The organism is Streptomyces sp. NPDC058758, assembly GCF_042746075.1.
Taxonomy (GTDB): domain Bacteria; phylum Actinomycetota; class Actinomycetes; order Streptomycetales; family Streptomycetaceae; genus Streptomyces.
This window is the reverse complement of sequence record NZ_JBHYPS010000011.1, coordinates 1-57,671: the sequence shown is the minus strand read 5'-3', so window position 1 is coordinate 57,671 and position 57,671 is coordinate 1. Positions and strand designations below refer to the sequence as shown.

47 protein-coding genes (1 of these 47 running past the window's edge) are annotated in these 57,671 nt (G+C 73.3%); 30 read left to right on the top strand and 17 right to left on the bottom strand.

The annotated features are described in order from the left end of the window. The 3 genes from ACFW6A_RS16080 to ACFW6A_RS16070 form a co-directional block, all read left to right on the top strand. On the top strand, positions 1-379 hold the 3' portion of the coding sequence (locus ACFW6A_RS16080; protein ID WP_386641130.1) for a GNAT family N-acetyltransferase. The gene continues 467 nt to the left of window position 1, outside the view; 379 of the gene's 846 nt are visible here — the last part of the coding sequence; its start codon lies off the left edge, out of view; the stop codon is at positions 377-379. Between the two features lie 28 nt (positions 380-407). Further along, positions 408-953: a GNAT family N-acetyltransferase gene (locus tag ACFW6A_RS16075; protein ID WP_386641127.1), complete on the top strand. Its 546-nt coding sequence runs from the start codon at positions 408-410 to the stop codon at positions 951-953. A gap of 71 nt (positions 954-1,024) precedes the next feature. Continuing rightward, complete coding sequence (locus ACFW6A_RS16070) at positions 1,025-2,728, top strand: proline--tRNA ligase (protein WP_386641124.1); 1,704 nt, start codon at positions 1,025-1,027, stop codon at positions 2,726-2,728. Positions 2,729-2,800: 72 nt separating this feature from the next. Here the strand turns inward: ACFW6A_RS16070 and ACFW6A_RS16065 are convergent, their stop codons facing one another. The 4 genes from ACFW6A_RS16065 to ACFW6A_RS16050 are packed head-to-tail and all read right to left on the bottom strand — an operon-like array spanning position 2,801 to position 5,722. Further along, positions 2,801-3,745 carry a slipin family protein gene (locus ACFW6A_RS16065; RefSeq protein WP_386641121.1) on the bottom strand — a complete coding sequence of 315 codons (945 nt, stop codon included), beginning with the start codon at positions 3,743-3,745 and terminating at the stop codon, positions 2,801-2,803. Positions 3,746-3,802: 57 nt separating this feature from the next. Then, positions 3,803-4,702 carry an aminoglycoside phosphotransferase family protein gene (locus ACFW6A_RS16060; RefSeq protein WP_351849959.1) on the bottom strand — a complete coding sequence of 300 codons (900 nt, stop codon included), beginning with the start codon at positions 4,700-4,702 and terminating at the stop codon, positions 3,803-3,805. A gap of 55 nt (positions 4,703-4,757) precedes the next feature. Beyond that, on the bottom strand, positions 4,758-5,174 hold the full coding sequence (locus ACFW6A_RS16055; RefSeq protein ID WP_351849961.1) for a ferritin-like domain-containing protein: 417 nt from the start codon (positions 5,172-5,174) through the stop codon (positions 4,758-4,760). Then, a complete protein-coding gene (locus ACFW6A_RS16050; protein WP_386476280.1) occupies positions 5,171-5,722 on the bottom strand; it encodes a hypothetical protein in 552 nt (183 codons plus the stop codon). Before ACFW6A_RS16050 ends, ACFW6A_RS16055 begins: the two co-directional genes overlap by 4 nt. A 181-nt stretch (positions 5,723-5,903) precedes the next feature. Between ACFW6A_RS16050 and rimP the strand changes: the two genes are divergently transcribed. From rimP to ACFW6A_RS16005, 9 genes are all read left to right on the top strand, one after another. Then, the gene (rimP, locus tag ACFW6A_RS16045; protein ID WP_351849964.1) at positions 5,904-6,401 is read left to right on the top strand and encodes a ribosome maturation factor RimP; all 498 of its coding nucleotides are present in this window, start codon (positions 5,904-5,906) and stop codon (positions 6,399-6,401) included. Positions 6,402-6,403: 2 nt separating this feature from the next. Then, positions 6,404-7,399, top strand: a complete 996-nt coding sequence (gene nusA / locus ACFW6A_RS16040; RefSeq protein ID WP_351849967.1) for a transcription termination factor NusA — start codon at positions 6,404-6,406, stop codon at positions 7,397-7,399. 94 nt (positions 7,400-7,493) lie between these two features. Then, positions 7,494-7,784: a YlxR family protein gene (locus ACFW6A_RS16035; protein WP_351849969.1), complete on the top strand. Its 291-nt coding sequence runs from the start codon at positions 7,494-7,496 to the stop codon at positions 7,782-7,784. Between the two features lie 149 nt (positions 7,785-7,933). Further along, positions 7,934-11,005 carry a translation initiation factor IF-2 gene (gene infB / locus ACFW6A_RS16030; RefSeq protein ID WP_351849971.1) on the top strand — a complete coding sequence of 1,024 codons (3,072 nt, stop codon included), beginning with the start codon at positions 7,934-7,936 and terminating at the stop codon, positions 11,003-11,005. Between the two features lie 138 nt (positions 11,006-11,143). Then, a complete protein-coding gene (locus ACFW6A_RS16025) occupies positions 11,144-11,437 on the top strand; it encodes a DUF503 domain-containing protein (RefSeq protein ID WP_031008504.1) in 294 nt (97 codons plus the stop codon). 27 nt (positions 11,438-11,464) lie between these two features. Beyond that, positions 11,465-11,905 (top strand): 30S ribosome-binding factor RbfA, encoded by a 441-nt coding sequence (rbfA, locus tag ACFW6A_RS16020; RefSeq protein WP_169094413.1) that lies wholly within the window; start codon positions 11,465-11,467, stop codon positions 11,903-11,905. Continuing rightward, a complete protein-coding gene (gene truB / locus ACFW6A_RS16015) occupies positions 11,902-12,801 on the top strand; it encodes a tRNA pseudouridine(55) synthase TruB (RefSeq protein WP_351849974.1) in 900 nt (299 codons plus the stop codon). Before rbfA ends, truB begins: the two co-directional genes overlap by 4 nt. A 183-nt stretch (positions 12,802-12,984) precedes the next feature. Beyond that, complete coding sequence (locus tag ACFW6A_RS16010) at positions 12,985-16,464, top strand: trypsin-like peptidase domain-containing protein (protein ID WP_386476283.1); 3,480 nt, start codon at positions 12,985-12,987, stop codon at positions 16,462-16,464. Between the two features lie 50 nt (positions 16,465-16,514). Further along, a complete protein-coding gene (locus ACFW6A_RS16005) occupies positions 16,515-17,474 on the top strand; it encodes a bifunctional riboflavin kinase/FAD synthetase (RefSeq protein ID WP_351849977.1) in 960 nt (319 codons plus the stop codon). Between the two features lie 3 nt (positions 17,475-17,477). Here the strand turns inward: ACFW6A_RS16005 and ACFW6A_RS16000 are convergent, their stop codons facing one another. Further along, the gene (locus ACFW6A_RS16000; RefSeq protein ID WP_351849979.1) at positions 17,478-18,743 is read right to left on the bottom strand and encodes a cytochrome P450; all 1,266 of its coding nucleotides are present in this window, start codon (positions 18,741-18,743) and stop codon (positions 17,478-17,480) included. Positions 18,744-18,933: 190 nt separating this feature from the next. On the opposite strand from ACFW6A_RS16000, the gene ACFW6A_RS15995 reads away from it, so the two are divergent. Both ACFW6A_RS15995 and ACFW6A_RS15990 read left to right on the top strand, forming a co-directional pair. Beyond that, entirely contained in the window at positions 18,934-20,064 is a 1,131-nt protein-coding gene (locus ACFW6A_RS15995) for a type III polyketide synthase (protein ID WP_386641115.1), read from the top strand. Between the two features lie 109 nt (positions 20,065-20,173). After that, positions 20,174-21,136 (top strand): hypothetical protein, encoded by a 963-nt coding sequence (locus ACFW6A_RS15990; protein WP_386479658.1) that lies wholly within the window; start codon positions 20,174-20,176, stop codon positions 21,134-21,136. A gap of 76 nt (positions 21,137-21,212) precedes the next feature. Here ACFW6A_RS15990 and ACFW6A_RS15985 read toward each other — a convergent pair whose 3' ends face one another. From ACFW6A_RS15985 to eccE, 9 genes are all read right to left on the bottom strand, one after another. Further along, positions 21,213-22,196 (bottom strand): ABC transporter ATP-binding protein, encoded by a 984-nt coding sequence (locus ACFW6A_RS15985; RefSeq protein ID WP_386641112.1) that lies wholly within the window; start codon positions 22,194-22,196, stop codon positions 21,213-21,215. Then, a complete protein-coding gene (locus tag ACFW6A_RS15980; RefSeq protein ID WP_386479664.1) occupies positions 22,193-23,161 on the bottom strand; it encodes an ABC transporter ATP-binding protein in 969 nt (322 codons plus the stop codon). Before ACFW6A_RS15980 ends, ACFW6A_RS15985 begins: the two co-directional genes overlap by 4 nt. Then, the gene (locus ACFW6A_RS15975) at positions 23,158-24,042 is read right to left on the bottom strand and encodes an ABC transporter permease (protein ID WP_351849988.1); all 885 of its coding nucleotides are present in this window, start codon (positions 24,040-24,042) and stop codon (positions 23,158-23,160) included. The genes ACFW6A_RS15980 and ACFW6A_RS15975 overlap by 4 nt, the downstream gene beginning before the upstream one ends. Next, on the bottom strand, positions 24,039-25,100 hold the full coding sequence (locus ACFW6A_RS15970) for an ABC transporter permease (protein ID WP_386641109.1): 1,062 nt from the start codon (positions 25,098-25,100) through the stop codon (positions 24,039-24,041). Before ACFW6A_RS15970 ends, ACFW6A_RS15975 begins: the two co-directional genes overlap by 4 nt. Positions 25,101-25,102: 2 nt before the next feature. Then, positions 25,103-26,959: an ABC transporter substrate-binding protein gene (locus ACFW6A_RS15965; protein WP_386641190.1), complete on the bottom strand. Its 1,857-nt coding sequence runs from the start codon at positions 26,957-26,959 to the stop codon at positions 25,103-25,105. 198 nt (positions 26,960-27,157) lie between these two features. Then, positions 27,158-30,262 carry an SCO5717 family growth-regulating ATPase gene (locus tag ACFW6A_RS15960; RefSeq protein ID WP_386641106.1) on the bottom strand — a complete coding sequence of 1,035 codons (3,105 nt, stop codon included), beginning with the start codon at positions 30,260-30,262 and terminating at the stop codon, positions 27,158-27,160. A 504-nt stretch (positions 30,263-30,766) separates the two neighbouring features. Beyond that, complete coding sequence (locus ACFW6A_RS15955; RefSeq protein ID WP_031014159.1) at positions 30,767-31,000, bottom strand: DUF397 domain-containing protein; 234 nt, start codon at positions 30,998-31,000, stop codon at positions 30,767-30,769. Between the two features lie 195 nt (positions 31,001-31,195). Further along, a complete protein-coding gene (locus tag ACFW6A_RS15950; protein ID WP_351849992.1) occupies positions 31,196-31,915 on the bottom strand; it encodes a hypothetical protein in 720 nt (239 codons plus the stop codon). Next, positions 31,912-33,273, bottom strand: coding sequence for a type VII secretion protein EccE (gene eccE, locus ACFW6A_RS15945; protein ID WP_351849994.1), 1,362 nt, complete (start codon positions 33,271-33,273; stop codon positions 31,912-31,914). Before eccE ends, ACFW6A_RS15950 begins: the two co-directional genes overlap by 4 nt. Before the next feature lie 181 nt (positions 33,274-33,454). On the opposite strand from eccE, the gene eccB reads away from it, so the two are divergent. From eccB to ACFW6A_RS15910, 7 genes are all read left to right on the top strand, one after another. Then, entirely contained in the window at positions 33,455-34,987 is a 1,533-nt protein-coding gene (gene eccB, locus ACFW6A_RS15940) for a type VII secretion protein EccB (RefSeq protein ID WP_351849996.1), read from the top strand. 29 nt (positions 34,988-35,016) lie between these two features. After that, entirely contained in the window at positions 35,017-36,228 is a 1,212-nt protein-coding gene (gene mycP, locus ACFW6A_RS15935) for a type VII secretion-associated serine protease mycosin (RefSeq protein WP_351850025.1), read from the top strand. A 213-nt stretch (positions 36,229-36,441) separates the two neighbouring features. After that, positions 36,442-36,891, top strand: coding sequence for a hypothetical protein (locus ACFW6A_RS15930; protein WP_386641103.1), 450 nt, complete (start codon positions 36,442-36,444; stop codon positions 36,889-36,891). Between the two features lie 6 nt (positions 36,892-36,897). Beyond that, entirely contained in the window at positions 36,898-38,712 is a 1,815-nt protein-coding gene (locus tag ACFW6A_RS15925; protein ID WP_386641100.1) for a hypothetical protein, read from the top strand. A gap of 37 nt (positions 38,713-38,749) precedes the next feature. Then, on the top strand, positions 38,750-40,045 hold the full coding sequence (locus ACFW6A_RS15920) for a S8 family serine peptidase (RefSeq protein ID WP_386641097.1): 1,296 nt from the start codon (positions 38,750-38,752) through the stop codon (positions 40,043-40,045). 79 nt (positions 40,046-40,124) lie between these two features. Beyond that, positions 40,125-40,487: a WXG100 family type VII secretion target gene (locus ACFW6A_RS15915; RefSeq protein WP_031014168.1), complete on the top strand. Its 363-nt coding sequence runs from the start codon at positions 40,125-40,127 to the stop codon at positions 40,485-40,487. A 62-nt stretch (positions 40,488-40,549) separates the two neighbouring features. Then, a complete protein-coding gene (locus ACFW6A_RS15910) occupies positions 40,550-40,846 on the top strand; it encodes a WXG100 family type VII secretion target (RefSeq protein ID WP_351850003.1) in 297 nt (98 codons plus the stop codon). A gap of 439 nt (positions 40,847-41,285) precedes the next feature. Here the strand turns inward: ACFW6A_RS15910 and eccCa are convergent, their stop codons facing one another. Then, entirely contained in the window at positions 41,286-45,251 is a 3,966-nt protein-coding gene (gene eccCa, locus ACFW6A_RS15905) for a type VII secretion protein EccCa (RefSeq protein ID WP_351850005.1), read from the bottom strand. Between the two features lie 460 nt (positions 45,252-45,711). Between eccCa and eccD the strand changes: the two genes are divergently transcribed. The 6 genes from eccD to ACFW6A_RS15875 all read left to right on the top strand — a co-directional run bounded on the left by eccD (position 45,712) and on the right by ACFW6A_RS15875 (position 52,761). Beyond that, complete coding sequence (gene eccD / locus ACFW6A_RS15900; protein WP_386641094.1) at positions 45,712-47,211, top strand: type VII secretion integral membrane protein EccD; 1,500 nt, start codon at positions 45,712-45,714, stop codon at positions 47,209-47,211. 166 nt (positions 47,212-47,377) lie between these two features. Next, entirely contained in the window at positions 47,378-47,668 is a 291-nt protein-coding gene (gene rpsO / locus ACFW6A_RS15895; RefSeq protein WP_128976159.1) for a 30S ribosomal protein S15, read from the top strand. A 272-nt stretch (positions 47,669-47,940) separates the two neighbouring features. Beyond that, positions 47,941-50,151: a polyribonucleotide nucleotidyltransferase gene (locus tag ACFW6A_RS15890; protein ID WP_386484393.1), complete on the top strand. Its 2,211-nt coding sequence runs from the start codon at positions 47,941-47,943 to the stop codon at positions 50,149-50,151. Beyond that, a complete protein-coding gene (locus ACFW6A_RS15885) occupies positions 50,148-51,524 on the top strand; it encodes a pitrilysin family protein (protein ID WP_351850010.1) in 1,377 nt (458 codons plus the stop codon). Before ACFW6A_RS15890 ends, ACFW6A_RS15885 begins: the two co-directional genes overlap by 4 nt. A 26-nt stretch (positions 51,525-51,550) precedes the next feature. Continuing rightward, positions 51,551-52,303: a 4-hydroxy-tetrahydrodipicolinate reductase gene (gene dapB, locus ACFW6A_RS15880; protein WP_351850012.1), complete on the top strand. Its 753-nt coding sequence runs from the start codon at positions 51,551-51,553 to the stop codon at positions 52,301-52,303. Positions 52,304-52,308: 5 nt separating this feature from the next. Next, complete coding sequence (locus ACFW6A_RS15875; RefSeq protein ID WP_169094385.1) at positions 52,309-52,761, top strand: hypothetical protein; 453 nt, start codon at positions 52,309-52,311, stop codon at positions 52,759-52,761. On the opposite strand, the gene ACFW6A_RS15870 is transcribed toward ACFW6A_RS15875, so the two are convergent. Together ACFW6A_RS15870 and ACFW6A_RS15865 are read right to left on the bottom strand one after the other, a co-directional pair. After that, positions 52,751-53,299, bottom strand: coding sequence for a hypothetical protein (locus ACFW6A_RS15870; RefSeq protein WP_386484390.1), 549 nt, complete (start codon positions 53,297-53,299; stop codon positions 52,751-52,753). The genes ACFW6A_RS15875 and ACFW6A_RS15870 overlap by 11 nt on opposite strands. A gap of 54 nt (positions 53,300-53,353) precedes the next feature. Next, a complete protein-coding gene (locus tag ACFW6A_RS15865) occupies positions 53,354-53,593 on the bottom strand; it encodes a hypothetical protein (RefSeq protein ID WP_351850016.1) in 240 nt (79 codons plus the stop codon). A gap of 158 nt (positions 53,594-53,751) precedes the next feature. Between ACFW6A_RS15865 and thyX the strand changes: the two genes are divergently transcribed. The 3 genes from thyX to ACFW6A_RS15850 all read left to right on the top strand — a co-directional run bounded on the left by thyX (position 53,752) and on the right by ACFW6A_RS15850 (position 57,370). Then, a complete protein-coding gene (gene thyX, locus ACFW6A_RS15860) occupies positions 53,752-54,492 on the top strand; it encodes an FAD-dependent thymidylate synthase (RefSeq protein ID WP_351850018.1) in 741 nt (246 codons plus the stop codon). A gap of 176 nt (positions 54,493-54,668) precedes the next feature. Beyond that, entirely contained in the window at positions 54,669-55,568 is a 900-nt protein-coding gene (gene dapA / locus ACFW6A_RS15855; RefSeq protein ID WP_351850019.1) for a 4-hydroxy-tetrahydrodipicolinate synthase, read from the top strand. A gap of 116 nt (positions 55,569-55,684) precedes the next feature. Further along, on the top strand, positions 55,685-57,370 hold the full coding sequence (locus ACFW6A_RS15850) for a ribonuclease J (protein WP_351850021.1): 1,686 nt from the start codon (positions 55,685-55,687) through the stop codon (positions 57,368-57,370). Positions 57,371-57,671 lie beyond the last annotated feature (301 nt).

Genomic DNA, 57,671 nt, shown 5'->3' with positions numbered 1-57,671 from the left:
CTGCGTCGCCATGTTCACCGAGGAGGTCGGCGTCTCCCCGATGGCCGGTGACGGCGGCCTGCTCTACCAGGCCCGCGTCGCCGAACTCGTCGCCGCCGGCCGCTCCTTCGCCCGCATCGACGACGGCAAGGTCGTCTTCAAGGCCGAGATCGGCGCCGCCACCCGCCAGGCCTGCCAGATCCAGGGCGTCTGGGTCGCCCCCGAACACCGCGGCAAGGGCCTCTCCGAGACCGGCATGGCCGCCGTCCTCCAGTACGCCCTCGCCGACGTCGCCCCCGTCGTCAGCCTGTACGTGAACGACTACAACACCCCCGCCCGCGCCGCGTACCACCGTGTCGGCTTCCGCGAGACGGGCGCTTTCATGAGCGTCCTGTTCTGAACCGGCGGGCACTTGTAGGGTGCGCCGCATGGACGACGCACAGGCCGTGATCGGACCCGTCAACCTCGCCGCCCGGGTGGACGAGGCGCTCGCCGTGCAGGCGGTCGCCTTCGGACTCGACGCCGAGGAGGTCGCCGTACGCCGCCACATCGTGCTGCGCCACCTGATGAACCCCGGCGCCCGCGCCTACGGCGCCACCACCCCCGACGGACGGCTCGTCGGCTTCGTGTACGGGATGCCCAACGACCGCGGCCACTGGTGGTCCACCGTGGTGGAGCCGTACCTCCGGGCCACCGGCACCGCCGACTGGCTCGACGCCTCCTTCGTCATCACCGAGCTCCACGTCCACCCCGCCTTCCAGGGCCTCGGCCTCGGCCGCGGACTGATCACCACCATCACCGACACCGCCGAGGAGAAGCGCTCCATCCTCTCGGCCATCGACACCGAGTCCCCGGCCCGCGGCCTCTACCGCTCGCTCGGCTACACCGACCTCGCCCGCCGGGTCCACTTCCCGAGCGCCGCCCGCCCCTACGCCGTCATGGGCGCCCCGTTGCCCCTCCCGCGCCGGAACTGATTTCTCGCGGGCGGGGCCGCCCGGATAACCTCGGGGCCATCATCTTCAGTCCCGGCAGGAGTACGAGAACCATGGCCAACGCACCGGTCCAGCGCATGTCCCAGTTGATGGCGAAGACGCTGCGCGACGACCCGGCGGACGCCGAGGTCCTCTCCCACAAGCTCCTCGTGCGCGCCGGCTACGTCCGGCGCACCGCCGCCGGCATCTGGAGCTGGCTGCCGCTCGGCAAGAAGGTCCTCTCCAACGTCGAGCGGATCGTCCGCGAGGAGATGGACGCCGTCGGCGCCCAGGAGGTCACCCTCCCCGCCCTGCTGCCCCGCGAGCCCTACGAGGCGACCGGCCGCTGGGACGAGTACGGTGCCGAGCTCTTCCGCCTCCAGGACCGCAAGGGCGGCGACTACCTCCTCGGCCCCACCCACGAGGAGATCTTCACCCTGCTGGTGAAGGACCAGTGCTCGTCCTACAAGGACCTGCCGGTCATCCTCTACCAGATCCAGACCAAGTTCCGCGACGAGGCCCGCCCCCGCGCCGGCATCCTGCGCGGCCGCGAGTTCCTCATGAAGGACTCCTACTCCTTCGACATTGAGGACGAGGGCCTGAACCGGTCCTACGGCGTGCACCGCCAGGCCTACCAGCGGATCTTCGAGCGCCTCGGCCTCGACTACCGCATCTGCGCCGCCACCGCCGGCGCCATGGGCGGCTCCAAGTCCGAGGAGTTCCTCGCCCCGGCCGAGGCCGGCGAGGACACCTTCGCCGACTGCCCGAACTGTGACTTCGCCGCCAACACGGAGGCGGTGTACCAGGAGGTCAAGGCCGTCGACGGCTCCGCCGTCCCCGCGGCCGAGGAGATCCCCACCCCGGACACCCCCACCATCGAGACCCTCGCCGCCTCCCTCGGCGTCCCGGCCTCCGCCACCCTCAAGAACCTCCTGGTGAAGGTCGACGGCGAGATCGTCGCCATCGGCGTCCCCGGCGACCGCGAGGTCGACATGGACAAGGTCGAGGAGCACTTCGGCCCGACGGCCACCGTCGAGCTGGTGACGGAGGAGGACTTCGCGGTCCGCCCCGACCTGGTCCGCGGCTACGTCGGCCCCCAGGGCCTGGAGAAGGTCACCTACCTCGCCGACCCGCGCGTGGCCCCCGGCACCTCCTGGATCACCGGCGCCAACAAGGAGGGCACGCACGCGAAGAACGTCGTCGCGGGCCGTGACTTCGAGGTGTCCGAGTACGTCGACGTCGTCGTCGTCCAGGACGGCGACCCGTGCCCCCGGTGCGGCACCGGCCTCAAGCTGGACCGCGCGATCGAGATCGGCCACATCTTCCAGCTCGGCCGCAAGTACGCCGACGCGCTGAAGCTCGACGTCCTCGGCCAGAACGGCAAGCCGGTCCGCGTCACCATGGGCTCCTACGGCATCGGCGTCTCGCGCGCCGTCGCCGCCCTCGCCGAGCAGACCGCCGACGAGAAGGGCCTGTGTTGGCCGGCCGAGGTCGCGCCCGCCGACGTCCACGTCGTCGCCGCCGGCAAGGCGCTCCAGACCGAGCTGGCCCTGGAGGTCTCCGACAAGCTGTCCGCCGCGGGCCTCCGGGTCCTCGTCGACGACCGCGCCGGCGTCTCCCCGGGCGTCAAGTTCACCGACGCGGAGCTGATCGGCGTCCCGAAGATCCTCGTCGCCGGCCGCCGCGCCGCCGAGGGCGTCGTGGAGCTGAAGGACCGCCGCACGGGCGAGCGCGAGGAGCTGACGGTCGAGGAGGCCCTCGCCGCCCTGACGGCGTGACCCTCCGCGCACCCGCCGACGCCGCCCCGCGCACCCGCGCGGGGCGGCGTCGGCGTTCGGGCGTTCCGGCCGTCAGGACGACGGGTCGACCGAGGGACCGGTGAGGTCCTCGACCGGCGACAGCGGCGCCGAGGACAGCTGCTCCGGGGGCGGCGGAGCCGGGGACAGCGGCTCCTGCGGCGGCGGTTCCTCCGGGGCGGGCGGTTCCGGGGGAGCCGCGGAAGGCGCCCCCGGCACCGGGCCGGTCCGCGGCGCCTCGGGCGTGGCGCGCTCCAGGAAGCGCAGCAGCTCGACCGGGATCGGCAGGACCAGCGTCGAGTTCTTCTCGGCGGCCACCGCCATCACCGTCTGGAGCAGCCGCAGCTGGAGCGCGGCGGGGGCGTCGGCCATCTGGTGCGCCGCCTCCGTCAGCTTCTTCGACGCCTGCAGCTCCGCGTCCGCGTTGATGAGCCGGGCCCGCCGCTCCCGGTCCGCCTCCGCCTGCCGGGCCATCGAGCGCTTCATGGTCTCGGGCAGCGACACGTCCTTGATCTCCACCCGGTCGATCTGCACGCCCCACCCGATCGCGGGGGAGTCCAGCATCAGCTCCAGGCCCTGGTTGAGCTTCTCCCGGTTGGACAGCAGGTCGTCGAGGTCGCTCTTGCCGATGATCGACCGCAGCGAGGTCTGCGCCATCTGCGAGACCGCGAACTTGTAGTCCTCGACCCGCACCAGCGCCTCCGCCGCGTCCACCACCCGGAAGTACACGACGGCGTCGACCCGTACCGTCACGTTGTCCCGGGTGATGCCCTCCTGCGCGGGCACCGGCATCGTGACGATCTGCATGTTCACCTTGTGGAGCCGGTCCACCGCGGGAAGGATCATGGTGAAGCCGGGCGGGCGGACCTCGCCCCGCAGCCGGCCGAAGCGGAAGACCACGCCCCGCTCGTACTGCTTCACCACGCGGGCCGCCGCGCCCACGTAGGCCAGCGCGGCCACACCCGCTCCCGCGGCCGCCAGGAGGATGTCTTCGATCATCACGACCCCCTGAGAAAGGGATACGAAAAGGGTATTCCCCTCAGGAGGGCCGCGGACTCACAGCCAGCTCGCGAACTCCAGCAGCCACTCGGCCTCCTGCCGCCGGCCGCCGGCCAGCGCCCGCGTGCCGGACTCGACGGTCCGGAAGAGCGTCCAGCCGCGCAGCCGCTCCCGGTCGACGTCGAGCGAGTCGGCCAGCTTGTTGACCCGCCGCCGGGCCGCCGGGGCGCCGGCCGAGGAGGCGACCAGGTCCTCGACCCGTTCCCGCACCAGCCGCGCGAGGTCGTAGGCCCGCTCGCCGACCACCGGGTCGGGCCCGACGGCCAGCCAGGGGGCGCGGTCGCCGCCGAGCACCTTGCCCTGCCGGAAGTCGCCGTGCAGCAGCAGTTCCTCGGCTGCGCCGGCGACCAGCTCCTCGCGGGCGGCGAGCGCGACGGCGGTGAGCTCCCCGGCGGCGGGGTCGGCCCGGTGCCGCTCCATCGCCTCCGCCTGGCGCGCGGTGCGGCCGGCCACGGTCTCGAAGCCGTGTCCGGCGGGCGGCTCCACCCACAGCTTCCGCACGGTCCCGGCGGCCTCCAGGAGCGCCTTGGCCTCCGGCAGCGAGCGCAGGGACACCTCCGGGTGCAGCCGTTCGAGGACGAGGGCGCCCTCCGGGGCCTCGGCGCGGAGCAGCACCGCGCCCCAGCCGTTCCAGTGCGCGAGCGCGTCCCGCTCCAGCTCCGGCCGGGTGAACGGCGGCGCGATCTTCAGCGCGGCGGGCTCGCCGCCGGCGTCCCGGACGAGCAGCACCAGGCTGCCGCGCCCGCCGGGCGCCACCATCCGCTCGACGGTCAGCCCGGCCTCCTCGGGCACCCGCCCGGCCAGGCCGGGGAGCCGCCCGAGCCACTCGGCCGCGGCGGCCTCGCCGTACTTCTCGTGGAGCGCCGTCACCAGTCGCCGGGGCGCTTCGAAACCCATGTGTGCCGTGTTCCTTCTCCTCGGGCGGGATGACCAGAACAGGTGGGGGCCGGGCTCACACCCGCTCGGCGAGCCCAGGAAAGGTTACGTCGCTGCCGCGCCACCGCACCGCTCGGACCGCCGCCTCCCGGAGCGCCCCGGCCGCCTCCCGGCGCAGGGCGCCGTCACCGGCCCGCACCAGGTCGGAGTAGACCCCGGCCACCCGGTCCTCCAGGACCGCGGCCAGCCGCACCGCGCCGGCCGGGTCGGCCACCCGGAACGGCAGCTCGTACGCGGCGGCCGCGGCGACCGGCGTGCCGCCGAGGTCGCGGACGGTGCGGCGCAGCGCGTCCCGGCGGGCCCGGTGCGCCTGGTACGCGGCGGTCGCCTCGGCCCGGCGGTCCTCGGCGACCCTGCCGCCGACGACCCCGTAGCCGTACACGGCGGCGTGCTCGGCGGCGAGGGCGGCCTGGGCGGCCTCCAGGGCGCTCATGCGCGGGCCCCTTCGGTGAGGAGGTAGGCGTGGGCGGCGCCGGCGGCGGCCACGGAGGCGAGCAGCCGGGCGTACTCGGGCGGCGCCGCGAGCAGCTCGGCGGTGTGCGCCTCGGACGCGGTCCGCGCGGCTCCGGCCAGCTCGCGCAGCGCGGTCTTCGGATCGGCCGGCACGGCGGAGCCCGCGGCCGGGGCGGTCGAGGCCGGCGCGGCGGAGGCCCCGTCCGGTGCCGGGGCGGGGCGGTCGCCCTCGCCGAGGGCGCGGACGTGGGCCGCGGCGGAGGTGCGCAGGGGGGCCACGCGCGCGTGGAGCGCGGGATGGGCGGCCAGGGTGGCGTCGTAACGTTCCAGCAGGGTCCGGGAGGCGGTCACGGCGCGGCGGCGGAGGGCCGCCTCGGCGCGCGCCACCCGTTCGGCCTCGCGGGCCGCCGCCTCCTCCGCGGCGCTCGGACGGCGCGGCCCCCCGTCGTCGGAGGTGCAGCCGGTCAGCGCCGCCGCGGCGGCCGAGGCCCCCGCCACGAGCAGGGCGCGTCTGCCCGTCGTCGTCACGCTCTCTCCCTCAGCATTCCGGACCCCTCCCGGCCGCCCGTCGAAGATCACCGCAGGCGAGCGTACCCGCGGGGGCCCCGGCGGTGGACGGCAACACCCTCCCGGACCGGATACCCTTGATCCGACACGCAGGGATTTGCGACGTACCCACAACAGCACACGCGGCCGAGGAGTCACCCGGATGAGCACCACCCAGAGCGACAGGCTGCGCGGACTCATTGAGCCGCTCGTCCGCGCGGAGAACCTGGATCTGGAGGAGATCGAGGTGTCCCGGGCCGGCCGCCGCGGACTGCTGAGGATCGTCGTCGACTCGGACGAGGGCGTCGAGCTGGACGCCTGCGCCGAGCTGAGCCGCGCCATCTCCGCCGAGCTGGACCAGTCCGACGCCATGGGCGACGGCGAGTACGTCCTGGAGGTCAGCTCCCCGGGTGCCGACCGTCCGCTCTCCGAGCACCGCCATTACGTCCGGGCCACCGGCCGGCTGGTGAAGCTCCAGCTCGCCGAGGGCGGGGAGCTGGTCACCCGCATCCTCGCCGTGGACGAGGACGGCATCGACACCGAGGTTCCGGGCCTGAAGGGCCGCAAGGCCACCGCCCGCCGCGTGGAGTTCGCCGAGATCGCCAAGGCGCGTGTCGAGATCGAGTTCAACCGCAAGGACAAGAAGGAAGAGGAGGCGTAGCCGTGGACATCGACGTGAAGCTCCTGAAGGGCTTGGCACAGGAGAAGGAAATCTCCTTCGAGATGCTGGTCGAGGCGATCGAGTCGGCCCTCCTCATCGCGTACCACCGCACCCCGGCCCCCCACCGCCGCGCGCGCGTGGAGCTGGACCGGCACACCGGTCACGTGACGGTGTGGGCGGAGGAGGACCCGGCCGACCTGGAGGAGGGGCAGGAGCCCAAGGAGTTCGACGACACCCCGTCGGACTTCGGCCGCATCGCGGCGAGCACCGCCCGCCAGGTCATCCAGCAGCGGCTGCGCGACGCCGAGAACGACGTGACCTTCGGCGAGTACGCCCGCCGCGAGGGCGACGTCGTCGCCGGCGTGGTGCAGCAGGGCAAGGACCCGAAGAACGTCCTCGTCAAGCTGGACGACAAGCTGGAGGCCATCCTCCCGGTGCAGGAGCAGGTGCCGGGCGAGGAGTACACGCACGGCCTGCGGCTGCGCACGTACGTGGTCCGCGTCGCCAAGGGCGTCCGCGGTCCGTCCGTCACCCTCTCGCGCACCCACCCCAACCTGGTGAAGAAGCTCTTCGCGCTGGAGGTGCCGGAGATCGCCGACGGTTCCGTCGAGATCTCCGCCATCGCCCGCGAGGCCGGCCACCGCACCAAGATCGCGGTCCGTTCCACCCGTTCGGGCCTGAACGCCAAGGGCGCCTGCATCGGCCCCATGGGCAGCCGCGTCCGGAACGTGATGGCGGAGCTGCTCGGCGAGAAGATCGACATCGTCGACTGGTCGGACGACCCGGCCGAGATGGTGGCGAACGCGCTCTCCCCGGCCCGGGTCTCCAAGGTCGAGGTCGTCGACGCCGCCGCCCGGTCCGCCCGGGTGACGGTCCCCGACTACCAGCTCTCGCTGGCCATCGGCAAGGAGGGGCAGAACGCCCGCCTGGCCGCGCGGCTCACCGGCTGGCGGATCGACATCCGGCCGGACACCGAGGCCCCGGCCGAGGAGAACTGAGCGGCCCCGCCGCAAGCCGGAGATCGTTTTTGGCCAACAGCTGTTCGATTTTTGCCCCAAACGGGTGAGGTCGGTACGGGGAGGTAGACTTATCGTGTCTGGCCGGACGCATGCCCGCGCGTGCCCTGAGCGAACCTGTGTGGGATGCCGGGAGCGAGCGGCCAAGAGCGATCTGCTGCGGATCGTGGTGATCAAGGACGAGTGCGTCCCCGATGATCGCGGTACGCTGCCCGGCCGGGGTGCGTACGTGCACCCCGCCTTGCACTGTCTCGACCTCGCGGTCCGCCGACGGGCGTTCCCGAGGACCTTCAAGGTCCCGGGCCCGCTCGACACGGCGGCCCTGCGGGAGCACATCGAGCAGGCCGCCCAGGCGGCACCGCAGTGAACAGGAAGTACGGCACGGAACACCGTGCGGTCAGGTACCTCGCGAGTCGGAAGTAGGTCGAGATTGCGATGAGCACTCGATGAGTACGCGATGAGTACGCCCATGAAGTAGCGACGGTCCGGCGGTAACCGGACCTATAAAGGAGCGATGTGGCTAAGGTCCGGGTATACGAACTCGCCAAGGAGTTCGGCGTAGAGAGCAAGGTCGTCATGGCCAAGCTCCAGGAACTCGGTGAATTCGTCCGTTCGGCGTCCTCGACGATCGAGGCGCCGGTCGTGCGCAAGTTGACTGACGCTTTGCAGGGTCCCGGCGGTTCCGCCGGCAAGACCGCTGCCAAGCCCGGCGCGCCCCGCAAGGCGGCGCCCTCCCCCAAGCCGGCCGCGCCGGCGCCCTCGGCGCCCGCTGCCGCGCGTCCCGCCGCCCCGAAGCCTGGCGCGCCCACCCCGGCGCCCAAGCCCGCGGCGGCCGAGAAGCCCGTGACGCCGGCCACCCCCGGCCCGCGTCCGACCCCGGGTCCGAAGCCCGCGGCTCCCGCGCCGAAGCCGGCGCCGGCCGCCCCGGCTCCGACCAACCCGGAGTTCACCGCGCCGCCGGCCGCTCCGGCCGCCGGTCAGCGTCCCGGTGGCGCCCCGTCCGGGCAGCGCCCGGCCGCCGGTGCCCGTCCGGGCCAGGCCGCGCCGCGTCCGGGTGGTCAGCAGGCCCCCCGTCCCGGCCAGCAGGCCCCGCGTCCGGGCGCCCCGCGTCCGGCCGGCCCGCGTCCGGGCAACAACCCCTTCACCTCCGGCGGCTCCACCGGCATGGCGCGTCCGCAGACGCCCCGTCCCGGCGGCGGTGCCCCGCGTCCCGGCGGCCCCGGTGCCGTTCCGGGCGCCCCGCGTCCGCAGGGCGGCCCCGGCGGCGCCCCGCGTCCGCAGGGTCAGGGCGGCGCCCGTCCGACCCCCGGTGGCATGCCCCGTCCGCAGGCTCCCCGTCCCGGTGGCGCTCCCGGCGGCAACCGTCCGAACCCGGGCATGATGCCGCAGCGTCCCGCTGCCGGCCCGCGTCCCGGCCCCGGCGGCCGTGGTCCCGGTGGCCCCGGCGGCCGTCCGGGCGGTCCCGGTGGCGGCGGCGGTCGTCCCGGCTTCGCCGGTCGTCCGGCCGGTCCCGGCGGTGGCGGCGGCGGCTTCGCCGGCCGTCCCGGCGGTCCCGGTGGCGGCGGCGGTCGTCCGGGTGGTCCCGGCGGCGGTGGCGGCGGCTTCGGCGGTCGTCCCGGCGGCTTCGGCGGCCGTCCCGGCGGTCCGGGTGGCCGTGGTGGCACGCAGGGCGCCTTCGGCCGTCCCGGCGGTCCCGCGCGTCGCGGTCGCAAGTCGAAGCGGCAGAGGCGCCAGGAGTACGAGGCCATGCAGGCCCCGTCCGTGGGCGGCGTGATGCTGCCTCGCGGCAACGGCGAGACCATTCGCCTGTCGCGCGGTGCGTCCCTCACCGACTTCGCGGAGAAGATCGGCGCCAACCCGGCGTCGCTCGTCGCGGTCATGATGAACCTCGGCGAGATGGTCACGGCCACGCAGTCCGTCTCCGACGACACGCTGGTCATGCTGGCCGAGGAGATGAACTACGTCGTCCAGGTCGTCAGCCCGGAGGAGGAGGACCGCGAGCTGCTCGAGTCCTTCGACATCGAGTTCGGCGAGGACGAGGGCGGCGAAGAGGCCCTGGTCTCCCGTCCGCCGGTCGTGACCGTCATGGGTCACGTCGACCACGGTAAGACCCGACTCCTCGACGCGATCCGCAAGACGAACGTCGTCGCGGGCGAGGCCGGTGGCATCACCCAGCACATCGGTGCCTACCAGGTCGGCACCGAGGTCAACGGCGAAGAGCGTCGCATCACCTTCATCGACACCCCGGGTCACGAGGCGTTCACCGCCATGCGTGCCCGTGGTGCGAAGTCGACCGACATCGCGATCCTCGTGGTCGCGGCCAACGACGGCGTCATGCCGCAGACGATCGAGGCGCTCAACCACGCCAAGGCCGCCGGCGTCCCGATCGTCGTCGCGGTCAACAAGATCGACGTCGAGGGCGCGGACCCGGTCAAGGTCCGCGGTCAGCTGACCGAGTTCGGTCTGGTGGCCGAGGAGTACGGCGGCGACACGATGTTCGTCGACATCTCCGCCAAGCAGGGTCTGCACATCGACTCCCTGCTGGAGGCCGTGATCCTCACCGCCGACGCCTCGCTCGACCTGCGGGCCAACCCGAACCAGGACGCGCAGGGCATCGCGATCGAGTCCCACCTCGACCGCGGCCGCGGTGCCGTCTCGACGGTCCTGGTCCAGCGCGGAACGCTGCGCATCGGCGACACCATCGTCGCCGGCGACGCGTACGGCCGCGTCCGGGCCATGCTCGACGACAAGGGCAACAACGTGGAGGAGGCGACCCCGTCGACCCCCGTCCTCGTCCTGGGCCTCACCAACGTCCCGGGTGCCGGTGACAACTTCCTCGTCGTCGACGAGGACCGCACCGCCCGCCAGATCGCCGAGAAGCGTGCCGCCCGCGAGCGCAACGCGGCCTTCGCCAAGCGCGTCCGCCGCGTCTCGCTCGAGGACCTGGACAAGGTGCTCAAGGCCGGCGAGATCCAGCAGCTGAACCTGATCATCAAGGGTGACGCTTCCGGTTCCGTCGAGGCCCTCGAGTCCTCCCTGCTCCAGCTGGACGTCGGCGAGGAGGTCGACATCCGCGTCCTGCACCGCGGCGTGGGTGCCGTCACCGAGTCGGACATCGACCTGGCGATGGGCTCCGACGCCATCGTGATCGGCTTCAACGTGCGCGCCGCCGGGCGTGCGCAGCAGATGGCCGAGCGCGAGGGCGTGGACGTCCGGTACTACTCGGTCATCTACCAGGCGATCGAGGAGATCGAGGCGGCCCTCAAGGGTCTGCTCAAGCCGGAGTACGAAGAGGTCGAGCTCGGCACGGCGGAGATCCGCGAGGTCTTCCGCTCCTCCAAGCTCGGCAACATCGCGGGTGTCCTCATCCGCTCCGGCGAGGTCAAGCGCAACACCAAGGCGCGCCTCATCCGCGACGGCAAGGTCATCGCGGAGAACCTCAACATCGAGGGTCTGCGCCGCTTCAAGGACGACGTCACCGAGATCCGCGAGGGCTTCGAGGGTGGTATCAACCTCGGAAACTTCAACGACATCAAGATCGACGACGTCATCGCGACGTACGAGATGCGCGAGAAGCCGCGCGCGTAACACGCGGTGAAGTGCCGGGGCCGGTCGGCGGAGGTTATTCCGTCGATCGGCCCCGGCCGTTCCGTGTACGGTTTCGGTGTTCCCGTCCAGCGGTGGGCGGGGCCACTGACCCCGAACCGGCGGGACATCCGGACACACATGTACGTGGGGACCCTGTCCTTCGACCTGCTCCTCGGCGACGTCCATTCGCTCAAGGAGAAACGCTCCCTCGTGAAGCCGATCGTCGCCGAGCTCCAACGGAAGTTCTCCGTGAGCGTGGCGGAGGTGAGCGGCCAGAACCTCCACCGGCGGGCCGAGATCGGCGTCGCCATGGTGTCGGGAGACCTCGGACACCTCAACGGCGTCCTGGACCGCTGCGAGCGGCTGGTGGCGGCCCGGCCCGAGGTGGAGCTGCTGTCGGTGCGCCGCAGGCTCCACACTGATGAAGACTGAACGCAAGGCAAAGAAGGAGACGGACCAGTGGCCGACAACGCGCGGGCGAAGAAGCTGGCGGACCTCATCCGGGAGGTGGTCGCCGAGAAGCTGCAGCGCGGCATCAAGGACCCGCGCCTGGGTACGCACGTGACCATCACGGACACCCGCGTCACCGGTGACCTGCGGGAGGCCACGGTCTTCTACACGGTCTACGGCGACGACGAGGACCGGGCGAGCGCCGCGGCCGGCCTGGAGAGCGCCAAGGGCATCCTCCGTTCGGCCGTGGGCCGGGCGGCGGGGACCAAGTTCACCCCGACCCTGGCCTTCGTGGCCGACGCCCTCCCGGAGAACGCCCGGACCATCGAGGACCTCCTCGACAAGGCGCGGGCCTCCGACGCCCAGGTGCGGGAGGCGTCCTCGGGCGCCGCCTTCGCGGGCGACGCCGACCCTTACAAGAAGCCGGGCGAGGACGACACCGCCGAATGAGCGACAAGATCCAGACACCCGACGGCCTCGTCATCGTCGACAAGCCGTCGGGTTTCACCTCGCACGACGTCGTGGCCAAGATGCGCGGGATCGCGAAGACCCGACGCGTCGGCCACGCCGGCACGCTCGACCCCATGGCCACGGGCGTCCTCGTCCTCGGCGTGGAGCGGGCCACCAAGCTCCTCGGTCACCTCGCGCTGACCGAGAAGGAGTACCTGGGCACCATCCGCCTGGGCCAGACCACGATCACCGACGACGCCGAGGGCGAGATCACGGCGTCGGTCGACGCGTCGAAGGTCACCCGCGAGCAGATCGACGCGGGGGTCGCGGAGCTGACCGGCGCCCTCATGCAGGTGCCGTCGAAGGTCTCCGCGATCAAGATCGACGGCAAGCGGTCCTACGCGCGCGTGCGCGGCGGCGAGGAGTTCGAGATCCCGGCCCGTCCGGTCACCGTCTCCTCCTTCCGGGTGTACGACGTGCGCGAGGCGACGGCCGAGGACGGCACCCCCGTCGTCGACCTGGTCGTCTCGGTGGTCTGCTCCTCCGGTACGTACATCCGGGCGCTGGCCCGGGACCTCGGCGCCGGGCTCGGCGTCGGCGGGCACCTCACCGCGCTCCGGCGCACCCGGGTCGGCCCGTACAAGCTGGACAGCGCCCGCACCCTCGACCAGCTCCAGGAGGAGCTGACCGTGATGCCGGTCGCCCGGGCCGCGGAGGCGGCGTTCCCGCGCTGGGACGTCGACGAGAAGCGGGCCCGGCTGCTGCTCAACGGCGTGCGCCTGGAGATGCCGGACTACCCCAAGGGGGCGGTCGCGGTCTTCGGCCCCGACGGGAAGCTGCTCGCCCTGGTGGAGGACCAGCGGGGCAAGGCGAAGAGCCTGGCGGTCTTCGGCTGAGCAGCCTTCGGACGAAGGCCCCGGCCGGGACGCGGAAGCGAGGGCGGGTGCGCGCGGCGCGCCCGCCCTTCCGCGTTTCTTCACCCCATCGGGGAAGCGCTCGAAGTGAAACGGGGGAGTGCGAGGGGGCGCCTTCGCCGTTCGGCGCGCTCCGGTGACCGGCGCGGACCTACCCTCCCCACCATGGGACGCGGGGACCTGGCGGAGCCGGTGGAGCTGGTGCGCATCTGCGATCTGGCGGGCCGGCCGCGCGGCACCGGATTCCTCGCCGACCACGAGGGCACCCTCGTCACCAGCCACGAGGCCGTCGACGGGCTGACGCGCGTCGTCCTGCACGCCCCCGGCGAGCGGACCCGGCTCGCCGAGGCCGAGGCGATCACGCCCCTCCCCGAGCAGGGGCTCGCCCTGATCCGCACCGAGGGCCTCGGCGTCCCCCCGCTGCCGCTCGCCACCCGCGCCGCCGTCGCCCCCGGCACCTACGTCCGGGTCGCCGCCGACGGCTGGCGCGAGGCCCGCGTGCTCGGCCCCGCCGCCGTCACGTACACCGCCACCGACCGCTTCCACGTCCTCGCCGACGCCCTCGAACTCGCCATCGGCACCCAGGGCGCCGAGGCGCTGCGGCTCGGCGGCCCGGCCGCGGGCGGGCCCGTCGTCGACCGCGTCACCGGCACCGTCCTCGGCGTCGTCGGCACCGCCCTCCAGGGCGACCCGCGCGCCGCCGGACACGCCGTCCCGATCCGCCCGGAAGGCCCCCTCGCCGCGCTCCTGCGCCGCAACGCCGCCACCCTCCCCGCCTACGGCCCCGACCTCAACCTCGCCGCCCTCCTCGCGCTCACCGCCCCCACGGCGCTCCCGCCCGGCGAGCCGTCCCCCTGGCCCGCCCCCGTCCCCCGCCCGGCCGCCCTGCGCACCCTGACCCGCTTCGCCGCCCCGGACGGCCCCGAGCCGGAGGCGCTCCCCGTGCTGGCCGTCGTCGGCGAGCCCGGCAGCGGGCGCACCACCCTGCTCGGCGCGGTCTGCGAGGAGCGGGCCCGGGGCGCCGCGCCCGCGCCGACCGTCCGGCTGCGGGGCGCCGACCTGCGGGAGGACGACACCTCGCTCGCCGAGGCCGTCGGGCGGATCCTGCACCAGGCCGCGCGGATCGCCGCCGCTTCCGGGGAGGCGGGCGACCCCGTCACCGCCGAGCGGGCCGCGGCGCTCGCCCGGGAGGCCGGACGGCCGCTCCTCGTCGTGCTCGACGGCCCCGAGGAGATGCCCCCGCCGCTCGCCCGCCGGCTCGCCGGCTGGACCGGCGCCACCGAGCGCTGGCTGCGCGCCCACGGCGCCCGCCTCGCCCTTGCCTGCCGCCCCGAGCACGCCGAGCGGGCGGCGGGCCTGTGGAGCGTTCCGCCCGCCGTCCTGCCGCTCGGCGACCTCACCGAGGCCGAGGCCGCGGCCGCACGCCGGGGGTACGGCCTCCGGGCCGAGGACCTCGACCCGGCGGACGCCCGCCACCCGCTCGCCCTGCGGCTGCTCGCCGAGGTGCGGGCCGCGCTCCCCGGCGAGGTGCCGGGCCGCCCGGGCCGGGCCGAGATCTTCACCGCCCACCTGGACCTGATGTGCCTGCGGATCGCCGTGCGGATCGCCGCGGGCACCCGCCCCCTGCCCGGCGGCTCCGCCGTCCGCCGGCTCGCCGCCCGGGTCACCGGCCAGGTGCACGAGGCCGCCCGGCGCTGCCTCGGCCCCGGTCACGGCCTCCTCGACCGGCCCTCCTTCGAGGAGCTCTTCCCGTGGCGCGACGGCTGGGCCTCCGCCGTCCTCACCGAGGGCCTGCTCGTCCCGGCCGGCTCCGGCTACCGCTTCGCCCACGAGGAGCTGTCCGACTGGCTCCAGGCCGCCCACCTGGACCTCGACACCGCCCTCCACGCCCTCGTCCACCGCTGGACCGAGGACGCCCCGGACGCGCCGGACGCTTCGGACGCGCCGGGCCCCTCGGACCTCTCGGGGAGGACGGGCCCGGCCCCGGCCCGATACCCCGATCCGGACCCGGACCCGAACCCCGACGCCGACCGGGAGCCGGGGCCGGCCCCGGCGGGCTTCGAGGCGGACCCCGGTGTGCCCCGGCACCGGGTCGGGACCGTCCTCCAGGCCCTCCTGCTGGCGCACCGCGAGGGCGGGCCCGCAGCCCTCGCGCCCCGGCTGAACCGGCTCGTCGACTCGCTGGCGCGGTGCGGGGACGGGACGCCCGAGGACGCGGTGTGGTGGGGGAGCGCGCTCCTCGCGCGGACCCTGGCCGCCGTCGGCGACCCGCGGCCCCTCCTGCCCGTGCTGCGCCGGCTCGCCGACCGGATGGGAGCGGGCCCCGGCCCGGCGGGGGGCTTCGCCGCCTTCGGACCCGACTGGTGGCGGGAGCTCGCCGTCGGCGAGGACGAGCGGCTCGACCTGCTGCGCCGCCTGGTCACCGCCGACCCGCCCGCCCCCGGGGGGCCCGCGTCCTTCCTCGCCGTCGTCGAGGAACTGCTGGCCGCCGCGCCCCGGGCCGTCCAGCCGCTGCTCTGCCGCTGGTTCACCGACGGCAGGGCGCTGCCCTCGCGGCCGTACACCACCGTCGCCGGCCTCGCCCAGGAGCTGCTGCACGCCCACCGGGGGCCCGCCCCCGACGACCTCTGCGAGGCGCTGGTCGCCACCGCGCACCCGCTCGCCGAGGGGCTGCTCGGCGCGCTCGCCGACGACGAACCGGCGGCGCTCTGCCGGGCGGTGGACCGGTGGGCGCACGACGACGGCCGGCCGGAGCGCCGGGTCGCCGCCGCCCTCTACGGCACCCTGCTCGCCGCCCGCGGGCCCGACGGCCAGGGCCGCGAGCTGCTCCGGTACGCCGCGGGCGCGCTGCTCGCCCGGGCCGACGACCGGCGGCTGCACGGCGCCGCCCTCGGCATCCTGCTGCGCGACCCGGACACCCGGGGCCCCTACCTGGCCCGCGCCCTCGCCGACCCCCGGGTGCCCGCCGACGCGCTCGCCGGGGCGCTGGCCCACGATCCGGAGGCCGTCCTCGCCGTCCTCCGGGAGCGGCTGGACGAGGGCCGGGACGCGGCCGGCGTGCTGCGGGCCCTCGCCGCCGTCGACGCGCCCGCGCTCACCCGCCGCATCGCCGCCCTCGTGCGGGAGTACGTGGCCCGCCACCCCGAGGGGGCCGGTCACGCCGCCGCCTACGCCGACCTGCGGTTCGAGGAGGGGCCGACCGCGCGCGCCGTGCTCTTCCCGCTGGTCGTCGGGCTGATCCACGGCCGGCCCGCCGCCGTCCGCCGCGCCCTCGCGCCGGTCCTCGCCGCCCCCGGCACCGGCGCCTCCCGCCACCTGCGGGCCGAACTCCTCGACGTCCTCCTCGACCACGAGACGTACGCGGCGGGACCGGGCGACCTCACCGTGGCGGACGCGCTGCTGACCGCCGCCGCCGAGGGCGCCGCCCGCCGCTCCCTCCCGCGCAACCGCGCCCTGCTCGTCCGCACCGCCGCCCTCTACGCCCGCTACCCCGGCGGCGCCGCCCACCGGGACCGGCTGCTCGCCGCCCTCGCCGCCGACCACCCGGCCTTCGCCGCGCTGCTCACGCAGACCGTGCCCGCGCCGCGCGCACCCGGCACCGCCCATGCCGATGCGGACCGACGGGCGCGGGCATGGCAGTCTTAGACCTGCGTAATGGGCGCACAGGGCGAACAGGCGGACGAGGAGCGGTCACAGTGCAGCGCTGGCGTGGCTTGGAGGACATCCCCCAGGACTGGGGGCGCAGCGTCGTCACCATCGGCTCCTACGACGGTGTGCACCGCGGGCACCAGCTGATCATCGGGCGGGCCGTGGAGCGCGCCCGCGAGCTGGGCGTCCCCGCCGTCGTGGTGACCTTCGACCCGCACCCCTCCGAGGTGGTGCGGCCCGGCAGCCACCCGCCGCTGCTCGCCCCGCACCACCGGCGCGCAGAGCTGATGGCCGAACTGGGCGTGGACGCGGTCCTGGTCCTGCCGTTCACCGCCGAGTTCTCGCAGCTGTCGCCGGCCGACTTCATCGTCAAGGTCCTCGTCGACAAGCTGCACGCCCGGGCCGTCATCGAGGGTCCCAACTTCCGCTTCGGCCACCGCGCCGCCGGAAACGTGGCGTACCTCACCGAACTGGGCGCCACCTACGACTACGAGGTCGAGGTCATCGACCTGTACGTGAGCGGCGCGGCCGGCGGCGGGCAGCCCTTCTCCTCCACCCTCACCCGCCGGCTGGTCGCCGAGGGCGACGTGACGGGCGCCGCCGAGATCCTGGGCCGGCCGCACCGCGTCGAGGGCGTCGTCGTGCGCGGCGCGCAGCGCGGCCGCGAACTGGGCTTCCCCACGGCCAACGTGGAGACCCTGCCGCACACCGCGATCCCCGCCGACGGCGTCTACGCCGGCTGGCTGACCGCGAACGGCGAGCGGATGCCGGCGGCGATCTCCGTCGGCACCAACCCGCAGTTCGACGGCACCGAGCGGACCGTGGAGGCGTACGCGATCGACCGCGAGGGCCTCGACCTGTACGGCCTCCACGTCACCGTCGACTTCCTCGCCTACGTGCGCGGCATGCTCAGGTTCGACACCCTCGACGACCTGCTGGTGGCGATGGCCGCCGACGTCGACAAGTGCCGGGCGCTGACGGCCGAGTACGACGCCGCGGGGCGGTGACCGTCACCAGGTGACGTACAGCTCCCGCGGGCCGCGGATCAGGCCCTTGGACTGGAAGGGCACGTCCTCGGGCCGTCCCGCGAGCCGCAGGTCCGGGTAGCGGGCCAGCAGCGTCGCCAGCATCACCTCGGACTCCATCCGGGTCAGCATCGCGCCCATGCAGTGGTGCGGCCCGTGGCCGAAGGAGAGGTGCCCGGTGCCGGTCCGGTCGAAGTCGAGGACGTCCGGGTCCGCGAAGACCTCCGGGTCCCGGTTGGCCGTCAGGTAGGAGGCGTACACCGCCTCGCCCGCCCGGATCACCACCCCGCCGACCTCGACGTCCTCGGTCGCGATCCGCGGCAGGCCCACGCCGTTGCGGTGCGGGATCCAGCGCAGCAGCTCGTCCACCGCCTGCGGCAGCAGCTCCGGCTCCGCCCGCAGCCGGGCGAGCAGGTCCGGACGGGTGAGCAGCACGTAGACCATGTTGGCGCTGTTGTTGCGGACCGCGTGGGCGCCGCTGATCAGGACCGCCATGGCGAGCGAGACCGCCTCGTCCGCGCCGAGCCTGCCGTCCGCCAGCGCCTCGGCCAGCTCCGTGGCCAGATCCTCCCGGGGCTCGGCCGTCCGCCGGTCGAGCAGCCGGGTGACGTAGCCGTGGATCTGCGCCTTGGCGGCGCGGCTGCCCTCCGGGCCGGGGCCCGAGGAGAGGATCAGGTCCGGCCAGGAGGCCAGTTCGGCCCGGTCCTCCTCGGGGATGCCGAGCAGGTCGCAGACGACCGCCATCGGCAGCGGCCCGTGCAGGTGCGCCATCAGGTCGGCGGGCCGGCCCGCCGCCTCCATGGCGTCCAGGAGCCGGTCGCAGGACGCCTGGGCGAGGGGCCGCAGCCGCTGTGTCCCCCGGCCGGTGAAGGTCTTGGTCACCGCCTTGCGCAGCCGGGTGTGGTACGGCGGATCGGCGTAGTTCAGGGCCGCCTTCGAGGCCACCATGTGGCCGGTCATCGTGGTCACCTGCCGGTCGAGCAGGGCCGTCCGGCTGAACCGCGGGTCGGAGGTCACGGCCCGCACGTCGGCGTACCGGGTCACCAGCCACGCCTCGTTCTCCGCGGCGAACGGCAGGCTGATCCGGGCGACCGGCTCCTTCGCCAGCAGCTCGGCCAGGAGCGGGTCGAAGTCGAGGGCGGGCAGGTCGTCCACGGCCCAGGTGCGGGCGGGGCCGGCCGGCGCGCCCGTCACCGGGCAGGCGCCGTCCCCCGGCGGCGGGGGCTCGGAGGTCAGGGGTCGGGAAGTCATGCGGTGGCTGTTCCCGGCCGGGGCGGGACGCGACACGCCGGGACGGCGACAGCCCCTCGTACGGCCGAACCCGGCCCCCGCCGGTCCGTCACGCTCCGTGTCCCCCCGCTCGCGCTCGCGGTTGCGGGCTGCCGATCACCGGGTGAGTGTGGGCGGCAGTTCACGCGATCGAGACGAAGGAGCGAGTGTCGTGGTGACCCTGTGCAAGCCCGCGGTGTCCGTGCCCGAGCACGTGATCACGATGGAGGAGACGCTCGACCTCGCCCGGAAGCACCATGCCGGCCATCCCCAACTTCCCCTGGCCCTGCGCCTGATCGGCAACACCGGGGTCGCCAAGCGGCACATCGTGCAGCCCATCGAGAAGACCCTGGAGCACCCCGGCTTCCAGGAGCGCAACGAGCTGTACGAGGCCGAGGCGAAGGCCCGGGTGCCCGCCGTCGTCGAGGAGGCCCTCGGCCACGCGGGGCTGCGCGCGGCGGACATCGACATGATCGTCTACGTGTCGTGCACGGGCTTCATGATGCCCTCGCTCACCGCGTGGATGATCAACACCATGGGGTTCCCCAGCCACACCCGGCAGGTGCCCATCGCCCAGCTCGGCTGCGCGGCCGGCGGAGCCGCGATCAACCGGGCGCACGACTTCTGCACCGCCTACCCGGACGCCAACGTCCTCATCGTGGCCTGCGAGTTCTGCTCGCTCTGCTACCAGCCCACCGACCTCGGCGTCGGCTCGCTGCTCTCCAACGGCCTCTTCGGCGACGCCGTCGCCGCCGCCGTGGTCCGCGGCCGGGGCGGCACCGGCATCGCGCTGGAGCGCAACCACTCCCACCTGGTGCCCGACACCGAGGACTGGATCGCCTACAGCGTCCGCGAGACCGGCTTCCACTTCCTGCTCGACAAGCGGGTCCCCACCACGATGGAGCCGCTGGCCCCCGCGCTCCGCGAGGTCGCCGGCGCGCACGGCTGGGACGCCGGGGAGCTCGACTTCTACATCATCCACGCGGGCGGCCCGCGGATCCTCGACGACCTCAGCCGCTTCCTCGAAGTGCCGCCGGACGCCTTCCGGTTCAGCCGGGCGACCCTCACGGAGTACGGCAACATCGCCAGCGCCGTCGTCCTCGACGCGGTCCGGCGGCTCTTCGACGAGGGCGGGCAGCCGGAGGGCGCCCGCGGCATCCTCGCCGGCTTCGGCCCCGGCATCACCGCCGAGATGTGCCTGGGCCGCTGGAGCACCGCCGCCCACCCGGCGGAGCCGCCGCTGGGCGCCCGCCGGATCGTCGGCTACTCGCCGCGCTTCCAGCCCGCCCGTACCAAGGCCTGACGCCGCGTCCGGCCGTCCCGCCCTCCGCGTTCCCTCCGCCCCGTCCGTTCCGCCCTCCCCGCCCGGTGCGCCGGGCGGGGCCCGCCCCCCACCCGCCAAGGAGAGTCGCATGCCCCCCACACCGCCCTCCCGCCGCCGCGGCCCCGCGGCGCTCGCCGCGCTGCTCGCCGGAGCGGCCGCCGCCTCGTTCGCCGGGGCGCCCGCCCAGGCGGCGGCCCCCGGAGGGGCCCGGGTGCCGATGCACCAGTGCTGGGTCAACGGCGTGTCCGCGCCGCCGGGGGACACGGTCAGCGGCACCTCGGGCGACGACCACATCTTCTGCGACAGCGATCTGGAGAACGTCACCGTCTGGGGCGGCGGCGGCAACGACATGATCGAGGTGCGCGGGCTGGTCATCGACTCGGCCGTCATGGGCGGCGACGGCGACGACGTCATCCGCACCAAGCACCTGGTGCCGCAGAACGCCTCCAGCATGGTCCGGGGCAACCGCGGCAACGACGTCATCAAGGTCGCCACCGTCTCCGGCGAGGGCGCCGAACACGGCGCCGTCGTGCACGGCGACGACGGCGACGACAGGATCACCACCGGCTCGGTGAGCGGCGCCCCCGGCAGGTACAACCGGGGCGGCGGCATCGTCACCGGCAACGACGGCGCCGACACCATCAAGGTCGGCACCGTCGACTTCTCCGGCCGGGTGCTCGGCGGCAGCGAGAACGACACCATCGAGGCCGCCGCCCTCGGCCCCGAGTCCGGCGGCCTCATCCAGGCGGGCCCCGGGGACGACACGATCAGCGGAACCGGCGGCACGGTCCTCACGGTCGGCCCGCACTGGGGCTCGGTCGACGCGGGCGTCGGCAAGGACACCTGCACCCTGAAGTCGGTCTCGACCCGCACCTCGATCAGCGCCTGCGAGATCCTCCCGAAGGCCGCGCCGGCGAACCCCTCCGGCGCGAACCCGGCGGCCGCGAAGCCTTCCGGCGCGAACCCCTCCGGCGCCCAGCCCGCGGCCCCGGTGGCCCCGGCCGGCCCCGCCGCCGCTCCCGCTTCCGCCGCCGTGAAGCCCGCGGGCTGAGCCATCCCCCCGCACCACCGCCCGGCGACCCGCCGCCCCCCAGGGTCGCCGGGCGGTCCCCCGTACGGCCCCGGCGTCAGCCGCCGTCCCGGGGCGCCGCCCAGTGGCAGGCCACCCCCCGCTCCCCGCCGCCCGCGCGCAGGACCGGCAGGGGCTCCGTCCGGCACCGGTCGGCGACCCCCTCGGCCTCGCCCGAGGCCAGGACCTGGCAGCGGGCGTGGAAGCGGCAGCCGGACGGGATCCGCGCCGGGTCGGGCGGTTCGCCGGCCAGCACCACCGGGGGCGTCTGCGACTCGGGGAGCACCGACAGGAGCGCGCGGGTGTACGGATGGCGGGGCGCCGTCAGCACCGACTCCACCGGGCCCGTCTCCACCACCCGCCCCAGGTACATGACCGCCACCCGGTCCGCGATGTTCCAGGCGAGGCCCAGGTCGTGCGTGACCACCAGGGCGGAGAGCCCGAGTTCGTCGCGCAGCCGGAGCAGCAGGGCCAGGATCTCGCCGCGCACGGACGCGTCCAGGGAGGCCACCGGCTCGTCGGCGACGATGAGTTCGGGCTCCAGGACGAGCGCCCCGGCGATCACCACGCGCTGGCGCTGGCCGCCGGACAGCTCGTGGGGGTAGCGCAGGAAGAACCGCTCCGGCGGCCGCAGCCCGGCCCGGGCGAGCGCCGCCGCGACCGCCGCGCGCTCCTCCGCCCCGCTCCGGTGGACCCGGTGGATCCGCAGCCCCTCGGCGACCGCCTCGTACACGGTGTGCCGGGGGTTGAGGGAGCCGCTCGGGTCCTGGAGGACGAGCTGGGCGCGCCGGCGGTACGCCTTGAGCGCCCGGGAGGTGTACGCCAGGGGCTCCCCGGCGAAGGAGACCGCGCCGGCGCCGGGCCTCACCAGGCCGAGGAGCGTCCGGGCCAGGGTCGTCTTGCCGCAGCCGGACTCGCCGACCAGCGCCACGATCTCGCCCGCGCCGATCTCCAGGTCCACCCCGTCGACGGCCCGGGCGGGCGGCGCGCCCCGCCGGCCCGGAAAGGTGACGTGCACCCCGCTGGCCGTGAGCAAGGTCATCCGCGATCACTCCCCACGTGGACGCAGGCGGCCCGGCGCCCGGCGCCCGCCACCCGCAGTTCCTGGTCGTCCGAGGCGCACTCCGCCACCGCCACCGGGCAGCGGGGGTGGAAGGCGCAGCCGTCCGGCAGCGCCGCCGGGTCCGGCGGGTCGCCGGGCAGGCCGCGCGGCGCCCGCCGCGAGGCCGGGTCCCCGATCCGGGGGAAGGCCGAGGACAGCGCCCGCCCGTAGGGGTGGGCGGCCGAGCGGTACACCTCGCCCGCCGGACCCTCCTCGACGATCCGGCCCGCGTACATGACGGCGAGCCGGTCGCAGGTGTCGGCGAGGACGGCCAGGTCGTGGCTGATCATCATCAGTCCGATGGACTCCTCGGCGACGAGCCGCTCGATCAGCCGCAGGATCTGCGCCTGGATCATCACGTCGAGCGCGGTGGTCGGCTCGTCGGCGACGATCAGGCGCGGTTCGCAGGCGAGGGCCATCGCGATCATCACGCGCTGGCGCTGGCCGCCGGACAGCTCGTGCGGATAGCCGGCGGCCCGGGAGGCCGGCAGGCCGACCTGTTCGAGCAGGGCGGCGACCCGCTTGCGGGCCTCGGCCGGGGTGGCCAGCCCGTGCACCAGGAGCGGTTCCGCGATCTGGTCGCCGATCCGGCGCACCGCGTTCAGCGAGTGCATCGCGCCCTGGAAGACGATCGAGGCGCCCGCCCAGCGGACCGCCCGCAGCCGCCCCCACTTCATGGCGAGGACGTCCTCCCCGTCGAGGAGGATCCGCCCGTCCAGCCGGGCGGTCGCGGGCAGCAGCCGCAGCAGGGCGAGCGCCAGCGTCGACTTGCCGCAGCCGGACTCGCCGGCCACGCCCAGCTTCGACCCGGCCTCCAGGCTGAGGTCGACCCCGCGCACGGCGGGCACGGCGCCCGCCCCCGAGCCGTACGTGACCCGCAGGTCCCTGATCTCCAGGAGGCTCACCGCCCCACCCCCAGCCTCGGGTTGAGCACCGACTCGACGGCCCGGCCGCAAAGCGTGAAGGCGAGCGCGACCAGCGCGATCGCGATCCCGGGCGGGGCGAGGTACCACCAGTGCCCGGAGGAGACCGCGCCCGCCTCCCGGGCGTCCTGGAGCATGCCGCCCCAGGAGACGACCGTCGGGTCGCCGAGGCCGAGGAAGGCGAGGGTGGCCTCGGTGAGGATCGCGGTGGAGATGCCGAGGGTGGTCTGCGCGAGCACCAGCGGCATCACGTTCGGCAGCACGTGCCGGGCCATGACGTGCCCGTGGCCGCCGCCGAGCGCGGCGGCCCGCTCGATGTACGGGCGGGACTCGACGGCGATGGTCTGCGCCCGCACGAGCCGTGCGGTGGTCGGCCAGGAGGTGACGCCGATGGCGAGCACCACCGTCCACATCGACCGGGACAGTACGGTCGCGAGCACGATCGCCAGGACCAGGGCGGGCATCACCAGGAACCAGTCGGTGATCCGCATGACGACCGTGGAGAGCCAGCCGCCGTAGTGCCCGGCGAGGACCCCGACGAGGGCGCCGATGGCGACCGACAGGGTGGCCGCGAGCAGCCCCACGAGCAGCGAGATCCGGGCTCCCCAGATCAGCAGGCCGAGCAGCGAGCGGCCGAACTGGTCGGTGCCGAGCGGGAATTCCGCGCTCGGCGGCTCCAGGGCCGTGCCCGGCGCGTTCGTCACCGACTGGACGTCGGCGCCGACGGTCCACGGGGCGGTGAGCGCGAGCAGCGCGATCAGCGCCAGCCCGGCGAGCCCGTACAGGCCCGCCCGGTGGCTCCGGTACGCCTTCCAGAAGCGCGCCGCGGAGCCCCGGCGGCGCTCCCATGCGAGAGAGGTCATCGGCCCACCCGGGGGTCGAGCAGCGGATAGAGCAGGTCGGCGATCAGGTTCATCAGGATCATCGCTCCGGCGAAGACGACGAACAGGCCCTGCACGAGGGGGAGGTCGGGCACGCTGAGCGCCTGGTAGAAGAGGCCGCCGAGCCCCGGCCAGGAGAAGACGGTCTCCACCAGGATCGAACCGGCCGCCACGTGGCCCAGGTTGATGAAGACCATGGTGACGGTCGGGAGGAGCGCGTTGGGCACCGCGTGCCGGCGCCGCACCTCGTCGTCCTTGAGCCCCTTCGCCCGGGCGGTCGTCAGGTAGTCGCCGCCCATCTCGTCGAGGAGCGAGGAGCGCATCACGAGCAGGGTCTGCGCGTAGCCGACCGCGACCAGCGTCACCACCGGCAGGACGAGGTGGTGGGCGACGTCGAGGGCGTACGCGAAGCCGGTCTCCCCGGTGCCCGACTCCATGCCGCCGGTCGGGAAGAGGCCCGGGACCGGACCCGCGCCCACCGAGAAGACGATGATCAGCAGCAGGCCGAGCCAGAACGACGGCACCGACCACAGGGTGAGCGCGATCCCGGTGTTCACCTTGTCGCCGAGGCGGCCGTGCCGCCACGCCGAGCGGGTGCCCAGCCACAGACCGAGCGCCGAGTAGATCACCACGGCGACGCCGGTGAGCAGCAGCGTCGCGGGCAGCTTCGCCGCGATCAGCTCGCCGACCGGCGCGCGGAACTGGAAGGAGGTGCCGAGGTCGCCGGTGAGCGCCTTGGCGCAGTAGTCGGTGAACTGCTGCCACAACGGCAGGTCGAGGCCGAACTGGCGCCGCAGAGTGGCGAGTTGCTCGGCAGAGGTGGGGACGCCGTGGGTCATCGCCTTCACCGGGTCACCGGGGATGATCCGGAAGAGGAAGAAGCTGGTGACCAGGACGGCGAAGAGGGAGACGAGCGCGCCGCCCAGCTTCCCCGCCGCGTGGCGGAGGTAGCCGGAGGCGACGCCGGTGCGGGGTGCGCCGTCCGTGGCGCGGGCCTCCTCGGCCCGCGCCACGCCGGCGGGGGTGCTTGCCGTCGTCATCGCTACTCGCGGTCGTCGGCGGTGGCGCGCCGGCGCGTCCGGAGGAGGAGCAGTCCGCCGGCGGCGACGACCACGGCCGCGCCGACCCCGATCCAGACCCCGGTCGAGGACGAGCCGGAGCCGTCCCCGGAGGCGGAGGCGGAGGCGGAGGCGGCGGGCACGGCCGACCACCAGGACCAGTAGCCGTCCTGCCCCCACAGGTTCCCGGCCGCCTCGGGCATGGTGGTGATCGACGCGATCTGGTCGGTGCGGTACGCCTCCAGGGCGTTCGGGTAGGCCATGACGTTCATGTACCCCGTGTCGTACAGCCGGGACTGCATCCGCTTGACCAGGTCCGCCCGCTTGGCGGTGTCGTACTCCACCGCCTGCTGGGCGTAGAGCTCGTCGAACTCCTTGTCGCAGATGAAGTTGTCGGTGGCGCCGGTGTCCTTCGGGGTGGCCGGGAGGGTGCCGCAGGTGTGGATGGACAGGACGTAGTCCGGGTCGGGGTTGACGGACCAGCCGTCGAAGGCGAGGTCGTAGTCGCCCTTGACCCAGGGGTCGGAGACGCTGTCCAGGCACTCGACGGTCAGGCCGATGCCGAGCGCGCCCCACCACTCCTGGAGGTACTTGCCGACCGCCTTGTCGTTGGGGTCGGTGGCGTGGCAGAGGATCCGGAAGTTCAGCGGCCTGCCGTCCTTGCCGAGCCGCTTCCCCTCGCCGTTCTTCCGGTACCCGGCGTCGTCGAGGGCCTTCGCGGCGGCGGCCGGGTCGTAGCCGCGCCTCTGGGCGCCCTCGGGCTTCCAGAAGTACGAGCCGAAGCGGGGCGGGATGTACCCCTCGCCCTCGACGGCGTGCCCCTGGAAGACCTTGTCGACGAGGGTGGCGCGGTCGACGGAGAGGAAGAGCGCCTTGCGCACGGCCGGGTCGAGGAGGGCCGGGTGGCCGTTGCCGAAGGTCTTGCCGTCCTGGGCGCGGGCGCCGGGGTTGGTGGCGAGCGCGTAGAAGCGGCGGCCGGGGGCGTCGTTGACCTTGATGTCCTTCTGCGTCTTCAGCGCCGCGGCCTGGGCGGGCGTCAGGTTCGGGACGAAGGAGACCTCGCCCTTCTGGAGGGCGGCGACGGCCGCGTCCCCGTCCTTGTAGTACTTGAAGACCAGCTCGTCGAACTTGGGGGCGCCCCGCCAGAACTTCTTGTTCGGCTTGAGCTTGATGTACTGGTCGACCTTGAAGTCCGTGATGACGAAGGGGCCGTTGCCGACGATCGGGAACTGCCGGTCGTTGTTGAACTTCGAGAAGTCGCCGACCTTCTCCCACACGTGCTTGGGCACGATCGGCACGTCCAGCGCGGTCATCGTCGCCTGCGGCTTCTTGAGCCTGATGACGAGGGTGCGCGGGTCCGGGGCGGTGACCTCGGCGAAGTTGGCCGTGAAGCTGCCGTTGGCGGTGGCCGCGTTCGGGTCGGTCATCATCTTGTTGAAGGTCCAGGCCGCGTCCTCGGCGGTGGCCGGTTTCCCGTCGGACCAGGTGGAGTCCTCGCGGATCTTGTACGTCCACGTCAGCTTGTCCGCCGAGGCGGACCACTCGGTCGCGAAGGCCGGGACGGTCCTGGCGTCCTTCGGGTCGTAGTTGGTGAGGTACTCGTAGGCCAGCCGGTGGATGCTGGTCGAGGTGAGCTTCTGCGCCAGGAACGGGCTGAGCGAGTCGATGCTCTGCGAGACGGCCACCGTGAGCGTCGTGCCGCCGGACTTGTCGTCCTCGGCGGCGGCGGTGGTGGCGGGGAGGGCCGCGAGCGAGGCGGAGGCGAGACCGGCGGCGAGCAGCAGGCGGGCGGCCCGGCGGGGCCGGCGGGGGAGTGGGCGGGAGGGAACCTTCGTGACCATGACCATGGGACGTGACCTCGCGTCGGGGGCTGTCGTGGAGTCGTGGATCTTGGGCTGACGTCAAGTGAAGCGAAGATGTATCAGCGGTGGTCTGCCGTCGTCAACGATGACTCAAACCCCGTGTGGGCTGCGGGAATGCAAGGAGGCTCCGTACCGGTGAACCGGTACGGAGCCCCATTGGTCTACTCCTGTGACGCCCTACTGCTGAGAGGCTGGCGGCGCCTGCGGGGGAGCCTGCGGCGGTGCCTGCGGAGGCAGCGGCTGCCCGAACGGCTGACCCGCGGCGGGCGGCTGCCCGTACGGCTGCGGAGGCTGCCCCGGCTGGCCGGGCTGGCCGGAAGTCGCCGCCGGCGGGTAGGGCTGCTGTCCGTACGGCTGTCCGGGATATCCGGCTTGCCCCGGCATCGGCTGCCCGGGCTGTCCCGGCACCGGAGGCTGCCCCGGCTGCGGGTACGGCTGCGCCTGCGGCGGGTACGGCTGCCCCGGGACCGGCGGCTGCTGCCCGGGGGCGTACTGCCCCGGCGCGGGCGGAGCGCCGTACGGCTGACCGGGCATCGGCTGGCCGGAGTACGGCTGGCCCGGCGCGGGCGGAGCGCCGTACGGCTGACCGGGCGCCGGCTGGCCCGGCACCGGCTGGCCGGGGGCGTACGGGCCGCCCGGCATCGGCGGGGCCATGTGCGGCGGCAGGCCGCCCTGGCCGTCGCCGGTCCACAGGCCCTGCGCCTGCTGCGCCCGCGCGAAGTCCTCGGCCACCATCGCCGAGAGGTCGAAGTACGCCTCCCGGGTCTTGGGCCGCATCATGTCGAGGTCCACCTCGGCGCCGGCCGCCAGGTGCTCGTCGAAGGGCACCACGATCACCCCGCGGCAGCGGGTGCGGAAGTGCTGCACGATGTCCTCGACCTTGATCATCTTGCCGGTCTCGCGGACCCCCGAGATGACCGTGATCGAGCGCTGCACCAGGTCCGCGTAGCCGTGCGCCGACAGCCAGTCCAGCGTCGTCGAGGCGCTGGAGGCGCCGTCCACGGACGGCGTGGAGATGATGATCAGCTGGTCGGCCAGGTCCAGCACCCCGCGCATGGCGCTGTAGAGCAGACCCGTGCCGGAGTCGGTGAGGATCACCGGGTACTGCTTGCCGAGGACGTCGATCGCCCGACGGTAGTCCTCGTCGTTGAAGGTCGTCGAGACGGCCGGGTCCACGTCGTTGGCGATGATCTCCAGGCCGGACGGCGCCTGCGAGGTGAACCGGCGGATGTCCATGTACGAGTTGAGGTACGGGATCGCCTGCACCAGGTCGCGGATGGTCGCCCCGGTCTCGCGCCGCACCCGGCGGCCGAGCGTGCCGGCGTCCGGGTTGGCGTCGATCGCCAGGATCTTGTCCTGCCGCTCGGTGGCCAGGGTCGCGCCGAGCGCGGTCGTCGTCGTGGTCTTGCCGACGCCGCCCTTCAGCGAGATGACCGCGATCCGGTAGCAGGAGAGCACCGGCGTGCGGATCAGGTCGAGCTTCCGCTGCCGCTCCTGCTCCTCCTTCTTGCCGCCCAGCTTGAAGCGCGAGGCCGAGCCCGGGTTCCGGCTCGACTTCGGCTTCTGCTTGTTGTTGCGCAGCAGCCGGTCGGAGGAGAGCTCGACGGCCGCCGTGTACCCGAGCGGGGCGCCCGGCACGGACCGCTCGCGCTGGTCGTGCGTGACCGACTGCGGCCAGGCCGCCCCGGTCCGCGGGTCGACGCCGCCCTGCGGGTAGCCGTACCCCTCCGGACCGCCCTGCGGCGGCACCCCGCCGGGCGCGCCGGGGCCCTGCGGATAGCCGTAACCGCCCGGCACCGGAGCCTGCGGCGGGAGGCCGTGGCCGGCGGGCGGCTGCTCCCCGGCGGGCGCCGGCGCACCCGGCTGGGGCTGCGGCTGCGGCCGGCCCGGGTGCGGGTAGCCGTATCCGGCGGCCTGGGCGGCGGCCGGCGGCTGCGGATAGCCGTAACCGGCGGGCGGGGTGGGGCCGGGGACCGGGGCCTGCGGGGGGAGACCGGGCGTGCCGGGCGCACCGGGCGTCTGCGGGTACCCGTACCCGCCCTGCGGCGGTACGGCTCCGGGTGCGGCGGCCACCGGCTGCCCGGGCCACTGCGGCGCGGCCCCCGGGACCGGCTGGGCCGGGCCGTCGGGCGAGGCGGCCGGGAAGTCCGGCGGCAGCGGCGGCAGCGCGCCGGGGGCGGCCGCCGGGGCGCCGGGCGCGGCGCCCCCGTCGGCCGGGGCGCCCTCGGCGGGAAGCGGCGCGGAGGCGGAGGCGGGGACGGCGTCGGCGGGGGCGTCCTCGGCGGCGGCGTCCTCGGTGGCGGGCGCCCCGGCTTCCGCCGCCCGGTCCTCCGGAGCCGGGTCCGCGTCCGCGTCCGTGTCCGGGGCGGTGGCCGCGTCGGTGTCCGTGCCGGTGTCGGTGTCGGTGTCCGCGCGGACTTCGGTCCCGGTGTCGGACCGGGGCTCGGTTCCGGTCTCGGGCCCGGCTCCGGCCGCGGTCTCGGCGGCGAGGCCGGTCCCGTCCTGCTCGCCGGACGGCGCCGTGACGGCGTCGGGCTCCGCCGCGGGCTCCGCCGCGGGCTCCGCCGCCTCGGCGGCGGGGGCCACGGCGTCGGCGGCCTGGGGGAGGTCGGCGCGGGCCAGGCCCGCGGCCTCCGGGGAGCCGGCGAGGGGGGCGGCCGCCGGGTCGGGCACCGGCTGCGCCGCCGGGTCCGGGCGCAGCGCGGCCGGGTTGAAGCGCATGGTGGAGCCGCTGTCCACGTCACCGCCGCCGAAGGGCGCGCCGGGGGCCGGGACCTGGACGGGCGCCGGGGACGGCGCGGGGTGGGCGGGAGCGGCGGGGGCTCCGGCCCCGGGGCCGTACCCGCCGTGCGGCGCGGCGGCCTGCGGGGCGGGGAACTGGCCCGGCGCCTGACCGGGCACGGCCGCCGGGTGGGCGGGCGGAGCGGCCGGCGGCGTACCGGGAACGCCTGCTCCGGAGCCGTACGCCCCGTACGGGCCGGGCGCGGGCGGCTGCTGACCGGGCGCCTGCCCGGGGATCTGCGCGGGCGCGGGCGGCGGCGGGGTGTGCGTCCAGCCGGACTGGAAGCCGGCCGGGGGCACCCCGGGCACCGGGACCGGCGCGCCCGTCGGAGGCGGGGGAGTGACACCGCCCTCGCCCGAACCGCCCGGCGCGTTCTGCGTGTACCAGGCCGGCGGGGTGTAGTCGATGGTGAACTCACCCGTCATCTCGGCGGGATCCGCGTCGGACTCGTCGGCGGGCACGTTCCAGCCCCCGCGGATGTCGTCCCGATCGCCGTTCACTTTGCCTCCTGGTGTGGTCGAGCACCCTTGTGCCGTCGTGCGTCGGGGCCACCGTGCGCTGCCGGTCGGACCGGCTCTCCCCTCGGACCCGGCGACCGTTCCGAGGGATACTCCGCCGCGCCCCCACCCACCCTAAACGCCCCCGCCGCCACCGCGGCAGGCCCGCCCTCCCCCGGAGGCCGTCCCTCCGGCCCGGAGCGGGGCCGGGGTGACGCCGGTGCGGCGGAGCGTGAGGAAGCGTCCGGGGCGAAACCGTACGAGAGGGGTCGATACCGCTCCATCCCCACCGTTTCGTTCCCCCGTCCGCCCCTTCCCGTCCCCTTCCGCTCCCTCCGTCCTCGCCCGCCTTCTCCTGCGCTCTCCCGCGCTTCTCCCGCGCTCTCCCGTCCTCAGCCCTCCTGCCCGAACGGGTGACGTGACGAACCGGCGGCCGCGCACCCGATTCCGGGCACCCGACCGCCGGTTCGTCACGGGTCCCGTCCGCCGGCGGACGGGACCGCGGGCTCAGCGCAGGTCGAACTCGCCGTCCCGCGCGCCGAGCACGAACGCCGTCCACTCCGCCTCCGTGTAGCGCAGCACGGTGCCGTGGTCCAGCGAGGAACGCATGGCGACGGCACCGCCCGGCAGATGGGCGATCTCGACGCGCTCCTCGTCCGGGCTCGTGCCGGGGGCGCCGATCCACTCGACGTCCGAGATGTCGAGGGCGTACAACTCGTCCTTCTCCTGCGCGCTCCCCATGGGAGTTCCTTTCGCTCACGGCCTGTCGGCGGACCATGTGTCCCGTGGACGCGGGGCAGTTGGACCCCGCCCGTGCCACCAGGAGAAATACTAGGGAAACCGGCTGCCGGGCGGGGGCGGCTTCGGACGATCGCGCCCGGCGGACCGACGGGTTCCGTCAGCCCGTCAGCCCGCCCGGCGGCCCGACGGGTTCCGTCAGTCCATCCGGCGGGCCGTGCCCAGCAGGCCCGACTCCGCGTCCGTGGCGTGGGTGATGACCCAGTGCCGCTCGGCGCCCGCGCACCACAGCGTCACGCCGTCCCCGAGCGTCGGCAGCGCGTCGACCTCGGTCTGCGACAGGCCCAGGATGCGGCCGGTCTGCTGGGCCTCCTGCGGCGAGACCCGCTGGACGCCGACGAGCGTGGCCGCGCGCATCAGGCGCGGGGCGACCGGGCTGAGGTACGGCAGCAGGGTCAGCACGGACTGCCACGGCGAGGAGACGACCCGCCCGCGCGGCGGCCGCATGCCGCAGTCCCGCACCACGACCGCCGGGCTGCCGACGGTCGCGCCCAGCGGCGGGACCCGGCCCACGTCGTGGAGCGTGATGCACTCCAGGCCGGCGCCCGCCGCCTGCGCGAGACCCACCCACGCGTGCGGGCGACCGGTCTCCACCACGACCCGGGAGCCGGTCGCGGCGGCGCGCAGCGCCAGCACCTGGGCCGTCCACAGGCCGCCGATCAGCAGGACGTCGTACGGCGTCGAGCGGTGGAAGCCCACCAGCTGCGAACGGCCCTCGGAGTCCTCGCCGATCACCACGCCGTCGTCGCCCACCGGGAGCGAGAGCGCGCCCAGCTCGGCCGCCGGGACGGTGTGCCCCGCGTGCCGCGGGCCGATCAGACCGCGCAGCCCCCTCACCGCTCCGCCGCGTCCCCTCATCGGGCACCTCCGAGAGGCATCGTCGCCAGCACGCCCGGCAGCTGCTCGCGGTCCAGCCGCAGCAGGCCGACCTTCGCGGTGCGCGCCGCCTGTTCGAGGGTCCGGCGCACCCGGACCAGTTCGTTGTCGGAGCCGCCGGTGACCCGGAGGTGGCCGCCGACCTCCATCACGCCCTGGCGCGTCCCGCGCCGGACGGTGAGGCTGAACGTCGTGGCGTAGGCGGGGACCGAGGTCAGCAGCGAGACCAGCCGCGGCAGCGGAGCCGCGCCCCGCCCCAGCTCGGGCCAGCGCCCGACCGCGTACGTGGTGTGCCAGCGGTCGTCGCACCGCCAGACCCGGGAGGTCTCCGCCGTCCGCCGCTGCGGCGCCGCGTCCGCCCGGCCCGCGCGCGCGGCGGCGTGCGGACTCGTGCAGGCGGCCGTCGCGATCGTCGAGTTGACCTCCTCCTGGTCCAGGACGACCGCCTGGAAACCGGCGCCGGTGATCCGGCTCGCCAGGTGGTCCGCGATCCGGACCAGGCACCGCTGCGCGCCCTCCAGACCGCCGCCGCGCGCCGCGACCGCCTCCTTGCAGCGCTCCGGGTCCAGCTTCACCGCCACCCAGGTGAGCCGCAGCGCGGGCGCCCCGGTCCGCTCCTGGAGGGGGGTGTACGAGAGCCGGGCCACGGACTGCTGGGGGAGGTGCGGCGCCGGGGCCGGGCGGACCTGCTGCACCAGCTGGACCGACTCGACCACGATGTCGTCGACCTCCAGCGCGTCGCCGAGGAGGGTCAGCGGGAAGGCGCGGGCGCCGAAGACCGGCCGCAGCGCGGAACCGCTCGCCTCGACGCGCAGCACGGCGGTCAGGAACGAGCCGTCGCCCAGCATGCCGACCGTGCGGTGGTTCCGGTCCACGTACGGCCGGGCGCCGAAGTTCCGCACGCTCTCCGTGACCGGGGCGAGGGAGGGGTCGGCGTCGGGCGCCGCCGGCGCGGTGTCGCGGCGGCGCGAACGCAGCGCGAGCGCCGTCCCCATCCAGTCCTGCACGGCCTGGCCGCGGCGCCGTATCACCGCGAGCAGCACGAGGACGCCGGCGACGACGCACGTCGGGACGAGCCAGAGCCCGCCCATCACGAAGCCGACGGCCACCAGTGCGAGCGCCGCCTCCACCAGCACGAGCTGACGGAGATGGACGGGGCCGACCCGGCCGGTGCGCGAGAGGGGGCGGAGCGTCGTCGCCGCGGGGACGGCCTGCGCGGACCCCGGAGCAGCCGGGCCGCCGGGTGCCTCACCGGGCCCGTTGCTGCGTTGCCGTCGGGAAGATTGAGGCGCTCGGCCGCTGGTCCGCCGCCCGTCGCGCGCACGCGTCGCCGTACCCATCGCCGCGTTGCCCCCTCGTGTCCGTAATAGCCGAATTCCCTTGGGCGTTGACCGGGCGATCACCCTACCTGAGCGGTGAGACACGGGTGCCGCCAGGCATAGTAGGGGTCGGCGGGACGGCGGACGGACCCGTCGAGTGTGGCAACCTGGTCGGCCGGCGGGGAGAGGGACGACACAACAGATGGCATCACGACGCGACGAACTGAACGCCTACACCTTCGCGAAGCGGAGATTGGTCGCGCAGTTCGTGCAGCCCAGCCCGACGGGCTCCGAGGAAGGCGCCCCGCGCCCGCTGCGCGCGGTGGTGCCCGGCGCCATCGTCGGCGCGGTCGTCCTCGCCGTCTTCGGGGCCTGGGGCATGTTCAAGCCCGTCGCCCCCAAGGACTGGGACAAGCCCGGGCAGAACGTGATCATCGCCGACAAGTCGACCACCCGGTACGTGGTCCTCAAGACCGGCGACAAGCTCCAGCTCCACCCGGTCCTCAACATGTCGTCGGCGAAGCTCCTCCTCGACCCCGACAAGGACAAGATCATCACGGTCTCCGAGTCGGTCCTCGACAGCGGCAAGATCCCGCACGGCGCCACCCTCGGCATCCCGTACGCCCCCGACCGCCTCCCCGAACCGAAGGAGGCCGGCGCCCCCAAGCGCTGGGTCGTCTGCGAACGCCCCGGCGAGGGCGGCCGCGCCATCCAGAAGGCCGCCTTCGTCCTCGCCGCGCGCGAGGAGGCCAGGACCGACGGCGAGGAACGCCTCACCGGCGGCGAGCTGCTGTACGTCGAGGGCCAGGACCGCACCCGCTACGTCGTCGACGCCAAGGGGACCGCGTACCCCGTCGAGAAGGACGAACTGCTGCTCCGCCAGCTCGTCGGCCAGGGCCGCCCCGCCCAGCGCGTCTCGGACGCCTGGCTGAAGACCCTGCACAAGGGCGACACCATCTCCTTCCCGGAGATCCCCGGCGAGCCGGGCGCCGCCGCCCAGGTCGGCGGCCTCTCGCCCGAGGTCGCCAAGGTCGCCAAGGTCGGCATGGTGCTCTCCGCGACCGACGGCACCAGCCGGAAGATGTACGTCGTCCTCCAGGACCGGGTCGCGCCCATCTCCGACTTCACCGCCAAGCTGCTCCTCAACAGCCGCCAGCTCGTCGGCCTCGGCCAGGCCGGCCAGGCCACCAAGGTCAGCGGCGGCGCCTTCCAGCCGGGCGACGCCTTCGGCGGGGACAAGAAGTGGCCGAAGGCCGAACCCGTCCCCGTCAACGAGGCGGGCACCGGCGGCGGCAGCCGCAACACCGTCTGCAACGTGCTCCGCGAGGTCGACGCCGACAACGGCCGCACCACCCTGAGCACCTGGGCCGGCAAGGACTTCCCCGCCACCCTGCCGACCGGCTCCAGCAGCGCCTACGTCACCCCCGGATCCGGCCAGCTCTTCCGCCAGTTCAAGGGCTCCACCACCTCCAGCGGCTTCCTCTTCCTCGTCACCGACACCGGCCTGCGCTACGCCATGCAGTCCAACGGCGACACCACCACCGACGACTCCGGCATCGGCTCCTCCGGCTCCGAGGAGGAGAAGCAGGCCCGGCAGGCCGAGGCCCAGCAGGCCCAGAACCGCCTCGGCTACAAGAACATCGAGCCGCTGCCCGTCCCCGCCGAGTGGTCCACCTTCCTCCCCACCGGCCCCCGCCTCTCCACCGGCGGCGCGCGTCAGCCGCAGGGCTCGTGAGGACGCCCCCGCGTCCGTCCGGGCGCCCCCTGCTCGTCGTCACCGCGACGACGCTCTGCGCCCTTGGCCTCCCGCTCACCACCGCGGCGGCCGACGACGGCGGCCAGTGCACCTTCCCGAACAAGAAGTACGAGGGCCGCCCCTGGTCCCTCCAGCGCGTCCAGCTCGACGAACTGTGGGCCCAGTCCACCGGCAAGGGCGTCCGCGTCGCCGTCATCGACACCGGCGTCGACGTGCGCAACCCCCAGCTGGCCAAGGCCGTCGACGCCCGCAGCGGGATCAACCTGATCCCCAAGGAGGCCAAGGACGCCAACGGCTACAAGCTGAAGCGCGGCAAGGAGAACGGCACCACCGACACCGTCGGCCACGGCACCAAGGTCGCCGGCATCATCGCCGCCCGCCCCGCCAAGGGCACCGGCTTCGTCGGCCTCGCCCCGGACGCCACCATCATCCCCATCCAGCAGAACGACGCCGAGGGCAACGGCACCACCACGACGCTCGCGGCCGCGATCCGGCACGCCATCGCCAAAGGCGCGCACGTGATCAACATCTCCCAGGACACGGCGGACGCGGTGAAGCCCACCCCGCTCCTCCAGCAGGCCGTCCAGGCCGCCCTGGACAAGGACATCGTCGTCGTCGCCTCGGCGGGCAACGACGGCCTCGGCGGCAACGTCAAGGCCACCTACCCCGCCTCGTACCCCGGCGTCCTCGCCGTCGCCGCGTCCGACCGCAACAACGAACGCGCCCAGTTCTCCCAGTCCGGCGACTTCGTCGGCGTCGCCGCGCCCGGCGTCGACATGGTCTCCACGGTCCCCGGCGGCGGCCACTGCGCCGACAACGGCACCAGCTTCTCCGCCCCGTACGTCGCCGGCCTCGCCGCCCTCATCAAGGCGAAGCACGGCAAGTGGACCCAGCGGCAGATCGTCGCCCAGATCCAGCAGACCGCCGAACGCTCCGTCGCCGGCCACGACCGCCTCGTCGGCTGGGGCGTCGTCGACCCCGTCCGGGCCCTGACCGAGGACGACAAACCCCTGGAGAAGCCCGTGGCCGGCGAGGGCATGACCCGCGCCGAGGCCCCCACCCCGGCCGCCGTCCACCTCGGCGAGACCCCCGAACAGCGCGCCGCCCGCCTGGCCACCTACGTGGTCGTCAGCGGCGGCGTCCTGGTGGCGGCCATCGCGGGCACGGCGATCGCCCTGCGGGACCACCGCAGGAGACGAGCGGCCCTGGCGGGCCGGTGATCATTGCAGACGCACACGGCTGATAGCGTCGCACGGAGAGGAAAACTGTAGAAGTCTCGTGACGAACAAGAGACTTGGGCCTGTCAGTCGCAATCACTAAAGTGGTGGGCGCGCGATCGGTGGATGGCGAGTCGCCACGATCGCAATGCAGGGCAGCAGGAGCAAACGGGGAGGAATGGCTCGTGTTTCACGTGACGGGTGACGGGGGCGGTCATGGCCAGTGACCTTCAGCGCGGAGTCGACGCGCTGCGGAAGTTCCAGCGGGACGTCAAGCAGGTCATCGAGAACCTGGAGCAGGGCGCCGGCGGCGCCTCCAAGCTGAACGGGAACCGCGTGACGCGCGAAGCGTTCGGCACCGGCATCCCCTTCGCCGAGGCGGACGGCTTCTTCACGGAGTACGAGCGCGTCCACGCCTCGCTCGTGGCGCTCTCGAAGTCCCTCAGCGGCCAGATCGAACTCCTCGAGATCGGCGTCCACGCCGCCGACGTCGGCTACGACAACGTGGAAGAGGACCAGCGGCGCCAGTTCCACGACATCCAGGCCCGACTGAGCCGGGAACGCGCCGAGGCCATCGAGCGCGAGGAGCAGGCCCGCAGCAAGGACCCGGCGCAGCCGGCCGCGAACCGTGGCCAGGCCGATACCGCGACGGAAGGAATCGGGTGACGCACGATGAGTGAAGAGAAGACGCCGGGCACGAACCCGAACCCGAGCACGCCCCCGCCGTCGAACCTGACGCCGCAGGAGCAGCAGCAGGCCGAGGACACGGCCGACATCCAGGCCAAGTACCAGGTCACGAACGTCCTGGAGACCCTGGACGACATCCGCCTGCCCTTCTTCGGCAACGTCGGCCTCAGGCCCAAGGGAAGCGTCTACGGCGAGACCTCCTTCGAGAACCACCGCCTCAACGCCATGCTCGACCTCCTCGACAGCGCCCAGCCGTCCCAGCTGGCCTCCGCCGGCGAAGCCCTGGTGAAGGCGACCACCGAGCTCAACGCGGCCGCGAAGGCGCTGACCACGTTCGTCGGCAGCGTCGAGTGGGAGGGCGCCGCGGCCGTCGAGTTCCAGCGGTACGGATCCGAGGTCGCGAACTACGCCTGGGGCATCGGCAAGGTCGCCAACGCCGTCGGCACCCAGATGAAGGTCGCCAACGACGGCCTGACCTCGGTCCGCAACGCGGCCCCGCCGCGCGACACCCGCGCCGACCAGCGCAAGCCCTCCGAATTCACCGAGCTGGAGAAGACGGAGAAGAAAGAGGAGTACCAGAAGGCCGTGGCGGTGGAGAAGGACCGCCAGGAGGCCATCAACCAGATGAACCGCCTGGCCTCCTTCTACGCGGTCTCGCAGAGCACCCTGGCGGGACAGGAGATGCCGAAGCCGCCGGCGGCGTACAAGGCGCCGGTTCCGCCGCCCGCCGGATTGGTCGGAGGAGCCAGAGAGTCGGGGGCCAGTTCCTCCTCTTCCTCCCGTGACGGCCTGTCGAGGGAGTCGTCCGGAACCATCACCGCCGGCGAGGACCGCGCCACGCAGACGGTGCCCCGCACGGGCGATCAGCTCGACGGTTCCCAGGCGATCCGGGAGCCGGACAAGGACACCAGGGTCCAGATCGACACGGTCAAGACGCCTCCGGCGCCCACCCTGCCGAACACCCCGCCCACCCCGACCCTGCCCACGAACACCCCGCCCCCGACCGGCCCCGGCATGCCGCCGCCGGTCACCCTCGGCCCGCCGCCGCGCAGTGGAGGGCCCAAGGTCATCGGGTCCCCTCCGGTCTCGCGTACGACCACCGGCCGCACAGGCCCCGGTCGTCCGGTCGGACCGACGACCTCCCCGGCCGTCGGCCGCGCGGGCGGACCGAAGACGGGTCCGCAGGCGATGGGCCGTGCGGGCAATCCCACGACCTCTCCGGTGACGGGCCGCGCGGGCAATCCCACCAACTCCCCGGTGACGGGCCGCGCGGGCAATCCGGCGACCTCCCAGGCGACGGGCCGTGCCAACGGCCCCATGGGGCGCGCCGCCGGACCGCACGCCACCTCCCAGTCCGCGCAGGCGGGCCGGGCCACGCCGCAGGCCGGCCGCCCCGGGCAGCAGCCGGCGACGGGGCGTACGGGCGGTGCCAAGTCCAACCCCATCACGGGCGGCACCCCGCAGCGCACCGCCGCCGGAAGCACCGGGTCCCGGATCCCGAAGGGGACGGTCGTCGGCAGCGAGGGTCCGGCCGCGGGCCGCGCGACGGGCGCGCGCCCCAGCCAGGCCGGAGTGGTCGGCGCCAACAACGGCAAGGCTGCCCCCCGCCCTGCCGGACGAGGTACCCCCAGCTCCAACGGAGTGGTCGGCACGCCCCGCGGCATGGGCGGCCGTGGAACCCAGCGCCCGGACCGTGACGAACAGGACCGCGAGGGCTCTTCGCGCCCCGACTACCTGACGGAAGACGAAGAGACCTGGACTAACCGTCGGCGCGGTGCGGTACCGCCGGTGATCGACTAACCACTCGGAAGGCGCGGAAGTCAGGATGACGGCACGAATGATCGAGAGCGGCAGCCTTCGGCGGGCGCTCCTCGGCACCACGGCGATCGCGGTGCTGACGACGTCGCTCGTCGGGGTCGCTCCGACGGCGGTCGCCGCCGACGCGCGGTCGCAGCAGTGGTACCTGGATGCCATGAAGGCCGAGCAGATCTGGAAGAAGGCGACCGGCAAGGGCATCACCGTTGCCGTTATCGACTCCGGTGTCGACCCGGACACGCCCTCGCTCAAGGGCAAGGTACTGAAGGGCTGGGACGCGTCCGAGTCCAAGGGCGAGGAAACGGACGACTACTCCGGCCACGGCACGTCCGTTGCCGAGATGATCGCCGGATCGGGTGCGGGCGGTGGAATTCGAGGGCTGGCACCGGACGCCAGAGTGATTCCGTACCGTGTGGCAGACACCGAGCGCCAGAACGAGCAGGCCGTGAACGCCTTCGACATGGAGGAGGCGATCAGAGCCGCTGCTGACAGCGACGCAAAGATCATCAATGTCTCCGTTGCCTCCGACTATTACAACGAAGGCATCCGGGAAGCGGTCAAGTACGCCCAGAGCAAGGGCAAGCTCGTCTTCGCGGGTGCGGGCAACAATGCGAACAAGGGAAACAAGCCCCAGTATCCGGCGAGTTACCCCGAAGCGATCGCCGTCGCGGCTTCCGATCGTGATGGCTCGGTGGCCGAGTACTCGCAGCACGGCGACACCATCGACATCGCGGCTCCGGGCACCGACGTACCCGGATACTGCGACAAGAGCCTTGCGAAGTACTGTCTGAGCGAAGGCACCAGCTTCTCCACCGCCATCGCCTCCGCCTCCGCCGCCCTCATCTGGTCCATGCACCCCGACTGGACGGGCAACCAGGTCCTGCGCGTCATGCTCGATTCCGCGGCGCGGGGCGACGGCTGGGAGCCGGGTACGGTCAGCGACTTCCTCGGCTACGGCATTGTCCGGCCCAACGCGCACGTCTCGCGAGGCGAGGGCAAGCCGGGCGACCCCAACATCAGCCCCCTCACCAACAAGCCCACCGGCGGAGCGGTCGGCACGACCCCGTCGGCCACGGCGTCCGCGTCGGCGTCGGCCTCCTCCGGGACGTCGACGTCCGACCCGTCCGCAACAGCTTCGGCACAAGCGCCCGACGGCAAGCAGACGTCGGACGCGCCTGTGGCAGGCTCCACCGAGAGCGCGGCCGCGGATGCGGACGGCGGCGGCAACACGGGCCTCGTCATCGGCATCGCGGCGGCGGCCGTGGTCGTCCTCGCGGCCGCGGGTGTCGTCCTGGCGCGCCGACGGCGCTCGGTCTGACGACCGCAGACCACCTCACCACGCCCGCGCGAACTGCGGGCGCGGCTCAACAGAGAACCCGAGAAAGGGAGAGCGACACATGTCAGTCTTGAAGGTTGGCGATCAGAGTCTCAAGGATTTCCAGGACGAGCTCACCCGCAAGTTCGATGACGTGAAGGGCCAGCTCTCGGCCCTCCAGGGCGTCATCGACAGCCTCGAAGGCCGCTGGAAGGGCATCGGCGCCGGCGCCTTCGACGCCAAGCAGACCGAGATCAACCAGGGCATGGTGCGGATCGCCAAGCTGATGCTGAACTTCCAGGAGGCCATCCAGGTCACCCGGACCACGTCCAGCAACACCGACGACGAGGTCGAGGCGGCCCTGCGCGGCGTCGACGTCACCGCGGGCTTCTCCGGCGACGCGGGTGCCGAGAAGGCGGCCCGTTCGGGCATCGCCGGTCTCTGACCTCCGCGTCGGAGCCCCTGCACCACCCCACCTGAACGACACCAACGACACCCGGAGGGACCATGGCCGGCAACGACGGCATCATGCTCGTCACGTACGCCTCGCTCGACGACGCGGCGAACCAGATCGACGCGCAGGCGAAGCGCCTGGACCAGGCGCTGGAGGACATCCAGACCCGGATCCGCTCGGTCTCCAGCACCTGGGAGGGTGAGGCGAAGACCGCCGCGGACGGCGCTCACGCGAAGTGGGACCAGGAGACCCGGGCGATCCACAACGCCCTGCAGAGCATCTCCAAGGCCGTCCGCCAGGCCGCCCCGGCCTACCAGGCGGGCGACAAGCGCGCCGCGGGCTTCTTCTAAACCGAAGCCGTACGCAAGCAGTACAGGGTGGGCGTGCACGGGAGGCGCCCACCCTGTCGCGCGTTCCGGCTCCGCGCACCCCCCCACGCCACCCGCACCACCACCTCAAGGCGGCCGGAGGAGGGCGAGGGAGAAGCCGACCAGGCCGACGACGGTCGCGAGCATCAGCCCCCGGGCCACGGGGCTGCGCGAGTTGTAGACCCAGCGGCCCCGATGCCCGCAGGCTCGTCCGGGAACTTCCGGGGCTCCCGGCACTCACCATCCGCGTCGGGTCCTGTTCCGTGGCAGCCGACTTCAGCCGCTCCCGCTTCTCCCACCCCACGTCGCGGCTCCGCCCCCGTCGTTCCGCTCGACCGTCCGCCCGGACGGCCGCGGGGCCGGTGGGCGGCTGATCGCCGCCGCCCACCGGCCCCGCGCTGTTCCTCCTCGGACGCCGCCCCTACAGCTCCGGCATCCGCCCCGTCTGCACCAGCGGGTTGCCGCGCTGCCGGGAGACGTAGATGCCGCGGCCCGGCGGCATCGGGCGCATGCGGACGCCGCCGAGGACGTCGCCCTCCTGGGGGTCGCCGGAGAGGAGGACGCCCTGGGCGCCGAGTTCCATCATGCGCTGCATGAAGGACTCGTACGACGAGCGGCTGGCGCCCGCCGCGCTGCGGGCGATGACGAAGCGGACGCCCACGTCGCGGGCGAACGGCAGGAGTTCCGTCAGCTTGGCGAGCGGGTTCCCGCTCGACGTCGACACCAGGTCGTAGTCGTCGACGATCACGAACAGGTTCGGGCCCGACCACCAGCTGCGGTCGCGCAGCTGCTGGGCCGTGACGTCCGCCGACGGGGAGCGGCGGCGCATCAGGTCGGCGAGCGCGTCGACGTGGTGCTCCATGTTGTTGGACATGGGCACGTACTCGGCCAGGTGGCTCGCCGGCGTCACGTCGAGCAGCGCGCGCCGGTTGTCGATCACGAAGAACTTCGCCGCGGCCCCGTCGTACCGCTCCGAGATCTGCTTGATCATCAGCCGCAGCAGGTTCGACTTGCCCGACTCGCTCTCGCCGAACACCAGGAAGAACGGGTCGCGGTCGAAGTCGACGAAGACCGGCTCCAGGTTGTTCTCGTCGATGGCGAACGCGATGCCGCGCCGCGGCTCCGCGTAGCCCGCCGGCAGTGTGTGCGCGTCGAGCTCGCGCGGCAGCAGCCGGACCTCGGGCGCGCCCGGCGCCGTCCAGTGCCGCGTGACCTCCTGCGTCATCGCGGCCGTCGCCTCGGCGAGGTCGCTGTCGGAGTTGATCCCGTCGATGCGCGGGACGGCCGCCATGAAGTGCAGCTTCTCCGGCGTCAGGCCGCGGCCCGGCACCCCCGTCGGCACGTTGGCGGCGATCTTGCGGTCCAGCTCGGAGTCCATCGTGTCGCCCAGCCGCAGCTCCAGCCGGTTCATCAGGTGGTCCTTGAGGTTGGCGCGGACCTCCATCGAGCGCGAGGCCGTGACGACCACGTGGATGCCGTAGCCGAGACCGCGGGCCGCGATGTCGACGACGGCCGGTTCGAGACCCTCGTACTCGGTGCGGAAGTTGCCCCAGCCGTCGATCACCAGGAAGACGTCGCCCCACGGCTGGTCGGCCACGGAGATGTCGCCCCGGGCCCGCAGCCGGCGGAAGGTCTGGATGGAGTCCACGCCCGCGCTGCGGAAGTACTCCTCGCGCCGCGACAGGATGCCGTAGACCTCGGCGACGGTCCGCCGCACCCGCTCGGGGTCGAGCCGGGAGGCGACCCCGCCGACGTGCGGCAGCCCGGCCACCGAGGCCATGCCGCCGCCGCCGAAGTCGAGGCCGTAGAACTGCACCTCGTGCGGGGTGTGCGTCAGCGCGAAGGCGGAGATCAGCGTCCGCAGCAGCGTGGACTTGCCGGACTGCGGTCCGCCGATGATCTGCATGTGGCCGGCCGCGCCGGAGAAGTCCCGGTAGAGCGTGTCGCGGCGCTGCTCGTACGGCTTGTCCACCACGCCCAGCGGCACGACGAGCCGCCCCGCCCCCTCGTAGCCGGGCTGCGTCAGCCCCCGGCCCTCCACGCCCGCGAGCCCCGGCAGGACCGAGTCGAGCGGCGGCGGGTTGTCCAGCGGCGGCAGCCACACCTGGTGCGCCTCGACGCCGCGCCCCTCCAGCCGGCGCACGATCACGTCGAGCACCGAGTCGGCCAGCGCGTCGTCCTCGGACTCCCGGGCCTCGGGCACCCGCGCCTGCGCCGCCGGCTCCAGGTAGCGCACCGGCACCGGGGCCGCGGTGAAGGGCACCGGCCGCCGGTCCACCGGCAGGGGCCCGCCCGCCGCCGCCGGGTTCCGGCCGGTGCGGTACGTGCCGGAGACGTACGCGGCCTTGAACCGCACCATCTCGTCGGTGCCGTACTTGAGGTAGCCCGAGCCTGGCACGTTGGGCAGCGAGTAGGCGTCGGGCACGCCGATCGCGGCCCGGGACTCGGCGGCGGAGAAGGTCCGCAGACCGATCCGGTAGGAGAGGTACGTCTCCAGGCCGCGCAGCCGGCCCTCCTCCAGGCGCTGCGAGGCCAGCAGCAGGTGGACGCCGAGCGAACGGCCGATCCGGCCGATCTGCACGAACATCTCGATGAAGTCCGGCATCGCCGTCAGCAGCTCGGAGAACTCGTCGATGACGAGGACGAGCGAGGGGATCGGCTGGAGCGGGGCGCCGGCCGCGCGCGCCTTCTCGTAGTCGTGGATGTTCGCGTAGTTGCCCGCGTCGCGCAGCATCTCCTGGCGCCGGTTGAGCTCACCGCGGATGGAGTCGCCCATCCGGTCCACCAGCGTGAGGTCGTCCGCGAGGTTGGTGATGACGGCCGCCACGTGCGGCATCTGGGACATGCCCGCGAAGGTGGCACCGCCCTTGAAGTCCGCGAGGACGAAGTTCAGGGTCTCCGAGGAGTGCGTCACCGCAAGGCCCAGGACCAGCGTGCGCAGCAGCTCCGACTTGCCGGAACCCGTGGCGCCCACGCACAGCCCGTGCGGGCCCATGCCCTCCTGCGCCGCCTCCTTGAGGTCCAGCATGACCGGGACGCCGTCCTCGCCCACGCCGATCGGCACCCGCAGCCGCTCCGACCGGGACCGGGGGCGCCAGGTGCGGCTCACGTCGACCGAGGCCGCGTCGCCGAGGTTCAGCAGGTCGGTGAAGTCGAGGTTGGCCAGCAGCGGCTCGTCGTCGTCCGAACCGCTCGCGACCCGCAGCGGCGCGAGCTGCCGGGCGAGCGCCTCCGCCGCGTCCGGGCTCAGCTCGTCGGGGACGCCGTCGTACACGTGCCCGTGCCCCGACTCCAGCCGCAGCGCCCCGCCCTCCACGACCACGGACAGGTCACCGCGGGCGCCGGCGCCCCGGCCCTGCACGACCTCGATGATCGTCACGCCCTGGATGCCCTCCGGCGAGGCCAGCGCGGAGGTCTGCGGGACCGACTGCCCGTCGAGCAGCACGACCAGGTGCGGGAAGTCGAGCAGCGGATGGTCGGGGCCCTGGAAACGGGGCCGGCCGTCGAGCCGCCCGGCGACCAGGTCCTCCAGCTCCCGCGCGTCCGTCGTGATCAGCCGCCGGCTGCCCGCCCCGTCACCCGGGCCCGGGGCCTGCACGTGCGGCAGCCACTTCGTCCACTCCCACGCCGGGGCCGCGCCGTCGTCGGTGGCGACGACGACGACCAGGTCCTCGGGGGAGTGGAGCGCCGCCAGCGAGCCCACCATGGCGCGGGCCGTCGACCGCGCCGCCTCCGGCTCGCCGCTCACCGTGAGGTGGTAGAAGGCGCGCAGGGACACCGCCATCGGCAGGCCGTCGAGGGTGCCGTGCGCCGCGAGGAACTGCTGCATCGCCCCGGCCGTCAGCGGTTCGAGCTCGTCCACGGGCGCCGTCTCGGGGGCGATCAGCGGGGTCGCCAGCTGCTGGCTGCCCAGCCCGACGCGTACCTGCCCGAAGTCGTGGTCGCCGATCCGCCGCTCCCAGATCCGGCTGCCCTCGGCCACCAGCGCCCACAGCTGCTCGGGCGACGGGTGCAGGTAGAACTGCGCGTCCCGCTGGAGGCGCGCCGTCCTGAGCACGGCGCGCCGGGTCTGCGTCAGGTACTTCAGGTAGTCGCGCCGCATGTCGGCGAGCTGCCCCTGCGTCCCGCGCCGGTAGCGGACCAGCATCGCGATGGCCATGGCCACCGTCGACGCGATCATCACCATGCCCATGATCCGCATGATCGGGTTCGGCGTCATGAAGAAGAACACCACGGAACCGCCCATGCCGAGCATCGGCAGGAGCTGCATCAGCGCGCCCTCCTGCTGCCCGCGGGGCAGTTCCGGGGGAGGTTGCAACTGCACCTGCTCGTCAGGCACTTCGGACGGCAGGGCCCGCGGTGGGCGCTTGACGACGATCTGGCTCACAGCTCACCAATTTCCGTTGCCGGACGGAAAGTTCCTCCAGACGCCCCCGTGGCGACAGGATCCATCCGCGGGGAGGGATCCTACTTTGGTGCGGGGTCGCGGGTGGGCGGTAGGGTGGCCCGAAATATTTGCGTGGCCATGAACTATCGCAAAAATCGGGTCATTCGGAGCGCAACATCCGCAGCACGCGGACACGGCGCCCGGACCGCGTCCCGGACCGCGTCCCGGACCGCCCGCGACCGGCCCTCAGGACCGTGCGCGACCGGACCGTGCGCGACCGGTGGCGCACGCCACGCAGGACCGGCGTCCCGCACGCCACGCACGACCGGCGCCCCGGGACCGCGCACGACCGGCGTCCCGCGCCGCGCACCACCCGTGGTCCACGACCGCCGGCCCCTCCCGGGCCGACGGCCCGGGACCCGCCGGACAGGATCACCACGAGGGGAAGCAGCAGGTGAGTATGACGGCCCCAGCCACGGCCGGCGGAGCCGGCCAGTCGGCTCCCACCACCGTGTTCCACGGCGGCACCGGCTTCTGCCGGATCACCGTCGTCGCGCCCGACGGCCGCGTCGACGTCGCACTGCCCGAGGACGTCGCGCTCGCGGACCTCTACCCGGAGGTGCTCCGCCTCTCCGGCCAGACCCCGGCCCCCGGCGCCCCCGTCGGCTACCACCTGGTGCGCCGCGACGGCACCGTCCTCGACGGCAGCCGCTCGCTGGCCGCCCAGCGCATCCTCGACGGCGAGCTGCTGTCCCTGCGCCCCTTCGCCGAGTCGCTGCCCCCGGCCGTCTTCGACGACGTCTCCGACGCGGTCGCCTCCGCCGTCTCCAAGGACCGCACCCTGTGGTCCGACGCCCTGATGCGCGGCGCCGGCCTCTTCGGCGGCGCGATCCTCCTCGTCCTGCTCGCCTTCGTGCTGTGGACCGCCGAGCCCCGCCACGACATGCACGGCCTGCCCGGCATCCTGGCCGCCGTCACCGGCGTCCTGCTCCTCGCGCTCGCCGCCGTCCGCGCCCGCGTCTACGACGACCGCGGCTCCGCCGTGGCCCTCGGCACCGGCGCGATGGCGAACGCCGCCGTCGCCGGCTCCGGACTGCTCGCCCTCGCCGACGGCCAGGGCATCGGCAAGCTCCAGTTCCTGCTCGCCTGCACCGCCGTCCTCGTCTGCGCCGTGATCCTCACGATCGTCGCCCCCGCCGGGGACGGCCCCTTCGTCGCCTTCGTCTTCGCCTCCGCCGTCGGCATGCTGGTCGGCTTCGCCGCCATCCTGACGGAGCTCACCCCGGCCGAGACCGCCGCGGTCTGCGCCCCCTTCGCGGTCGGCGCGCTCGCCTTCCTGCCGGGCCTCTCCACCCGCTTCGCCCGCCTCCCCATCGGCTTCGAACCGCCCCGGACCAACGTCGGCGGATACGGCTCCGACGCCGAGCCCCCGGGCCCGGTCGACGCCGCCCGGATCGCCGCCCAGGCCCGCCGCGGCCACGAGCTGCTCGTCGGCCTCGTCGGCGGCTGCGCCCTGGTCGCCGTCGGCTCCGCCGCCGTCCTCGGCTTCTCCGACACCGTGTGGGGCCAGCTGCTCGCCCTCGCCACCGGCGTCGCCATGCTGATGCGCGCCCACCTCTTCCGCTACACCGCGCAGGTCGGCTGCGCCCTCGCCGCCGGCCTCGGCTCGCTCGTCCTGCTCGGCCTCGGCCTCGCCCTGAACCCGCCCGTGGAGCTCCTCCTGGAGGCCCTCAAGGGCGACGGCACGGCCCTCGACATCCGTACGGTCTGGCTCTCCGCGGCCATCGCCGGCGTCGCCGCGCTCCTCACGGCCATCGGCCTGATCGTGCCGCGCAAGGGCGTCACCCCCTTCTGGGGCCGCTTCCTGGAGATCGCCGAGACCTTCGTGCTGCTCACGCTGCTGCCGCTCTGCCTGGCGGTCTTCGACGTCTACCACTCCATCCGGGCGCTCACCTCCTGAGCCGCCTGGTACGCTGTGTGACGGCCGTTTGTGTGCGCGCTCCCGGAAGCAGGCGAGATCCCGCCTCGGGGAACAGCGCTCAACGGACCTCCGCTCCCGAGTCATGGAAGCTCCCCTGAGACGTAGACCAGGGGCACTCGTGGGCACGAAACCTGAGGAGAACCGCGTGGCTCTCGACGCCGCCGTCAAGAAGCAGATCATGGCCGAGTTCGGCACCAAGGAGGGCGACACCGGCTCCCCCGAGGTCCAGGTCGCCATGCTGTCCCGCCGCATCTCGGACCTGACCGAGCACCTCAAGACCCACAAGCACGACCACCACTCCCGTCGTGGTCTGCTGATCCTGGTCGGCCAGCGCCGCCGCCTGCTGCAGTACCTGGCCAAGAAGGACATCCAGCGCTTCCGTACGCTGGTCGACCGCCTCGGCATCCGCCGCGGTGCGGCCGGCGGCGCCAAGTAAGACGCCGTTGAGGGAGCGGTTCCCACTTTCAGGGGGCCGCTCCCTTTGCTGTACGTGCGCGAAGTGCCGACCGGCAATTACTCTGGTCGCAGAACGCCACAAGAACGACCGCGCGAGAAGCAGCCGGCACGCCGCCGGTCCTCGGTAGTGGCCCCCGGACCTCATCCCGGGTGCTTCGATCGAAGACCGGCCCGCCACTTCACCGCTTCTCCCGCACCCGTCCCGCGCCACACGGGCGCGCGGACCAAAGACGAACGTAGGAGAAACCCATAGTGGAGAACGAGACCCACTACGCCGAGGCCGTCATCGACAACGGCTCCTTCGGCACCCGCACCATCCGCTTCGAGACGGGCCGCCTGGCCCGCCAGGCCGCCGGCTCCGCCGTCGCCTACCTGGACGACGACACCATGGTGCTGTCGGCCACCAGCGCCTCGAAGCGCCCCAAGGACCAGCTCGACTTCTTCCCCCTCACGGTGGACGTCGAGGAGCGGATGTACGCGGCCGGCAAGATCCCCGGCTCCTTCTTCCGCCGCGAGGGCCGTCCCTCCGAGGACGCGATCCTCACCTGCCGCCTGATCGACCGCCCGCTGCGCCCGTCCTTCAAGAAGGGCCTGCGCAACGAGATCCAGGTCGTCGCCACGATCATGGCGCTCAACCCCGACCACCTGTACGACGTCGTCGCGATCAACGCCGCGTCCGCGTCCACCCAGCTGGCCGGCCTGCCCTTCTCCGGCCCGATCGGCGGCGTCCGCGTCGCGCTGATCCAGGGCCAGTGGGTCGCCTTCCCGACGCACACCGAGCTCGAGGACGCCGTCTTCGACATGGTCGTCGCGGGCCGCGTCCTGGAGGACGGCGACGTCGCGATCATGATGGTCGAGGCCGAGGCCACCGAGAAGACCATCGCCCTCGTCAAGGGCGGCGCCGAGGCGCCGACCGAGGAGGTCGTCGCCGCGGGCCTCGAGGCCGCGAAGCCGTTCATCAAGGTCCTGTGCAAGGCCCAGTCGGACCTGGCCGCCAAGGCCGCCAAGCCCGAGGCCGAGTTCCCGATCTTCCTGGACTACCAGGACGACGTGTACGCCGCGCTCTCCGACGCCGTCCGCGGCGAGCTCGCCCAGGCGCTCACCATCGCCGGCAAGCAGGACCGCGAGGCCGAGCTCGACCGCGTCAAGGAGCTCGCCGCCGAGAAGCTCCTCCCGGCCTTCGAGGGCCGCGAGAAGGAGATCTCCGCCGCCTACCGGAGCCTCACCAAGGCCCTGGTCCGCGAGCGCGTCATCAAGGACAAGGTCCGCATCGACGGCCGCGGCGTCACGGACATCCGTACGCTGGCCGCCGAGGTCGAGGCCATCCCGCGCGTGCACGGCTCCGCCCTGTTCGAGCGTGGCGAGACCCAGATCCTGGGCGTCACCACCCTCAACATGCTCCGCATGGAGCAGCAGCTGGACACCCTCTCCCCGGTGACCCGCAAGCGGTACATGCACAACTACAACTTCCCGCCGTACTCCGTCGGCGAGACCGGCCGCGTCGGTTCGCCGAAGCGCCGCGAGATCGGCCACGGCGCCCTCGCCGAGCGCGCGATCGTGCCGGTCCTCCCGACCCGCGAGGAGTTCCCCTACGCGATCCGCCAGGTGTCCGAGGCCCTCGGCTCCAACGGCTCGACGTCGATGGGCTCCGTCTGCGCCTCCACCATGTCGCTGCTGAACGCCGGTGTGCCGCTCAAGGCCCCCGTCGCCGGCATCGCCATGGGCCTGATCTCCCAGGAGATCAACGGCGAGACGCACTACGTCGCCCTCACCGACATCCTCGGTGCGGAGGACGCCTTCGGCGACATGGACTTCAAGGTCGCCGGCACCAAGGAGTTCGTCACCGCCCTCCAGCTCGACACCAAGCTGGACGGCATCCCGGCCTCCGTCCTGGCCGCGGCCCTCAAGCAGGCCCGCGACGCCCGCCTCCACATCCTCGACGTGATGATGGAAGCGATCGACACCCCGGACGAGATGTCCCCCAACGCCCCGCGGATCATCACCGTCAAGATCCCCGTGGACAAGATCGGCGAGGTCATCGGCCCCAAGGGCAAGATGATCAACCAGATCCAGGAGGACACCGGCGCCGAGATCACGATCGAGGACGACGGCACCATCTACATCGGTGCCGCCGACGGCCCGGCCGCCGAGGCCGCCCGCGCCACGATCAACGGCATCGCCAACCCGACCATGCCGGAGGTCGGCGAGCGCTACCTGGGCACGGTCGTCAAGACCACCACCTTCGGTGCCTTCGTCTCCCTGCTCCCGGGCAAGGACGGCCTGCTGCACATCTCGCAGATCCGCAAGCTCGCCGGCGGCAAGCGCGTGGAGAACGTCGAGGACGTGCTCGCGATCGGCTCCAAGGTCCAGGTCGAGATCGCCGAGATCGACCAGCGCGGCAAGCTCTCCCTCATCCCCGTGATCGAGGGCGAGGACGAGAAGAAGGACGACACCGACCAGTGACGTCCCGCAGTTCCGTGACGACGGCCCGCCCCTCCCGGGGGCGGGCCGTCGCCCGTACCCAAACGCTTCTTCCCGGCAGGGACGGCATCGGCACCGTCCGCCGCACCACCCTCCCCGGTGGCCTGCGCGTCGTCACCGAGACCCTCCCCTCGGTGCGCTCCGCGACCTTCGGCATCTGGGCCCACGTCGGCTCCCGCGACGAGACCCCGACGCTGAACGGCGCCACCCACTACCTGGAACACCTCCTCTTCAAGGGCACCACCAAGCGGTCCGCCCTCGACATCTCGTCCGCGATCGACGCGGTCGGCGGCGAGATGAACGCCTTCACGGCGAAGGAGTACACCTGCTACTACGCCCGGGTCCTCGACACCGACCTGCCGCTGGCGATCGACGTCGTCTGCGACATGCTCACGGGCTCGCTCATCCTCGACGAGGACGTGGACGCCGAGCGCGGCGTCATCCTCGAAGAGATCGCGATGACCGAGGACGACCCCGGCGACGTGGTGCACGACCTGTTCGCGCAGACCATGTTCGGCGACACCCCGCTGGGCCGCCCGGTCCTCGGCACCGTCGACACGATCAACGCGCTCACCCGCGGCCAGATCGCCCGCTTCTACAAGAAGCACTACGACCCGACCCACCTGGTCGTCGCCGCCGCGGGCAACGTCGACCACGCCACGGTGGTGCGCCAGGTCCGCCGCGCCTTCGAGCGCGCCGGGGCCCTGACCCGCACCGACGCCGTCCCGGTCGACCCGCGCGACGGCCGCAGAACCATCCGCACGGCCGGCAGGGTCGAGCTGCTGGGCCGGAAGACCGAGCAGGCGCACGTCGTCCTCGGCATGCCCGGCCTGGCCCGCACCGACGAGCGCCGCTGGGCGCTCGGCGTGCTGAACACCGCCCTCGGCGGCGGCATGTCCTCCCGCCTCTTCCAGGAGGTCCGGGAGAAGCGCGGCCTGGCCTACAGCGTGTACTCGTACACCTCGGGCTTCGCCGACTGCGGCCTCTTCGGCGTCTACGCGGGCTGCCGCCCCAGCCAGGTCCACGACGTGCTGAGGATCTGCCGGGACGAGCTCGACAAGGTCGCCTCCGAGGGCCTCACCGACGAGGAGATCACCCGCGCCGTCGGCCAGCTCTCCGGTTCCACGGTCCTCGGCCTGGAGGACACCGGCGCGATCATGAACCGCATCGGCAAGAGCGAGCTGTGCTGGGGCACCCAGATGTCGGTCGACGACATGCTGGCCCGGATCGCGGCGGTCACCCCGGACGAGGTCCGGGAGGTCGCCCGCGACGTGCTGACCCAGCGGCCCTCGCTCTCGGTGATAGGCCCGCTGAAGGACAAGCAGGCGGACCGCCTCCACCAGGCCGTCTCCTGACCTCCACCCCCTAAGGAAGAAGTGCGATGAGCAAGCTGCGCGTGGCGGTCCTCGGTGCCCGGGGCCGCATCGGCTCCGAGGCCGTGAAGGCCGTCGAGGCCGCCGAGGACATGGAGCTGGTCGCGGCCCTGGGCCGCGGCGACGACCTGGAGGCCCTCACCGGGGCGGGCGCCCAGGTCGTCGTGGAGCTGACCACCCCCGACTCGGTCATGGCCAACCTCGAGTACTGCGTGGGCCACGGCATCCACGCCGTCGTCGGCACCACCGGCTGGACCGAGGACCGCCTCGCGCGGCTGAACGGCTGGCTCGCCGCCTCCCCGGAGACCGGCGTCCTCATCGCCCCGAACTTCTCCATCGGCGCGGTCCTCACCATGCGGTTCGCGCAGCTCGCGGCCCCGTACTTCGAGTCGGTCGAGGTCGTCGAGCTGCACCACCCGAACAAGGTGGACGCCCCCTCGGGCACCGCCACCCGCACCGCCCAGCTGATCGCCAAGGCCCGGGCCGAGGCCGGCCTCGGCGCCCAGCCGGACGCCACCGCGACCGCCCTCGACGGCGCCCGCGGCGCGGACGTGGACGGGGTCCCGGTGCACGCGGTACGCCTCCGGGGCCTGCTGGCCCACCAGGAGGTGCTGCTCGGCGGCGAGGGCGAGACGCTCACCGTCCGCCACGACTCGCTGCACCACTCCAGCTTCATGCCGGGCGTGCTGCTCGGTGCCCGCCGCGTGGTGAGCACCCCGGGCCTCACGTTCGGCCTGGAGCACTTCCTGGACCTGGGCTGACGGTCATGGGCGGCAAGATCACGTACGTCTTCCTCGCCACCGTCCTCGTGCTGGTCTTCGGGGTGGTGGCGATGGAGGGCGTCCTGCTCCTCCTGACCGGCGAGCCGGCGGCCATGGGCATGGGCGCGGTGGCGTTCCTGCTGCCGTGCGTCGGCGGCTGGTTCCTGTGGAAGAACACCAGCTTCGCGCGCCGGGCCAACCGGCTCGCGGCGGAGCTGGAGGCCGAGGGCGGCCTGCCCGTCGACGAGCTGAGGCGCACCCAGGGCGGCCGGATCGACCGCGACTCGGCGGACGAGGTCTTCGCCCGGCGCAAGGCCGAGACGGAGGAGACGCCGGAGGACTGGCGCTGCTGGTTCCGGCTGGCGGTCGCCTATCACGACGCCCGCGACACCCCCCGGGCCCGCAAGGCGATGCAGCGGGCCATCGCCCTCCACGAGGGCCGGACGGTCAGCGCCTGACGCCGTACTCGGCGTGCCACGCCTCGACGGTGTCGGCGGCCCGGTCGAAGGCCTCGGTCCGGGAGAGGAAGTCCGCGTTGTGGTCGGTGAGCAGCACCAGCTGCTCGCCGGCCGTCCGGTCGAGCAGCAGGGCCTGGCCCTGGACCGTCCGCGGGAAGTTCAGCCAGCGCACCGGCTGCTGCGCGGTGCGGACGGCGGCGACCTTCGTCCAGGCCGTGGTGCCGGTGGTGAAGAAGCCGACGCGGCGCACCCCGGCGCGGCTCACCCAGGTGCCCATGCGCAGCAGGCGCAGCGAGGCCAGGATGATCAGCACGGCGAAGCCGAAGGTGATGCCCGCCCCGCCGACGGCGCCCGCGGCGGCGATGATCACCGCGGCGAGCAGCACGAACGAGGCGAGCAGCAGCGCGAGCGCCGCCGCACCGACCCGGTAGGGCCCCGGACGGTACGGACGGCGCCACTGGTCGTGGTCGTCGAACGGCAGCGCGACGGCATCGGCGGTGTCGAAGGCACGGTCGGCCGTCAGGAAGGGCAGGGGCACGGCGGTTCCTCACTCACAAGCACGCTCGAAGGGGCGGTGCCCGGTGAGGCTACCTCAGCGGTTGTCGGAGGCTTCGGACTGCTGCTGGTGCGCGGGCGAGTCCGTGCTGTCGAGAGACGGCATCCCGAGGACGAGGGAGCCCACGAGCCCCGCGGCGACGGTCAGCCCGAGCAGCGTACGCCCGACGACCTGTCCGGGCCTGAGCCGTTCGCGCGGTGGCGGAGTGACGTTACTGCGGAACTCGTCGGCCTCCGCCACGAACGCGAACGGTACGGCCTCATCCCGCCTGAACATGGATGTCACTCTCCTCGGTGGTCGTCGTGCGCCTCACAGGTACAGACGATCGAACCGAGGGTTTGGTGCCGTTTTTCACCGAAGCGGCCCAATCTCATCCTTCAGACGGACTCGCGCTAACCTGGGCCCGCCCCACAGACGACTGGAAGGTACTCCTGGTGACCGACACCCCCACCGAGCCGGCGAAGATCGACCTCAGGAGCGACGTCACCGTCGAGCTGGTCAAGAGCGCCGCGGCCGACTCCGACGTCCTGTGGGCGGCCCGGGTCTCCACGGCGGGGGAGCAGTCCCTCGAAGAGCTCCAGAAGGACCCGGAACGCTCGAAGGGCCTGATCAACTACCTGATGCGGGACCGCCACGGCAGCCCCTTCGAGCACAACTCGATGACCTTCTTCATCAGCGCCCCGATCTTCGTCTTCCGCGAGTTCATGCGGCACCGGGTCGGCTGGTCGTACAACGAGGAGTCGGGCCGCTACCGGCAGCTCGAACCGGTCTTCTACGTCCCGGACGCCTCCCGCAAGCTGGTCCAGGAGGGCCGTCCCGGCAAGTACGTCTTCGTCGAGGGCGCCCCGGAGCAGCACGAGCTGGTCGGCCGGACGATGGAGGAGTCGTACCGCCAGGCGTACGCCGCCTACCAGGAGATGCTGGCCGCGGGCGTCGCCCGCGAGGTCGCCCGCGCGGTCCTCCCGGTCGGCCTCTACTCCTCGATGTACGCCACCTGCAACGCCCGCTCGCTGATGCACTTCCTCGGCCTGCGCACCCAGCACGAACTGGCCGCGGTGCCGTCCTTCCCGCAGCGGGAGATCGAGATGGTCGGCGAGAAGATGGAAGAGCAGTGGGCCCGGCTGATGCCGCTCACCCACGCCGCCTTCAACAAGAACGGACGCGTCGCGCCGTAGGGCACAGATGTTCGTCCACTCTCGCGAAGTGTCCGTATTGCGACGTTTCGTGAAGTTCATCTAGGCTGATCAAACGGACCCGGCACTGCTTGAACCCCCGAGCAGGCAGTGCCGGGCTCCTCTCTCACGTCCCCCGAGGGGGCACCCGGCGCTGAGCAGCGAGTAGCGTGTTACCCATGGCTCCGATCTCCACTCCGCAGACCCCCTTCGGGCGGGTCCTCACCGCCATGGTCACGCCCTTCACGGCGGACGGCGCACTCGACCTCGACGGCGCCCAGCGGCTCGCCGCCCACCTCGTGGACGCGGGCAACGACGGCCTCGTCGTCAACGGCACCACCGGCGAGTCCCCCACCACCAGCGACGCGGAGAAATCGGAGCTCGTACGCGCCGTCCTGGAGGCGGTCGGAGACCGCGCCCACGTCGTCGCCGGCATCGGCACCAACGACACTCACCACTCGATCGAGCTGGCCCGCGCCGCCGAGCGCGACGGCGCCCACGGCCTCCTCGCCGTCACGCCGTACTACAACAAGCCCCCGCAGGAGGGCCTGTACCGGCACTTCACGGCCGTCGCCGACGCCACCGGCCTCCCGGTGATGCTCTACGACATCCCTGGCCGCTCCGGCGTCCCGATCGACACCGAGACGATCGTCCGGCTCGCCGAGCACCCCCGGATCGTCGCCAACAAGGACGCCAAGGGCGACCTCGGCCGCGCCAGCTGGGCCATCGCCCGCTCCGGCCTCGCCTGGTACTCCGGCGACGACATGCTCAACCTGCCGCTGCTCTCCGTCGGAGCCGTCGGCTTCGTCTCCGTCGTGGGGCACGTCGTCACCCCCGACCTCCGCGCCCTCCTCGACGCCCACCTCTCGGGCGACTTCGAGAAGGCCACCGAGATCCACCAGAAGCTGCTCCCGGTCTACACCGGCATGTTCCGCACCCAGGGCGTCATGACCACCAAGGCCGCGCTCGCCCTCCAGGGCCTGCCGGCCGGCCCGCTGCGCCTCCCGCTCGTCGAGCTCTCCGCGCAGGAGACCGACCAGCTCAAGGTCGACCTCGCCGCCGGCGGGGTAGACCTCTGATCACCGGACTTCACAACTGAACAAGGCGACAACCGAAAACCGACAACAGCAAGTGCACGATTGTCATGCGCGCCACGTGCCGACCGGTACGTGGCGCGTGTGGTGAGGAGAGACTTTTGAGCCATCCGCATCCCGAACTCGGCGCACCGCCGAAGCTCCCCCAGGGCGCCCTGCGCGTCATCCCGCTCGGGGGGCTCGGCGAGATCGGCCGGAACATGACGGTCTTCGAGTTCGACGGCCGTCTGCTGATCGTCGACTGCGGCGTCCTCTTCCCCGAGGAGGAGCAGCCCGGCATCGACCTGATCCTGCCGGACTTCAGCATCATCCGGGACCGTCTGGACGACATCGAGGGCATCGTGCTCACGCACGGCCACGAGGACCACATCGGTGCCGTTCCCTACCTGCTCCGGCTGAAGGCGGACATCCCGCTCATCGGCTCGAAGCTGACCCTCGCCCTGATCGAGGCCAAGCTCCAGGAGCACCGCATCCGCCCCTACACCCTCGAGGTGAAGGAGGGCGACCGCGAGGTCCTGGGCGCCTTCGACTGCGAGTTCATCGCGGTCAACCACTCCATCCCGGACGCGCTGGCGGTCGCCATCCGCACCCCCGCGGGCATGGCCGTCGCCACCGGCGACTTCAAGATGGACCAGCTCCCGCTGGACGGCCGCCTCACGGACCTGCACACGTTCGCGCGGCTCAGCGAGGAGGGCATCGACCTCCTGCTGTCCGACTCGACGAACGCCGAGGTCCCGGGCTTCGTCCCGCCGGAGAAGGACATCTCCAACGTCCTGCGGAACGTCTTCGCGAACGCCCAGAAGCGGATCATCGTGGCGAGCTTCGCCAGCCACGTCCACCGCATCCAGCAGATCCTCGACGCCGCCCACGAGTACGGCCGCCGCGTCGCCTTCGTCGGCCGCTCGATGGTCCGCAACATGGGCATCGCCCGCGACCTCGGCTACCTCAAGGTCCCGGCCGGCCTCGTCGTGGACGTGAAGACGCTGGACGACCTGCCGGACGACGAGGTCGTGCTGGTCTGCACGGGCTCCCAGGGCGAGCCGATGGCGGCCCTGTCCCGGATGGCCAACCGCGACCACCAGATCCGGATCGTCCCCGGCGACACGGTCATCCTGGCCTCGTCCCTCATCCCGGGCAACGAGAACGCGGTCTACCGCGTGATCAACGGCCTGACCCGCTGGGGCGCCAACGTCGTCCACAAGGGCAACGCCAAGGTCCACGTCTCGGGCCACGCCTCGGCCGGCGAGCTGCTGTACTTCTACAACATCTGCCGGCCGAAGAACCTCATGCCGGTCCACGGCGAGTGGCGCCACCTGCGCGCCAACGCCGAGCTCGGCGCGATGACGGGCATCCCGAAGGACCACATCGTCATCGCCGAGGACGGCGTCGTCGTCGACCTGGTCGACGGCCGCGCCCGCATCACCGGCAAGGTCCAGGCGGGGTACGTGTACGTGGACGGCCTCTCGGTCGGCGACGTCACCGAGTCCTCCCTGAAGGACCGCCGGATCCTCGGCGAGGAGGGCATCATCTCGGTCTTCCTGGTGGTGGACTCCTCCACCGGCAAGATCACCGGTGGCCCGCACCTGCACGCCCGCGGCTCCGGCATCGAGGACTCCGCCTTCGACGCGGTGATCCCCAAGATCGAGCAGGCGCTGAACAAGTCCGCCCAGGACGGCGTCATGGAACCCCACCAGCTCCAGCAGCTGATCCGCCGCACGGTCGGCAAGTGGGTCTCCGACACCTACCGCCGCCGCCCGATGATCCTCCCGGTCGTCGTCGAGGTCTGAGCCCGAAGGGCCTGACCAGCGTGGTTACGGAGCGGGGCGCCTCGATTTGCATCGGGGCGCCCCGCTCCAGTACGTTTACGGCTCCGCCAGAACGGGAAGCCCCGGCGCCGCAGTGCGCCCGGTCGGCTGAACGGGAGGCGGGAAATCCGACTCAGAAGATCTGATAAAGTCGGAAAGCGCCGGAAGGCCCCAAGGAATTGAAACTCGGGACCGGAAAGCACCGAGGAAATCGGATCGGAAAGATCTGATAGAGTCGGAAACGAAGGAAGCGCCCGGAGGGCCCGGAAACGGGAACGAAGGA

Excerpts from the sequence above, each read along its gene's own strand:
- ACFW6A_RS16075 (WP_386641127.1), top strand. The coding sequence starts at position 408 with ATGGACGACGCACAGGCCGTGATCGGACCCGTCAACCTCGCCGCCCGG.
- ACFW6A_RS16070 (WP_386641124.1), top strand. The coding sequence starts at position 1,025 with ATGGCCAACGCACCGGTCCAGCGCATGTCCCAGTTGATGGCGAAGACG.
- ACFW6A_RS16065 (WP_386641121.1), bottom strand. The coding sequence starts at position 3,745 with ATGATCGAAGACATCCTCCTGGCGGCCGCGGGAGCGGGTGTGGCCGCG.
- ACFW6A_RS16060 (WP_351849959.1), bottom strand. The coding sequence starts at position 4,702 with ATGGGTTTCGAAGCGCCCCGGCGACTGGTGACGGCGCTCCACGAGAAG.
- ACFW6A_RS16055 (WP_351849961.1), bottom strand. The coding sequence starts at position 5,174 with ATGAGCGCCCTGGAGGCCGCCCAGGCCGCCCTCGCCGCCGAGCACGCC.
- rimP (WP_351849964.1), top strand. The coding sequence starts at position 5,904 with ATGAGCACCACCCAGAGCGACAGGCTGCGCGGACTCATTGAGCCGCTC.
- ACFW6A_RS16025 (WP_031008504.1), top strand. The coding sequence starts at position 11,144 with ATGTACGTGGGGACCCTGTCCTTCGACCTGCTCCTCGGCGACGTCCAT.
- truB (WP_351849974.1), top strand. The coding sequence starts at position 11,902 with ATGAGCGACAAGATCCAGACACCCGACGGCCTCGTCATCGTCGACAAG.
- ACFW6A_RS16010 (WP_386476283.1), top strand. The coding sequence starts at position 12,985 with ATGGGACGCGGGGACCTGGCGGAGCCGGTGGAGCTGGTGCGCATCTGC.
- ACFW6A_RS16000 (WP_351849979.1), bottom strand. The coding sequence starts at position 18,743 with ATGACTTCCCGACCCCTGACCTCCGAGCCCCCGCCGCCGGGGGACGGC.
- ACFW6A_RS15990 (WP_386479658.1), top strand. The coding sequence starts at position 20,174 with ATGCCCCCCACACCGCCCTCCCGCCGCCGCGGCCCCGCGGCGCTCGCC.
- ACFW6A_RS15985 (WP_386641112.1), bottom strand. The coding sequence starts at position 22,196 with ATGACCTTGCTCACGGCCAGCGGGGTGCACGTCACCTTTCCGGGCCGG.
- ACFW6A_RS15975 (WP_351849988.1), bottom strand. The coding sequence starts at position 24,042 with ATGACCTCTCTCGCATGGGAGCGCCGCCGGGGCTCCGCGGCGCGCTTC.
- ACFW6A_RS15970 (WP_386641109.1), bottom strand. The coding sequence starts at position 25,100 with ATGACGACGGCAAGCACCCCCGCCGGCGTGGCGCGGGCCGAGGAGGCC.
- ACFW6A_RS15965 (WP_386641190.1), bottom strand. The coding sequence starts at position 26,959 with ATGGTCACGAAGGTTCCCTCCCGCCCACTCCCCCGCCGGCCCCGCCGG.
- ACFW6A_RS15955 (WP_031014159.1), bottom strand. The coding sequence starts at position 31,000 with ATGGGGAGCGCGCAGGAGAAGGACGAGTTGTACGCCCTCGACATCTCG.
- ACFW6A_RS15950 (WP_351849992.1), bottom strand. The coding sequence starts at position 31,915 with ATGAGGGGACGCGGCGGAGCGGTGAGGGGGCTGCGCGGTCTGATCGGC.
- eccE (WP_351849994.1), bottom strand. The coding sequence starts at position 33,273 with ATGGGTACGGCGACGCGTGCGCGCGACGGGCGGCGGACCAGCGGCCGA.
- eccB (WP_351849996.1), top strand. The coding sequence starts at position 33,455 with ATGGCATCACGACGCGACGAACTGAACGCCTACACCTTCGCGAAGCGG.
- ACFW6A_RS15930 (WP_386641103.1), top strand. The coding sequence starts at position 36,442 with ATGGCCAGTGACCTTCAGCGCGGAGTCGACGCGCTGCGGAAGTTCCAG.
- ACFW6A_RS15925 (WP_386641100.1), top strand. The coding sequence starts at position 36,898 with ATGAGTGAAGAGAAGACGCCGGGCACGAACCCGAACCCGAGCACGCCC.
- ACFW6A_RS15920 (WP_386641097.1), top strand. The coding sequence starts at position 38,750 with ATGATCGAGAGCGGCAGCCTTCGGCGGGCGCTCCTCGGCACCACGGCG.
- ACFW6A_RS15915 (WP_031014168.1), top strand. The coding sequence starts at position 40,125 with ATGTCAGTCTTGAAGGTTGGCGATCAGAGTCTCAAGGATTTCCAGGAC.
- ACFW6A_RS15910 (WP_351850003.1), top strand. The coding sequence starts at position 40,550 with ATGGCCGGCAACGACGGCATCATGCTCGTCACGTACGCCTCGCTCGAC.
- eccD (WP_386641094.1), top strand. The coding sequence starts at position 45,712 with ATGACGGCCCCAGCCACGGCCGGCGGAGCCGGCCAGTCGGCTCCCACC.
- dapB (WP_351850012.1), top strand. The coding sequence starts at position 51,551 with ATGAGCAAGCTGCGCGTGGCGGTCCTCGGTGCCCGGGGCCGCATCGGC.
- ACFW6A_RS15875 (WP_169094385.1), top strand. The coding sequence starts at position 52,309 with ATGGGCGGCAAGATCACGTACGTCTTCCTCGCCACCGTCCTCGTGCTG.
- ACFW6A_RS15865 (WP_351850016.1), bottom strand. The coding sequence starts at position 53,593 with ATGTTCAGGCGGGATGAGGCCGTACCGTTCGCGTTCGTGGCGGAGGCC.
- dapA (WP_351850019.1), top strand. The coding sequence starts at position 54,669 with ATGGCTCCGATCTCCACTCCGCAGACCCCCTTCGGGCGGGTCCTCACC.